The 57,671-nt window shown below is 70.5% G+C and carries 48 protein-coding genes and 2 pseudogenes (1 of these 50 only partly in view); 18 read left to right on the top strand and 32 right to left on the bottom strand.

Annotated elements, in window-relative coordinates:
• Nucleotides 1–906: the 3' portion of an AraC family transcriptional regulator gene (locus tag F4553_RS03905; protein ID WP_221469684.1), read on the top strand. 24 nt of this gene lie to the left of the window's left edge; the window shows 906 of its 930 coding nt (coding positions 25–930); the start codon falls outside the window, past its left edge; the stop codon is at nt 904–906.
• 170 nt (nt 907–1,076) lie between these two features.
• Here the strand turns inward: F4553_RS03905 and F4553_RS03900 are convergent, their stop codons facing one another.
• The 3 genes from F4553_RS03900 to F4553_RS03895 are packed head-to-tail and all read right to left on the bottom strand — an operon-like array spanning nt 1,077 to nt 2,739.
• Nucleotides 1,077–1,274 carry a hypothetical protein gene (locus F4553_RS03900; protein ID WP_184832096.1) on the bottom strand — a complete coding sequence of 66 codons (198 nt, stop codon included), beginning with the start codon at nt 1,272–1,274 and terminating at the stop codon, nt 1,077–1,079.
• Nucleotides 1,261–1,386: a hypothetical protein gene (locus tag F4553_RS41690; protein WP_281394939.1), complete on the bottom strand. Its 126-nt coding sequence runs from the start codon at nt 1,384–1,386 to the stop codon at nt 1,261–1,263. Before F4553_RS41690 ends, F4553_RS03900 begins: the two co-directional genes overlap by 14 nt.
• A 60-nt stretch (nt 1,387–1,446) precedes the next feature.
• On the bottom strand, nt 1,447–2,739 hold the full coding sequence (locus tag F4553_RS03895; RefSeq protein WP_184832094.1) for a glycoside hydrolase family 6 protein: 1,293 nt from the start codon (nt 2,737–2,739) through the stop codon (nt 1,447–1,449).
• A 309-nt stretch (nt 2,740–3,048) separates the two neighbouring features.
• Between F4553_RS03895 and F4553_RS03890 the strand changes: the two genes are divergently transcribed.
• The 8 genes from F4553_RS03890 to F4553_RS03855 all read left to right on the top strand — a co-directional run bounded on the left by F4553_RS03890 (nt 3,049) and on the right by F4553_RS03855 (nt 15,411).
• Nucleotides 3,049–4,080, top strand: a complete 1,032-nt coding sequence (locus F4553_RS03890; protein ID WP_184832092.1) for a LacI family DNA-binding transcriptional regulator — start codon at nt 3,049–3,051, stop codon at nt 4,078–4,080.
• Between the two features lie 569 nt (nt 4,081–4,649).
• Nucleotides 4,650–5,414 (top strand): beta-glucanase, encoded by a 765-nt coding sequence (gene bglS, locus F4553_RS03885; RefSeq protein WP_184832075.1) that lies wholly within the window; start codon nt 4,650–4,652, stop codon nt 5,412–5,414.
• Between the two features lie 754 nt (nt 5,415–6,168).
• Entirely contained in the window at nt 6,169–7,626 is a 1,458-nt protein-coding gene (locus tag F4553_RS03880; protein ID WP_376776189.1) for a non-reducing end alpha-L-arabinofuranosidase family hydrolase, read from the top strand.
• 242 nt (nt 7,627–7,868) lie between these two features.
• Nucleotides 7,869–8,969: an RICIN domain-containing protein gene (locus tag F4553_RS03875; RefSeq protein WP_184832071.1), complete on the top strand. Its 1,101-nt coding sequence runs from the start codon at nt 7,869–7,871 to the stop codon at nt 8,967–8,969.
• A gap of 153 nt (nt 8,970–9,122) precedes the next feature.
• On the top strand, nt 9,123–10,475 hold the full coding sequence (locus F4553_RS03870) for a ricin-type beta-trefoil lectin domain protein (protein ID WP_184832069.1): 1,353 nt from the start codon (nt 9,123–9,125) through the stop codon (nt 10,473–10,475).
• 62 nt (nt 10,476–10,537) lie between these two features.
• A complete protein-coding gene (locus F4553_RS03865; protein ID WP_221469683.1) occupies nt 10,538–12,331 on the top strand; it encodes a family 43 glycosylhydrolase in 1,794 nt (597 codons plus the stop codon).
• Between the two features lie 47 nt (nt 12,332–12,378).
• The gene (locus F4553_RS03860; RefSeq protein WP_184832065.1) at nt 12,379–13,734 is read left to right on the top strand and encodes an extracellular catalytic domain type 1 short-chain-length polyhydroxyalkanoate depolymerase; all 1,356 of its coding nucleotides are present in this window, start codon (nt 12,379–12,381) and stop codon (nt 13,732–13,734) included.
• A 33-nt stretch (nt 13,735–13,767) separates the two neighbouring features.
• Nucleotides 13,768–15,411 (top strand): glycoside hydrolase family 27 protein, encoded by a 1,644-nt coding sequence (locus tag F4553_RS03855; RefSeq protein WP_184832063.1) that lies wholly within the window; start codon nt 13,768–13,770, stop codon nt 15,409–15,411.
• A 191-nt stretch (nt 15,412–15,602) separates the two neighbouring features.
• Here the strand turns inward: F4553_RS03855 and pcaDC are convergent, their stop codons facing one another.
• The 15 genes and pseudogenes from pcaDC to F4553_RS03790 all read right to left on the bottom strand — a co-directional run bounded on the left by pcaDC (nt 15,603) and on the right by F4553_RS03790 (nt 29,006).
• Nucleotides 15,603–16,760 (bottom strand): bifunctional 3-oxoadipate enol-lactonase/4-carboxymuconolactone decarboxylase PcaDC, encoded by a 1,158-nt coding sequence (gene pcaDC, locus F4553_RS43120; RefSeq protein WP_184832061.1) that lies wholly within the window; start codon nt 16,758–16,760, stop codon nt 15,603–15,605.
• Nucleotides 16,757–18,142 carry a 3-carboxy-cis,cis-muconate cycloisomerase gene (gene pcaB, locus F4553_RS03845; RefSeq protein WP_246465810.1) on the bottom strand — a complete coding sequence of 462 codons (1,386 nt, stop codon included), beginning with the start codon at nt 18,140–18,142 and terminating at the stop codon, nt 16,757–16,759. Before pcaB ends, pcaDC begins: the two co-directional genes overlap by 4 nt.
• A complete protein-coding gene (gene pcaG, locus F4553_RS03840) occupies nt 18,129–18,683 on the bottom strand; it encodes a protocatechuate 3,4-dioxygenase subunit alpha (RefSeq protein ID WP_184832059.1) in 555 nt (184 codons plus the stop codon). The genes pcaB and pcaG overlap by 14 nt, the downstream gene beginning before the upstream one ends.
• Nucleotides 18,683–19,435, bottom strand: coding sequence for a protocatechuate 3,4-dioxygenase subunit beta (gene pcaH, locus F4553_RS03835; RefSeq protein WP_184832057.1), 753 nt, complete (start codon nt 19,433–19,435; stop codon nt 18,683–18,685). Before pcaH ends, pcaG begins: the two co-directional genes overlap by 1 nt.
• 5 nt (nt 19,436–19,440) lie before the next feature.
• Entirely contained in the window at nt 19,441–20,646 is a 1,206-nt protein-coding gene (locus F4553_RS03830) for a thiolase family protein (RefSeq protein ID WP_184832056.1), read from the bottom strand.
• Nucleotides 20,643–20,876, bottom strand: coding sequence for a CoA-transferase (locus tag F4553_RS43115; protein ID WP_312875080.1), 234 nt, complete (start codon nt 20,874–20,876; stop codon nt 20,643–20,645). Before F4553_RS43115 ends, F4553_RS03830 begins: the two co-directional genes overlap by 4 nt.
• Nucleotides 20,873–21,289 carry a CoA-transferase gene (locus F4553_RS43110; RefSeq protein WP_312875079.1) on the bottom strand — a complete coding sequence of 139 codons (417 nt, stop codon included), beginning with the start codon at nt 21,287–21,289 and terminating at the stop codon, nt 20,873–20,875. Before F4553_RS43110 ends, F4553_RS43115 begins: the two co-directional genes overlap by 4 nt.
• Entirely contained in the window at nt 21,286–22,044 is a 759-nt protein-coding gene (locus tag F4553_RS03820) for a CoA transferase subunit A (protein ID WP_184832055.1), read from the bottom strand. Before F4553_RS03820 ends, F4553_RS43110 begins: the two co-directional genes overlap by 4 nt.
• 68 nt (nt 22,045–22,112) lie before the next feature.
• A complete protein-coding gene (locus tag F4553_RS42835; RefSeq protein ID WP_184832054.1) occupies nt 22,113–22,901 on the bottom strand; it encodes an ABC transporter ATP-binding protein in 789 nt (262 codons plus the stop codon).
• Nucleotides 22,894–23,172 carry an oligopeptide/dipeptide ABC transporter ATP-binding protein gene (locus F4553_RS42830; RefSeq protein WP_376776187.1) on the bottom strand — a complete coding sequence of 93 codons (279 nt, stop codon included), beginning with the start codon at nt 23,170–23,172 and terminating at the stop codon, nt 22,894–22,896. Before F4553_RS42830 ends, F4553_RS42835 begins: the two co-directional genes overlap by 8 nt.
• A 200-nt stretch (nt 23,173–23,372) precedes the next feature.
• Nucleotides 23,373–23,888 (bottom strand): annotated as a pseudogene (locus F4553_RS42825) (ATP-binding cassette domain-containing protein); the annotation flags it as partial.
• The gene (locus F4553_RS03805; RefSeq protein ID WP_184832053.1) at nt 23,885–24,715 is read right to left on the bottom strand and encodes an ABC transporter permease; all 831 of its coding nucleotides are present in this window, start codon (nt 24,713–24,715) and stop codon (nt 23,885–23,887) included. The pseudogene F4553_RS42825 and the gene F4553_RS03805, both read right to left, overlap by 4 nt.
• Complete coding sequence (locus tag F4553_RS03800; protein ID WP_184832052.1) at nt 24,712–25,650, bottom strand: ABC transporter permease; 939 nt, start codon at nt 25,648–25,650, stop codon at nt 24,712–24,714. The genes F4553_RS03805 and F4553_RS03800 overlap by 4 nt, the downstream gene beginning before the upstream one ends.
• Nucleotides 25,651–25,662: 12 nt before the next feature.
• On the bottom strand, nt 25,663–27,318 hold the full coding sequence (locus F4553_RS03795) for an ABC transporter substrate-binding protein (protein ID WP_184832050.1): 1,656 nt from the start codon (nt 27,316–27,318) through the stop codon (nt 25,663–25,665).
• A 26-nt stretch (nt 27,319–27,344) separates the two neighbouring features.
• Nucleotides 27,345–29,006 (bottom strand): amidohydrolase, encoded by a 1,662-nt coding sequence (locus tag F4553_RS03790; protein ID WP_184832048.1) that lies wholly within the window; start codon nt 29,004–29,006, stop codon nt 27,345–27,347.
• 71 nt (nt 29,007–29,077) lie between these two features.
• On the opposite strand from F4553_RS03790, the gene F4553_RS03785 reads away from it, so the two are divergent.
• Entirely contained in the window at nt 29,078–29,812 is a 735-nt protein-coding gene (locus F4553_RS03785) for a TetR/AcrR family transcriptional regulator (RefSeq protein WP_184832046.1), read from the top strand.
• A 2-nt stretch (nt 29,813–29,814) separates the two neighbouring features.
• Here F4553_RS03785 and F4553_RS03780 read toward each other — a convergent pair whose 3' ends face one another.
• The 5 genes from F4553_RS03780 to F4553_RS03760 all read right to left on the bottom strand — a co-directional run bounded on the left by F4553_RS03780 (nt 29,815) and on the right by F4553_RS03760 (nt 32,432).
• Nucleotides 29,815–30,564 carry a universal stress protein gene (locus tag F4553_RS03780; RefSeq protein ID WP_184832044.1) on the bottom strand — a complete coding sequence of 250 codons (750 nt, stop codon included), beginning with the start codon at nt 30,562–30,564 and terminating at the stop codon, nt 29,815–29,817.
• Between the two features lie 548 nt (nt 30,565–31,112).
• The gene (locus tag F4553_RS03775; protein WP_221469681.1) at nt 31,113–31,367 is read right to left on the bottom strand and encodes a transposase; all 255 of its coding nucleotides are present in this window, start codon (nt 31,365–31,367) and stop codon (nt 31,113–31,115) included.
• A gap of 98 nt (nt 31,368–31,465) precedes the next feature.
• Nucleotides 31,466–31,786, bottom strand: coding sequence for an STAS domain-containing protein (locus F4553_RS03770; RefSeq protein ID WP_184832042.1), 321 nt, complete (start codon nt 31,784–31,786; stop codon nt 31,466–31,468).
• Nucleotides 31,787–31,920: 134 nt separating this feature from the next.
• A complete protein-coding gene (locus F4553_RS03765; RefSeq protein ID WP_184832040.1) occupies nt 31,921–32,223 on the bottom strand; it encodes a hypothetical protein in 303 nt (100 codons plus the stop codon).
• Nucleotides 32,220–32,432, bottom strand: coding sequence for a hypothetical protein (locus F4553_RS03760; RefSeq protein WP_184832038.1), 213 nt, complete (start codon nt 32,430–32,432; stop codon nt 32,220–32,222). Before F4553_RS03760 ends, F4553_RS03765 begins: the two co-directional genes overlap by 4 nt.
• 694 nt (nt 32,433–33,126) lie before the next feature.
• Between F4553_RS03760 and F4553_RS03755 the strand changes: the two genes are divergently transcribed.
• Nucleotides 33,127–33,828, top strand: coding sequence for an AfsR/SARP family transcriptional regulator (locus F4553_RS03755; protein WP_184832037.1), 702 nt, complete (start codon nt 33,127–33,129; stop codon nt 33,826–33,828).
• Nucleotides 33,829–34,237: 409 nt separating this feature from the next.
• Here the strand turns inward: F4553_RS03755 and F4553_RS40600 are convergent, their stop codons facing one another.
• Nucleotides 34,238–35,527 (bottom strand): ricin-type beta-trefoil lectin domain protein, encoded by a 1,290-nt coding sequence (locus F4553_RS40600; protein WP_184832036.1) that lies wholly within the window; start codon nt 35,525–35,527, stop codon nt 34,238–34,240.
• 404 nt (nt 35,528–35,931) lie between these two features.
• A complete protein-coding gene (locus tag F4553_RS42820) occupies nt 35,932–36,186 on the bottom strand; it encodes a hypothetical protein (protein WP_221469792.1) in 255 nt (84 codons plus the stop codon).
• Nucleotides 36,187–36,489: 303 nt separating this feature from the next.
• On the opposite strand from F4553_RS42820, the gene F4553_RS03740 reads away from it, so the two are divergent.
• The 7 genes and pseudogenes from F4553_RS03740 (at nt 36,490) to F4553_RS03715 (ending at nt 46,448) form a co-directional block, all read left to right on the top strand.
• A complete protein-coding gene (locus F4553_RS03740) occupies nt 36,490–37,290 on the top strand; it encodes a hypothetical protein (protein WP_184832035.1) in 801 nt (266 codons plus the stop codon).
• Nucleotides 37,287–37,865: an AAA family ATPase gene (locus tag F4553_RS03735; protein WP_184832034.1), complete on the top strand. Its 579-nt coding sequence runs from the start codon at nt 37,287–37,289 to the stop codon at nt 37,863–37,865. Before F4553_RS03740 ends, F4553_RS03735 begins: the two co-directional genes overlap by 4 nt.
• A gap of 2 nt (nt 37,866–37,867) precedes the next feature.
• Nucleotides 37,868–38,482, top strand: a complete 615-nt coding sequence (locus F4553_RS03730; RefSeq protein ID WP_184832033.1) for a hypothetical protein — start codon at nt 37,868–37,870, stop codon at nt 38,480–38,482.
• A 22-nt stretch (nt 38,483–38,504) separates the two neighbouring features.
• A complete protein-coding gene (locus F4553_RS40020) occupies nt 38,505–39,197 on the top strand; it encodes an ASCH domain-containing protein (RefSeq protein ID WP_221469680.1) in 693 nt (230 codons plus the stop codon).
• A gap of 1,142 nt (nt 39,198–40,339) precedes the next feature.
• Nucleotides 40,340–41,482: pseudogene (locus tag F4553_RS43105) on the top strand (hypothetical protein); the annotation flags it as partial.
• Between the two features lie 580 nt (nt 41,483–42,062).
• Nucleotides 42,063–46,004 carry an RHS repeat domain-containing protein gene (locus F4553_RS40590; protein WP_184832032.1) on the top strand — a complete coding sequence of 1,314 codons (3,942 nt, stop codon included), beginning with the start codon at nt 42,063–42,065 and terminating at the stop codon, nt 46,002–46,004.
• A gap of 69 nt (nt 46,005–46,073) precedes the next feature.
• Entirely contained in the window at nt 46,074–46,448 is a 375-nt protein-coding gene (locus tag F4553_RS03715) for a hypothetical protein (RefSeq protein ID WP_184832031.1), read from the top strand.
• Between the two features lie 181 nt (nt 46,449–46,629).
• Here the strand turns inward: F4553_RS03715 and F4553_RS03710 are convergent, their stop codons facing one another.
• From F4553_RS03710 to F4553_RS03680, 7 genes are all read right to left on the bottom strand, one after another.
• Complete coding sequence (locus F4553_RS03710; RefSeq protein ID WP_184832030.1) at nt 46,630–48,786, bottom strand: transglutaminase TgpA family protein; 2,157 nt, start codon at nt 48,784–48,786, stop codon at nt 46,630–46,632.
• Complete coding sequence (locus tag F4553_RS42215; RefSeq protein WP_184832029.1) at nt 48,783–49,937, bottom strand: DUF58 domain-containing protein; 1,155 nt, start codon at nt 49,935–49,937, stop codon at nt 48,783–48,785. Before F4553_RS42215 ends, F4553_RS03710 begins: the two co-directional genes overlap by 4 nt.
• Nucleotides 49,934–50,908 carry an AAA family ATPase gene (locus F4553_RS03700; RefSeq protein WP_184832028.1) on the bottom strand — a complete coding sequence of 325 codons (975 nt, stop codon included), beginning with the start codon at nt 50,906–50,908 and terminating at the stop codon, nt 49,934–49,936. The genes F4553_RS42215 and F4553_RS03700 overlap by 4 nt, the downstream gene beginning before the upstream one ends.
• Nucleotides 50,905–52,344 carry a serine/threonine-protein kinase gene (locus F4553_RS03695; RefSeq protein WP_184832027.1) on the bottom strand — a complete coding sequence of 480 codons (1,440 nt, stop codon included), beginning with the start codon at nt 52,342–52,344 and terminating at the stop codon, nt 50,905–50,907. Before F4553_RS03695 ends, F4553_RS03700 begins: the two co-directional genes overlap by 4 nt.
• A 62-nt stretch (nt 52,345–52,406) precedes the next feature.
• Nucleotides 52,407–56,615 (bottom strand): FtsK/SpoIIIE domain-containing protein, encoded by a 4,209-nt coding sequence (locus F4553_RS03690; protein WP_184832026.1) that lies wholly within the window; start codon nt 56,613–56,615, stop codon nt 52,407–52,409.
• Nucleotides 56,616–56,634: 19 nt separating this feature from the next.
• Nucleotides 56,635–56,898: a WXG100 family type VII secretion target gene (locus F4553_RS03685; protein WP_184832019.1), complete on the bottom strand. Its 264-nt coding sequence runs from the start codon at nt 56,896–56,898 to the stop codon at nt 56,635–56,637.
• A gap of 66 nt (nt 56,899–56,964) precedes the next feature.
• On the bottom strand, nt 56,965–57,642 hold the full coding sequence (locus tag F4553_RS03680) for an FHA domain-containing protein (RefSeq protein WP_184832017.1): 678 nt from the start codon (nt 57,640–57,642) through the stop codon (nt 56,965–56,967).
• Between the last annotated feature and the right edge of the window lie 29 nt (nt 57,643–57,671).

Genomic DNA, 57,671 nt, shown 5'->3' with positions numbered 1-57,671 from the left:
GACCTGGTGGAGGCGCGCGGACAGGTGACGGGTGCCTTTGCCGCTCGCGGCCGTTGGGTCGCCCGCTCGCACGGGCAGACCCCCCTGAAGCTCACCGTGATGGTCCGCGGGCGCGCCCGGCTGTCGGCCGACGGCCTCGACGCTGCGATACACCTCGAACCAGGTGACGTCGCCATCCTCAACAACCGCTCCTGGATCGAACTCGAAGGTGGTACCGGCGACGGCCCGCCGCGGCAGATCGAGCCGGAGGTCACCAGCCTGACCGCCGAACTGCTCACCGCCGACCCCGACAGCGACCTCGTCGTCGGCGGCCGGGTCCTGCTCAACCCGGCAGGCCAACAACTGTTGCTACAAGCGCTCCCGCCTGTCGGCCACGTCCGTGCCTCGGCCGCTGAGGCGACCCGTCTGCGCGCCATCATCGGTCAGCTCGTGGATGAGGTGACCGGCGACCGGATGGGATCAGCCTTCGCCATCCGGCAATACACCCAACTGCTGGTCCTCGAAGTCCTCCGAGCCTACGTCGGGCAGACCTCGCTGCCACCGGGCCGGCTGCGCGTGCTGACCGACGAACGACTGCGTCCGGCGGTCAGCCGCATGCACGCCGAACCCGGCCGGTCCTGGAAACTCGAGGAACTCGCCCACGCCTCGGCGATGTCCCGCACGTCGTTCGCCGAACGCTTCCGCCAGGTAGCGGGCGTACCACCCCTGACCTATCTCAACGGCTGGCGCATGCTGCTCGCCCAGCGCGCACTGCGCGACGGCGATGTGCGGATAGGGTCGCTCGCTGTCGACCTCGGATACAGCTCGGAAAGCGCGTTCAGCACGGCATTCAAACGTGAGGTCGGCGAGTCACCCATGCGCTACCGCCATCGTGTCCGCGCGGAGCAGCCCGCGGTTGTTGCATAAGCCCTCTCGACATCCGCGCTCAATGGAGTGCCTGCCTTGTCGGCACCCAGGAGCTGGAGGGCGTCGGCTACTACTTCTCCAAGCCCGCGCCCCTGGCCGCAGCATTGGAAGCCGAACTCGCCGCGTACGACGCGACCACTGGCTGAGCGACTCGCAGACCGGGTAGGTCTTCAGGACCGTTGGTCGGTCAGCCCTGCCTGTGCGTTCAGCTGGGCCCGCTTAGACTCCGGTGTCGCGTTGATGGCGGCGAGCGCGTCAGCGCAGACCTTCCCGACGATGTCGTCCGGAACGTGGTGCCTCTTCATCCCGTCGACCATCGCATCCCACGTGATCGGGTCCAGTTCGCAGGTCGGCTCAGTCGTCGTCATTGATGTCCCCGTCGTCGATGTTGCAGGCCCGTCGGTCGTCGGCGGTTTCCAGTTCCATCTCACGATAGGGCTTGCCATCCGCAGCAGGTGCGGTTTCGACCGCCTGCAGCAAGCCGGTCTAGCGTGTCAGCCCGGCCGGTGGGGCACCCGGCCAGGGTGCCCCACCGGTGCGTCACGGCAGCAGGCGGGGGTTGAACGTCAGCGTCGGTGAGGCGTTCGCAGCCAGCCAGTGGGCCATGTCGGGCCACCACGCGCCGGCGGCGGGGTCGACTGTCCCGTATTCGGGGTCTTCCGGTCCGGCGGTGCCGCGCTTGCAGCTGCCGTCGGATTCGCCGATCGTCTTGATCCACAGGAACGCGTCGGTGAGTGCCAGTCCGGTCTTGGCCGTCGGTCGGGCGCCGATGCCGCGCTGGGGCGGGTTGCACCAGGTTTCGGCGTCGGAGTATTTCCCGGCGGGGGCGGTCCAGGGGCCGATGCCGTTGCGGCTGGTGTCGATGACGTTGTGGGTGAGCTGGTCCAGCGGCGGGGTGCCGACGTTCTGGTCGAACCAGGCGTCGGTCCAGTGCCAGGTCGACGGGTCCTCGTAGACGACCGAGTTGCCGGGCTGCCCGTCGTTGGGGGCGGCGGCGGAGTAGTACTGGCTGGCGCACCAGTCGGTGTGTCCGCGGGCCCAGTCGGGTCCCTTGGTGGACCACCAGACGCACTTGGCGACCCAGGTGGAGTACTGGGCGTTCTGCTCGGTGCGCCAGTAGTTGGAGACGTTGACGGCGAAGCCGCGAGCCTGGTCGATGCCGGCCTGCAGGAGGCGTTCGGCGATGACGCCGACGGCCTGCCAGCCGCTGTTGCCCGCGTCGAGGTAGACCGACGTGTGGGGCTGGGCGCCGAAGAGGCCGACGGCGGCCTTGAGGTCGGCCAGGCGCTGCGCGGTCAGCTCCCCGGTGGGGTCGATGTTGCCGGCGCAGTCCTTGGGCAGCAGCGACAGCCCGTCGGGTTCGACGATGACGACGGCCTTGCCGTCGCCGATCGCGGCGGCGAACGCGGCGATCCAGGTGCGGTATTCGGCTGACGACTGCGCGCCGCCGGCGGAGTAGAGGCTGCAGTCGCGGCCGGGGATGTAGTAGCTGACCAGCACGGGGACGGTGCGGGTGAGCCGGGCGGCGGCCATGATCCGGCGTACCTGGGTGCTGATCTGCGCGGGGGTGCCGTTGTCGATCCAGATCGCCTGCGGCCAGGTGGCCAGCTGGGCCATCCGCAGGGCGTTGGCGGTGTCGCCCGCGCGCAGGTCGGCAAGGGCCTGCTGGGCTCCTCCGGCGGCGGGGTCGACGTAGAAGCGGGTGTCGGCGGGCAGCGTGCGGTGCGCCGGGGCCGTGGGCGCGGCCGCCGACGCGGGGGTGGAGGGGGCGACAGCGGCGGCCGTCAGGGCCAGCGCCGCCAGGCAGGACAGTAGCCGCCTTGGTGCGTGCATCGGGTCTCCTCGGAACGGACGGGACGGGTGCAAAACGAGTGGGAGAAACTGGAAGCGCTCCCAGTTTCCACACGCATCGTCGTCGATCCTGGAGGGACTGTCAATGGATGACAACGGCCTCCAATCCCGCAACCGCTACCAACTGCCCTGATCACCATCACAGCATGGCTGGGAGCGGTTGCGGGGATGTCGGGCAGGCGAACCGGTGCCGAAAGCCCGTCAATTCTGGAAGCGCTGCCTACCCTCGGCGGGACCCGGCTGCCCTACTATGGGTCGCGCCGACCCCCGACGAAAGGCCGGGCACCGCCCATGGACACCGCGTCGTCCCCCCGCACGCCCACTCTCGAAGACGTCGCCGAGCGGGCGGGGGTGTCGCGTTCGGTGGCCTCGCGTGCGATCAACAACGTGGGCAACGTCAGCGACACGAAGCGGGCTGCGGTGCACCGTGCGGTCAGGGAGCTGGGCTACGTCCCCAATCCGTCCGCGCGGGCTCTGGCCACCAACCGGGTCGGCGCGGTGGTGCTGGCGGTCGCCACCGACGAGCCGGGCATCTTCGCCGACGCCTTCTTCGCCCAGGTCATTTACGGCATCAGCGTCGCGCTGGAACGCACCGACGTCACCCTGACGCTGGTGCTGGCCGGGCGGCCCGAGGGCGCCGCCAAGCTGCGGCAGATCGTGCGGTCGCGGCGCGCGGACGGGATCATGCTGATGAACCTGCACGGCGACGATCCGCTCGCCAAGCTCGCCGAGCAGACCACCATGCCGGTCGTGTTCGGCGGCCGGCCGCTGGGGGCCGAGCCCCAGTGGTACGTCGACACCGACAACCGCAGCGGCGCACGGCTGGCCACAGAGCACCTCGTCGAGGCGGGGTACCGCCGCATCGCCACCATCACCGGGCAGCTCAGCCTCGATGTCGCTGAGGCGCGCTACCGCGGGTACCGCGACGCGATGGCGGTAGCCGAGCTGCCCGCGCACCGGGTGGAGCACGCCGACTTCAGTGAGGCCGGGGGCGCGGCGGCGATGGCCCGGCTGCTGGAGGCCCACCCCGATCTCGACGCGGTCTTCGCCGCCTCCGACAACATGGCCGCTGGTGCGCTGCGGACCCTGCGGGCGTGGGGCCGGGCCGTCCCGGACGAGGTCGGCGTCGTCGGCTTCGACGACCTGCCGACGGCTCTGCATACGGACCCGCAGCTCACGACGGTCCGGCAGCCCATAGAGGCGCTCGGTGCGGAGATGGCCAGGATGCTGCTGTCGATTCTGGACGGTGTGCGGCCGACCCCGCTGATCCTGCCGGCCCGGCTCGTCGTGCGCGGCTCGACTCGCCCGGCTGCCGACCGGTAGCGGGTTCGTCTCCCCGTACCGGTCGGGCCGGGGCCCGGTCGAGCGGGGTCGTCGCGTCCACCCGGGACGGGCCTCGTCCGAGGACTCCGACTGCGCCCGTCGTTGTCGCATACAGACAGCGGTCCCCAGTGGGTGTGCCCACACTCGCCGGGGACCGCCGCCTTCCACGGACGGAAGCGCGCCGTCCCGGTCGGCCAGGGCTTCACGTGCGTTGACGCCGCCGCAACCATCGCGGCCGACCGGGGCTCCGTGCAACTGGAAGCGCTTCCATTTTGGAAGCTACCTGGATGCTTCTCGCGTGTAAAGGCCGAGTTGCCGATCGATGCCTAGGTGGGGTCTTGACAGCTCAGGAAGACATATCCATCATCGTCTGTGACGCCGTTGGACCATCAGGGTGACTGGGAGCCCTTCCAGATCACTTGCGATACAAGGCAGCACAGGCAGGCCTGGGTGCTCTGCACCCCCGGTCGGCCACCGCCCCGTCCGTTCGCCACGCCGGCGACGGATGCCGCTGTCCCCGTCCACGGCGTACCGCCGCCCGCGGTCGCCCCGGCACACCGGAGCAGGCAATGAGACGCCTCACCCGCACCCTCGTCCTCGCCGCGACCATGGCGGTCGCCGCCGTCGCGGCCACCGTCCCACCCACCGGCGCGTACGCCGCCATCGGCGGCAGCTTCAGCGACGGCTTCAGCTCGTACAACACCAGCCGGTGGTACAAATCAGACGGCTGGAGCAACGGCAGCATGTTCAACGTCGGCTGGCGCGCCGACCACGTCTGGTTCAACGGCGGGGTCATGGGCATCAACCTGGACACCGCCACCTGCCCCGGCGGCTGCTCCGGGAAGCCCTACGCCTCCGGCGAGTTCCGCACCACCGACCTCTACTCCTACGGCCGGTTCGAGACTCGCATGCAGGCCGTCAAACGCTCCGGCACGGTGACCTCGTTCTTCACCTACACCGGTCCGAGCGACAACCAGCCGTGGGACGAGATCGACATCGAGATCCTGGGCAAGAACACCACCCAGATGCAGACCAACTACTTCACCAACGGCGTCGGCGGCCACGAGAAGATCATCAACCTCGGCTTCGACGCCTCGGCCGGCTACCACACCTACGCCTTCGAATGGTGGAACCAGGGCACGATCAACTGGTTCGTCGACGGCCGCCTCGTCCATCAGGAGAACGGGTCACGCGGCCCGCTCCCGACCCGCCCGCAGCGCATCATGGCAAACCTCTGGCCCGGCATCGGCGTCGACGGCTGGCTCGGCCCCTTCTCCTACCCGGGAACACCGCTGACCGCCCGCTACGACTCGGTCACCTACACCAAGTACTGAGCTTCCGACACCACGACCTTTCTCGATGACGGCCAACGTGACGCTAGTGAGGGCGACATAGCGGTAGTCGAATGGCATCACATGTCAGAAGGCATCCGACTGGCTTCGCCAATGTGTGCCTCCAGTCGATGAGGGATACATCCGCATCGGCTGGAGGCACTGCCATTTCCTGAGGCGGACAAGACAATCCTCACTGGCGGCGGCATAGCGGAGCCGGCGTCCGCGGAAGCGATCTCCGCAAGCCTCACGGGCTGCGACTTCGTTGCCGCTCCGCACATAACAGTCGATGAGGAAGAAACGTGTGCCAATTTCCACTCAACATTTCTGCGCCAAATTTGTTATCTCACGCCGCTAGGGGAAGTCGCCGATCTGCCACTCGTCAATTAAATGCGCCTATTTGGCCGATCCCCCTTGATAGCGGTGAAACATTCTGGCAATCTCGCCAACATCTATATGAGACGCCTCGGTCGTGTGTGCGGACGGTGACTGTAGGGCAAGCTCCGGCTTAGCGGCATGAGGCCTCGCCGATGTGCGAAGGCCGCAGCACCACAACACGGATCCGGCAAGCGAGGGGTGAGGAGGGGGTCGTCCAACGCGAAATGTTAGCGCTCACATCGTCAGATAAGGGATGAGTACCTGCACAGATGCCAAGTCCGCTTCACTCGAACGTCTTCAAAGGAGCCAGATGAACTCCCCTCACCGGGCCACCGCGCCGCCCAGACGCCGCCGACTGCTCTTGGCGATCATCGCGGCGATGGCCACCCTTCTCAGCGGAATCGGATTGGTCGCGGTCACCGCCCAGAGCGCGTCGGCGGCGACGGTGGATCCGAACGCCTGGTACACCCTGGTCAACCGCAACAGCGGTAAAGCCGTCGACATCTGTGGTGCTTCGACCGGTGACGGTGCCTGTGTGCAGCAGTATTCCCGGTCCGGGGGTACGAACCAGCAGTTCCAGTTCGTGTCGTCGGGGAACGGTTTCTACCGGATCAGGGCGCGGCATTCCGGCAAGGTCCTCGATGATTACAACTTCTCGACCGCTGACGGTGCCCCGGTCCGGCAGTGGACCGACACCAACGGCACCAACCAGCAGTGGGCCCTCGCCGACTCCGCCGACGGGTACGTCCGGTTCCTCAACCGCCACAGCGGCAAGGCCCTCGAGGTCCAGGGCGCCTCCACCGCCGACGGCGGTGCGGTCGTCCAGTACGCCGACTGGGGCGGCACCAACCAGCAGTGGCAGCTGATCGCGGTCGGCGGCACCCCGCCCTCCCCGACACCCACCACCTCACCGTCGTCTTCGCCCGGTGGGTGCACGCTGCCCTCGAGCTACCGGTGGACCTCGACGGGTGCCCTGGCGGCCCCGAAGTCGGGGTGGGTGTCGTTGAAGGACTTCACCGTCGCCCCCTACAACGGGCGGCAGCTCGTCTACGCCACCACCCATGATTTCGGGTCCGCGTGGGGGTCGATGAACTTCGGCCTGTTCACGAACTGGTCCGACATGGCGTCGGCCAGTCAGAACGGCATGTCGTCGGCGACGGTGGCACCGTCGCTGTTCTACTTCGCGCCCCGCGGCATCTGGGTCCTGACCTACCAGTGGGGACCCACCGCGTTCTCCTACCGCACCACCACCGACCCCACCAACCCCAACGGGTGGTCCGCGGCGCAACCCCTGTTCACCGGGAGCATCAGCGGGTCGGGGACCGGACCGATCGACCAGACCATCATCGGCGACAGCACCACCATGTACCTGTTCTTCGCCGGCGACAACGGCAAGATCTACCGGGCGAGCATGCCGATCGGGAACTTCCCCGGCAGCTTCGGCTCCACCTACACCACCATCATGACCGACTCGACGAACAACCTGTTCGAAGCACCCCAGGTCTACAAGGTCGCCGGCCAGAACCAGTACCTGATGATCGTCGAAGCGATCGGCGCCAACGGCCGCTACTTCCGGTCCTTCACCGCGACCAGCCTGGGCGGGTCATGGACACCGCAGGCCGCCACCGAGAGCAACCCCTTCGCGGGCAAAGCCAACAGCGGCGCCACCTGGACCAACGACATCAGCCACGGCGAACTCCTACGCACCACCGCCGACCAGACCATGACCATCGACCCCTGCAACCTCCAACTCCTCTACCAAGGCCGCGCGACCAACTCCGGCGGCGACTACGGCCTGCTGCCCTACCGACCCGGCCTCCTCACCCGACAGCGCTAACGGTGTCCGCCACTCCGCGAACGCGCTGATCCGGCCGCTCCCGCCCCGCCCGGCGGGAGCGGCCACCGAAGACCTCCGTCACAGCTCCCCAGGCTGGGCGCTGCAGGAGCCAGCCGTCGCTTCGCCACTGCGTCGGTGGTCGGACCGGCGGCGTCGCGTCCGTCCCGATCGGTCACGGGTCGCATATGCCATGACCGGCCACCGCGCACGACTACACCTTTGATCACAGCGAGAGGATCGACATGCTCACACGTCCACGCTGGCTCAGCCTCGCCATGCTCACCCTGGCGCTGGCAGTGACAGGAATCGCCGCGTACAGCGGCCCGGCTCACGCCGAGTCCAACGGCGGCGTACGCGTCATGCCGCTGGGTGACTCGATCACCGAAGGCACCCAGGTGCCGGGCGGATACCGGATCGGCCTGTGGCAGCGGATGGCCGCCGGAGGGTACCGGGTCGACCTCGTCGGCTCGCAGTTCAACGGACCGTCCAACCTCGGCGACCACGACCACCAGGGCCACCCGGGGTGGCGGATCGACCAGATCCACGCCAACATCACCGGCTGGCTGCAGACGACGACCCCGCGTACCGTCCTGCTGCACATCGGCACCAACGACGTGCTGCAGAACTACAACCTCTCCGCAGCGCCGAACCGGCTGTCGGCCCTGATCGACCGCATCACCGCCGCCGCACCGACCGCGGACGTGTTCGTCGCGACGATCATCCCGCTGAGCAACGGCGGCCAGGAGAACGCCGCCCGCACCTTCAACGCAGCCATCCCCGGCATCGTCCAGAGCAAGGTCAGCGCGGGCAAGCGCGTCCACCTCGTCGACATGCACTCCGCTCTCACCACGGCCGACCTCATCGACGGCATCCACCCCACGGCCAACGGCTACGACAAGATGGCCGCGACCTGGTACGGGGCCCTGCAAGCGGTGCCCGGAAGCATCGGCACCGGCGGGGGATCGACGTCGTCCGCGCTGGTCGGCGCGGCGTCCGGGCGCTGCCTGGACGTCCCCAACGCCAACACGGCCAACGGTGTGCAGCCGATCATCTGGGACTGCAGCGGCCGGACCAACCAGCAGTGGACCGTCTCCGGCCAGACGATCCAGTCCCTCGGCAAGTGCCTCGACTCGCCGACGAACGCGGCCGCCGGGTCCAAGGCTCAGATCTGGGACTGCACGGGCGCCGCGAACCAGCGGTGGACCTTCAACAGCAACGGCAGCATCAGCAACGCCGCCTCGGGCCTGTGCCTGGACGTTTCTGGCGCAGCCACCGCGAACGGCTCGCAGGTCATCCTGTGGACCTGCACCGCAGCGGCGAACCAGCGGTGGACCCGCACCTGACCCGCCCTCCGCACGCGTAGCGCACTCGACGACTACGCGGCCCTCGACCCCTGACTTCGTGCCGTCCCTGCCCAGGACGGCACGGACCGTCCACGCCGCGACGCGAGCGCGCCGCTGCGGCGTCCCGTTCCCACCTGAGGAGACAGCACCGTGATGACCACCCCGACCCGACCACCCGTATCCCGCTGGCTGGCGGTGCTCGCCGCCTGCGCCCTGGCCGCCGCCGGCGCCGTCGGGGCGACGGCACTGTCCGGACCGCCGGCGTACGCCGCGTCCACCCCGGGCTGCGGCAAGGCGCCCACGCTGCGAACCGGCAGCTACACGATCCAGAGCAGCGGCCAGAACCGCAGCTTCACCCTGCGCGTCCCCGACGGCTACACCAACACCCGCCCCTACCGGTTGATCTTCGCCTACCACTGGCGCGGCGGCACCATGAGCGACGTGGCCTCCGGCGGCGGCAGCGGGACCTCCTGGGCCTACTACGGCATGCAGGAGCAGTCGGGCAACAGCGCGATCCTCGTCGCGCCGCAGGGCATCGGCAACGGCTGGCCCAACAGCGGCGGCCAGGACGTCACGTTCACCGACGACATGATCCGCATGATCGAAAACGACCTGTGCGTCGACACGACGCAGCTGTTCGCCATGGGGTTCAGCTACGGCGGCGGCATGAGCTACGCCGTCGCCTGCACCCGGTCCACAGTCTTCCGGGCAGTCGTGGTCTACTCCGGAGCCCAGCTGTCCGGCTGCTCCGGCGGGACCCAGCCCATCGCCTACTTCGGCATCCACGGCATCTCCGACAACGTGCTCCCCATCGCGCAGGGCCGCGGGCTGCGCGACACGTTCCTGCGCAACAACGGCTGCGCGACCCAGAACGCCCCGGAACCCACGGTGGGCAGCGGCCGGCACATCACCACCACCTACTCGTGCCGCGCCGGCTACCCCGTCCAGTGGGCGGCCTTCGACGGCGGCCACGGCCCGGGCCCGGTCGACGGCTGCTCCGGCTGCGAGGACGGCACCAGGACCTGGACCAAGGGCGAGGCCTGGCGGTTCATCTCCCAGCTCGGCACCACCATGCCACCGAGCTCTCCGCCGCCGAGCAGCCCCGCTCCCGGCCAGTCCAACGTCCTGCTCGTCGGCCAGCAGTCCGGGCGCTGTGTCGACGTGCCCAACGCGTCGACCGCGAACGGCACCCAGGTGCAGCTCTACGACTGCCACGGCCAGACCCACCAGCGCTGGACCTACACCAGCAGCCGCCAGCTCACCGTCTACGGCAGCAAGTGCCTCGACGCTTCCGGGCAGGGCACGGGTAACGGCACCGCGGTGGTGATCTGGGACTGCAACGGCCAGGCGAACCAGCAGTGGACGGTCGGCGCCAACGGCACCGTCACCGGGGTCCAGTCCGGGCTCTGCCTGGACGCCAGCGGCAACGCGACCGCCAACGGTACGCGCATCCAGCTGTGGAGCTGCCACGGCGGGGCCAACCAGCAGTGGTCCCTGCGCAACTGACCGCGTACCCCTCATCTCGCAACTGACAGGAGCGAACAGTGACATTCCGATTTCGGCGAGCGGTGAGACGCACCGCGGCCCTGGCGGCCGCGCTGCTGTGCGCGTCCGTGCTGACCCCGCTCGCGGCCCGCGCGGACAACCCGGTCGTGCAGCACGTCTACACCGCCGACCCGGCGCCGCTGGTCCACAACGGCCGGGTGTACCTCTACACGGGGCACGACGAGGACGGCTCGACCTACTTCACGATGCGCAACTGGCGCGTCTGGTCCTCTGCGGACATGGTCAACTGGACCGACCACGGCTCGCCGATGAGCCTGTCCACCTTCAGCTGGGCGAGCTCCGACGCGTGGGCCGGCCAAGCCGTCTACCGCAACGGCAAGTTCTACTGGTACGTGCCGGTGCGCATGGCCAACGGCGCCAACGCCATCGGCGTCGGGGTGGCCGACAGCCCCACCGGCCCGTTCCGGGACGCGCTGGGCCGCCCGCTCATCCAGAACTCCGAGATCGACCCCACGGTCTTCATCGACGACGACGGCCAGGCGTACCTGTACTACGGCAACCCGCGTCTGTGGTACGTGCGGCTCAACAGCGACATGATCTCCTACTCCGGCAGCCCGACGCAGATCCCGCTGACCACGTCGGGGTTCGGCACCCGCAGCGGAGACGCCAACCGGCCCACCCTCTACGAGGAAGGCCCGTGGGTCTACAAGCGCAACAGCCTCTACTACATGGTGTTCGCGGCGAAGTGCTGCTCGGAGTTCATCGCCTACTCCACGGCACCCGGCCCGACCGGCCCGTGGACGTACCGCGGCACGATCATGCCGACGCAGGGCGGCAGCTTCACCAACCACGCCGGCCTGGTCGACTTCAACGGCGGCTCCTACTTCTTCTACCACAACGGCGCGCTGCCCGGTGGCGGCGGCTACACCCGCTCCGTGGCGGTGGAGAAGTTCAGCTACAACTCCGACGGCACGATCCCCACGATCAACATGACCTCGACCGGGGCACCGCAGGCGGGCACCCTCAACCCGTATGTCCGCCAGGAGGCCGAGACCGTCGCCTGGGGCAGCGGCATCGAGACCGAAGCCGCCGGCGAAGGTGGCATGAACGTCGGCTGGATCGACAACGGCGACTACATCAAGGTCAAGGGCGTCGCGTTCGGCAACGGGGCCAACTCGTTCACCGCCCGCGTCGCGTCTGCGGCGAGCGGCGGGCGCATCGAGGTACGCCTCGACGGCGCCTCCGGCACGCTGGTCGGCACCTGCACCGTTCCCGGCACCGGCGGGTGGCAGACCTGGACCTCGGTGTCGTGCCCCGTCAGCGGCGCGACCGGTACCCACGATCTCTACCTGCGCTTCACCGGCGGCAGCGGGTCGCTGTTCAACGTCAACTGGTGGCAGTTCGCCGCCGGGCAGTCCGCCGGCTACCCGACCGGCTACCACCCGCTGGTCATCGGCAGCAACGGGCTGTGCCTCGACGTCAGCGGCGCGTCCACGGCGGCCGGGGCCGCGATCACCCAGTACACCTGCAGCGGACAGACCAACCAGGGCTTCCAGTTCGTGCCGGTCTCCGGCGGCTACGGCCGTCTGCAGGCCCAGCACTCGGGGTACGACGTCGCCGTGGCCGGGAGCTCGACCACCGCGGGCGTACCCAACATCGTCCAGCAGGTGCCCAACAGCGGCGCCAACAGCCTCTGGCTGCCGGTGCAGCAGGCGGACGGCTCCTACTCCTTCCGCAACCAGAACAGCGGCCTGTGCCTGGACGTCTACAACGCCAACAGCACCCTCGGCCAGCAGCTCGACCAGTGGCAGTGCAAGAACGCCGCCGGCACCAACCAGGACTTCACACCCCGCTGAGCGCGCCCGGGGCGGCGACGCCCCGGGCCTGGCAAGGGAGCCAACCCATGAAACGACTGCTCGCAGCGGTCTGCGCCGCCGTGCTCGTCTCGTTCGCCCTCATGGCCGTGACGGGCCGGCCGGCGTCGGCCGCGACCCTGACCCAGGTGGGGGGCTTCGGCAACAACCCCACCGGTCTCAACATGTACGTCTACGCGCCGGACGTGACCGCCTCGCGGCCGGCGCTGCTGGTCCTCGTCCACTACTGCGGCGGATCGGCGTCGGGGATCTTCGGCGGCAACGGCCGCGACTTCGTGACCGCCGCGGACCGGTACGGCTTCGTCATCGTCCTGCCGGAGGCGACCCGCAGCGGACACTGCTTCGACGTCTCCACCCCGGCGGCGCTGCGCCGAGACGGCGGCGGCGACTCCACCGGCATCATGTCGATGGTCGGCTGGGCCCGCAGCCGTTACAACGCCGACCCGGCCCGGATCGTCGTCAGCGGCTTCTCCTCCGGGGCGATGATGACCAACGTCCTGGCCGCGCAGTACCCGGACGTCTTCGCCGCCGCCTCGGCGTTCTCCGGCGTACCCGCCGGCTGCTTCGCCACCACCGACGGCAGCCTGTGGAACAGCCAGTGCTCCGGCGGCACCATCACCCGCACCGCGCAGCAGTGGGGCGACACGGCCCGGGCCATGTACCCGGGCTACACCGGACGCCGACCCCGCATCCAGCTGTGGCACGGAACCACCGACACCACGCTGGCCTACCCCAACTTCGGTGAAGAGATCAAACAGTGGACGAACCTCCACGGCCTGAGCCAGACACCAGCCGCCACTGACAGCCCGCAGCCGAGCTGGACCAGGACCCGCTACGGCACCACCGGCACGCAGGCCACCGTCGAAGGGGTGAGCATCTCCGGCACCGGGCACACCCTGCCGCAGGCCGGGATGCTGGCCTACGCCGTGGCGTTCCTCGGCCTGGACACCGGCGCGCCGCCGTCGAGCCCGTCACCGAGCAGCTCGGCGGGAGGCCGCACCAACGTCATGATCGCCGGGGCGGCGTCGAACCGGTGCCTGGACGACCCCAACGCCTCCACCGCCAACGGCACGCAGACCCAGCTCTACGACTGCTGGGGCGGCACCTCGCAACGCTGGACGTACACGCCGGCCAAGCAGCTGACCGTCGTGGGCAAGTGCCTGGACGCCAGCGGCCACGGCACCGCCAACGGCACCGCTGTGATCATCTGGGACTGCAGCGGCGGCACCAACCAGCAGTGGAACCTCAACGCCAACGGCTCCATCTCCGGGGTGCAGTCGGGGCTGTGCCTCGACGCGGTCGGGGCGGGCACCGCCAACGGCACGAAGATCCAGCTCTACGCGTGCCACGGCGGCACCAACCAGCAGTGGGCCCTGCGCACCTGACCCGATGACGATCCCTCACGACTGGAGAAGACGATGAAACACCGATCCGGAACATGGCGGTGGGGCACAGCCCTGGCCGCAGCCCTCCTGACCGCCTCCGCCGTCGCCTGGCACGCCACCGCGGTCCAGGCCCTGGACAACGGCGTCGCCCGCACACCGCCGATGGGCTGGAACTCCTGGAACACCTTCGGCTGCAACATCAACGAGGCCCTCATCCGGCAGATGGCCGACGCCATGGTCAGCACCGGCATGCGTGATCTCGGCTACCAGTACGTCGTCGTGGACGACTGCTGGTTCAACCCCAACCGGGACTCCTCCGGCAACCTCCAAGGCGACCCCTCGAGGTTTCCCAGCGGAATGAAGGCCCTCGGCGACTACCTGCACGGCAAGGGCCTCAAGTTCGGCCTCTACCAGGTCCCCGTGGACAAGACGTGCGCCCAGTACTTCGGCAGCTACCCGGGTGCGACGGGCAGCCAGGGACACGAGGCACAGGACGCCCGCCAGTTCGCGGCCTGGGGCGTCGACTTCCTCAAATACGACTGGTGCTCGCCCAACGGCTCGATCGACCAGCAGGTGACGACCTTCGCCAAGATGCGCGACGCGCTCGCGGCCACCGGCCGCCAGATCGTCTACAGCATCAACCCCAACAGCATCCACGCCAAGACCGGGCCGCAGCGCAACTGGGGCGACGTCGCCAACATGTGGCGTACGACGGAGGACATCACCAACGCCTGGGACACCGGCCAGGCCAACGGATACCCCATGGGAGTCCAGAACATCGTCAACGTCACCGTCCCCCTCGCCTCGTACGCACGGCCGGGAGGCTTCAACGACCCGGACATGATGGAGGTGGGCCGCGGCGGCATGACCGACACGGAGATGCGCAGCCACTTCGCCCTCTGGGCGATCCTGGCCGCACCGCTGATCGCGGGCAACGACCTGCGCTCGATGTCGTCGGCGACGCAGACGATCCTGAAGAACCAGAACCTGATCGCCGTCAACCAGGACTCGCTGGGACTGCAGGCGACCCAGGTGAGCAACGACGGGACACGACGAGTGCTGGCCAAGCGCCTCGCCAACGGGGACGTCGCCGTGGCGCTGTTCAACCAGGGCGGCGCCGCCACGACCGTCTCGACCACCGCCGCGGCGGTCGGGAAGAGCGGTACGTCGTTCACGCTGCTCGACGCCTGGACCAATGCCACCAGCACGACGAGCGGCTCGATCGCCGCCAGCGTCCCGGCACACGGCACGGTCTTCTACCGGGTCAGCGGCGGAACGATCGTGTCGCCGCCCCCGTCGACGACGACCGCCCTGGTCAGCGCCGCCTCGGGCCGCTGCCTGGACGTCCCGCAGAGCAACACCGCCAACGGCACCCAGCCGATCATCTGGGACTGCAACGGTGCGGCCAACCAGCGCTGGACCGCGAGCGGCCAGTCACTGCAGGCGCTCGGCAAGTGCCTCGACGCTCCCACCGGAGCCACGGCCGGCAGCAAGGTCCAGCTGTGGGACTGCAACGGCCAGACCAACCAGCAGTGGACCTTCAACTCCAGCGGCACCGTCAGCGGTAACAGCTCCGGTCTCTGCCTGGATGTGAACGGAGCCGCGACGGCCAACGGCACCACCGTCATCCTCTGGACCTGCACCGGCGCCGCGAACCAGCGCTGGACCAGGCAGTGATCCGATAGCGAGGAGCGGGTGCCGGGTGGTGTGGGACCGGTCGGTACCCGCTCCTCGACGGGGGAGTCCGTGCGCCGATGCCCGGTGGAGGCCGAACTGGCGGTGGGTGTCCGCGACGGCCACGAGGTCGTCGGCGGGTCGACGGCGGCCAGGGCCGCGCGAGCCGCCGTCGGCGACTGGCGACTGTCTCGTCAACGGATGTCGGATTCCTCGTCCAGTACCCGCTGGGCGACGGCGAAGGCGGAGTTGGCGGCCGGTACCCCCACGTAGACGGCGGCGTGCAGGATGACCTCGCCGATCTCGTCCGGCGTGAGACCGTTGCGCAGTGCGGCGCGTACGTGCAGCGCCAACTCCTCGTGGTGGCCGCCCGCGACGAGCGCGGTCAGGGTGACGCACGAGCGGCTGCGCCGCTCGAGGCCGGGCCGCGTCCAGATCTCGCCCCAGGCGTAGCGGGTGATGAAGTCCTGGAAGGGGGCCGTGAACCCGGTGGTGCGCGCGACCGCCCGGTCCACATGTGCGTCGCCCAGGCACGCCCGCCGCACCGACATGCCCTTGGCGCGGCGTTCGGCGTCGGTGGTGGCGGAGCCGAGTGGGCCGAGGAAGGCCCGCAGGGCGGCGTCGACCGCCCGGGGCTGCTCGACGGGGGCGAGATGGGCTGCGTGCGGGATCTCGACGAGCGTCGCGGCGGCGATGCCGTCGGCGAGAGCGCGCGCGTGCGCGGGCGGGGTGGCGATGTCGTCGCGCCCGGCGACGATGAGCGTCGGCGCGGTGATCCGGTGCAGGTCGGCACGCAGGTCGAAGGCGGCGAGGGCGTCGCAGCAGGCGGCGTAGGCAGCCGGGTCGGCGGCTGACAGGTCCGCGATGAGCCGGTCGGCCGCTGGATCGGCGAAGCCGTTGGTGAACCAGCGGCTTCGTGCCGCCTGGATCAGCGTCGCGGTTCCGTGCGCGCGCACGAGCGCGGCGCGGTCGTGCCAGCCGCCGGGTTCGCCGAATCGGGCGGAGGAGCAGACGAGGACGAGCGAGTCGATCCGGTCGGGGTGGTCGAGGGCGAGGCTCGCGCCGACGGCGCCGCCGAGGGAGATGCCGAGGTGGGTGAACCGGTCGATGCCGAGGTGGTCGGCGATGCCCACGACGAGGCGGGCGAGGCCGGTGACGGCGGCGCCGGAGCCGATCAGGTCGGCGGGGGAGCCGCCGTGCCCGGGCAGGTCCCAGCGCACGACGCGGAAGTCCCTGGCCAGCGCGGGCACCTGCGCGTTCCAGACGGCGAGCGAGGTGCCGAGCGACGGTCCGAGCAGGAGCGCCGGCGCGTCGGCCGGGCCGTCGACGGTGAAGTGCGGCAGGCCGTTCATGCCGGATCCCTCACGGGGTGGTGGGCGGTTGTCGCCGGGGTGGCGGATGTCCTGATGAGAGCCCGGTCGACGAGCGCGGCGGCGGCCCCGATGTAGGTGGCGGGGCCGGCGGCGGACCGCAGCGCGGCGTGGTCGACGCGTTCGGCGAGCAGCGGGTCGCTGAGCAGGAGGTGGACGAGCGGTGTGCCGTCGTCCACAGCCTGGCGTGCAGCCCTTTCCAGCAGCCGCCGTGCCGGTTCGCGGCCGAGGACCGGTTCGATGTGGGCGGCGAGCCGCTCGCTGGCGATCAGTCCCCGGGTCAGGTGCAGGTTCGCCGCCATCCGGTCGGGGAAGACGCGCAGGCGCCGGGTCAGTTCCCCGGCGGCGTGGGCGGAGCTCGCGGCGAGCCGGAGCAGTTCGCGCAGCGGCTGCCATTCGGCGTGCCAGGCGCCGGCGGGACGTTCGTCCTCGGCGGCGACGCCGCCCTGCACGACGGCGTTGAGGGCGGGTGCCTGGCGTGCGGCGGCGGCGATCAGCGTGGCCCGGACCGGGTTCGCCTTGTGGGGCATGGCCGACGAGGCGCCGCCGGTGCCTTCGGCGAGTTCGCCGATCTCCGTGCGGGACCCGACGAGCACGTCGGCGGCGAGTTTGCCCAGCGCGCAGACGGTGAGGCAGAGCGCGGCGGCGAGGTCGGCGACCGGGGTGCGCAGGGTGTGCCACGGCAGGTCGGGGGCGGCCAGCCCCAGTTCGGCGGCGTACGCGGCGGGGAGGTCCAGCGCCGGCGGTGCGAATGCGGCGAGGGTGCCGGCGGCGCCGCCGAGCTGGGCGGGCAGCCGCAGCGCGCCGAGCCGGTCGGCTGCGTCGAGCACGAGGCTGCGCCAGCCGGCGGCTTTGAGGCCGAAGGTGGTGGGTACGGCGTGCTGGGTGAGGGTGCGGCCCGGCATCGCGGTGGTGCGGTGTGCCGAGGCCAGCGCGGCGAGGGCGGCCGCCGTCTCGTGGAGGTCGGCGGTGATCAGCGGCAGGACGCGGGCCGCCACGAGCATCATCGCGGTGTCGACGATGTCCTGGCTGGTGGCACCGCGGTGCACGGAGGCGGCGTCGGCCGGCACCGCCGCTCGGAGGGCGGCGACGAGCGGGATCACCGGGTTGCCGCCGCTGGCGGCTTGTACGGCGAGCTCCCGCAGGTCGAACAGGTCGGCGCGGGCGGCCGCGGTGATCGCGGCGGCTGCCGCCGCCGGTGCGTGGCCGAGACCGGCCTGGGCGCGGACGAGGGCCGCCTCGGCGTCCAGCATGGCCTGCAGCAGCGCGGTGTCGCCGGTCGCCGCCGCACCGGGGCAGCCCGCCGACAGCGGCGAGAGCAGGCCGACGTCGGCCCCGTCGGGGACCTGGTCACGGGAAGGCAAGGAAGACCGTCTCCTTCGGGCCCTGCAGGTGGATGTCGAAGCGATGGCAGCGCCCGCGGGCCGGGACCGCGAGCAGGGTCCGCCGCCTCTGCTCGGGCAGCGAGGCGAGCAGCGGGTCCGCAGCGGTGTCGGTGCCAGTGAGGTAGGCGCGGGTGTAGAGGTGGTGCAGCAGGCCCCGGGCGAAGACGCACACCGACAGGTACGCGTTCTGTCCGGGCGGCAGCGTGTGCAGCGTGTAGGCGCCGTCGGCGTCGGTGGCGACGCGGGCGAAGCCGGTGAAGGTGTGCCCGTCGCGTCCGGCGTACCCGCCGGTGGTGGGGTCGCGGCGCAGGGAGCCCGGTGCGCCGCGGCGGCTGCCGTCGGGTGCGGGCTGCCAGAACTCCAGCAGCGCGTCGGGGACCGGGGCGCCGGCGCCGTCGTAGACGCGGCCGTGGACGGTGATGGTGTCGGGGTGGCCCGCCGGTGCGACCGCCGCGCCGTCGGGGAAGGGCAGGGCGTAGCCGTAGAACGGGCCGATGGTCTGCGAGGGCGTGGGGTGCATCAGCGTCCTTCCTCGATCCAGGTGGCGGCGGGGCCGTCCAGGACGATGTCCCAGCGGTAGCCGAGCGACCACTGCGGGACGGACAGGTCGTGGTCGTAGGCGGCGACCAGCCGGGCCCGGGCGGCGTCGTCGGTGACCGCCTGCAGGATCGGGTCGTAGGCGAACAGGGGATCGCCGGGGAAGTACATCTGCGTCACGAGGCGCTGGGCGAAGGCGGTGCCGAACAGGGAGAAGTGGATGTGCGCGGGCCGCCATGCGTTGGTGTGGTTGAGCCACGGGTAGGCGCCGGGTCTGACGGTGGTGAAGCGGTAGCCACCGTCGTCGCCGGTCAGGCAGCGGCCGACGCCGGTGAAGTGGGGGTCCAGCGGGGCGGGGTGCTGGTCGCGCTGGTGTGCGTACCGGCCGGACGCGTTGGCCTGCCAGATCTCCACGAGCTGGCCGCGGACCGGGCGCCCGGCGCGGTCCAGGACGCGGCCGGTGACGGTGATCCGCTCGCCGAGCGGTTCGCCCGCGTGCTGGCGGGTCAGGTCGGCGTCGAGTTCGGTGACATCGGTGACGCCGAAGACGGGACCGGACAGCTCGACCGCGTCGGGGTCGGCGACCGTGACCAGCGGGTGTGCCGGGTGACGCAGTTCGCTGCTGCGGTAGGGCGGGTAGCGGCGGTCGGGGTGGTGCCGCACGGCGCCGGTCGCCCGGTGCCGTGCGGCCTCCACGCCGATCAGCGCGGAGATGTCCCGCTGAGTGGGGATCATGGTGGTCACCTTTCCAGGACGAGGGCCAGCCCCTGGCCGACGCCGACGCACAGCGTCGCCACTCCCACGCCGCCGCCGGCGGTGTGGAGCTGGTGGGCGACGGTGCCGGCGAGGCGGGCGCCGGAGGCGCCCAGGGGGTGGCCGATGGCGATGGCGCCGCCGAGCGGGTTGACGACGGCCGGGTCCAGGTCGGGCCAGTGCGCCAGGCAGCCGAGCACCTGGGCGGCGAAGGCCTCGTTGAGTTCCAGCGTGGCGAGGTCGGCGACGGTGCGCCCGGCCCTGGTCAGGGCACGCTCGACCGCCTCGACCGGGCCGAGGCCGAAGTAGCGCGGGTCGATGCCGGTGACGGCGCTGGCGCGCAGCCGGGCGAGCGGTTCGCGGCCGAGGGCGGCCAGGCCCGTGTCGTCGCAGAGCAGCAGAGCGGCGGCGCCGTCGTTGAGCGGAGAGGCGTTGCCGGCCGTGACGGTGCCGCCGTCGGGGCGGAACGACGGCGCCAGCCGCGCCATCGCGCTCAGCGAGGCGTCGGGCCGCACGCACTCGTCGCGGTCCACGACGACGGGCTCGCCTTTGCGCTGCGGGACGGCCACGGGCGCGATCTCGGCGTCGAAGCGCCCCTCGGCGGAGGCTTGGGCGGCGCGGCGGTGGCTCTCGAGCGCGTAGGCGTCCTGCTGCTCGCGGGTGACGGCGTGCCGGTCGGCGATGAGCTCGGCGGATTCGCCGAGGGCGATGGTCCACTCGGGGTTCATGCGCGGGTTGACCATGCGCCAGCCCAGCGTCGTGGAGAACAGCTGGGTGTGACCGGCGGGGAAGGCGCTGTCGTTCTTGGGCAGGACGTAGGGTGCGCGGGTCATCGATTCGACGCCCCCGGCGACGACGATGGAGGCGTCTCCGGCGGCGATGGCGCGTCCGGCCTGGATCACGGCCTCCAGGCCCGAGGCGCACAGCCGGTTGACGGTCACCCCGGGCACGGTGACGGGGAGCCCGGCCAGTAGCACCGCCATCCGGGCGACGTCGCGGTTGTCCTCGCCGGCGCCGTTGGCGTTGCCGAGGTAGACGTCGTCGATGAGGGCGGGGTCCAGGCTCGGGGTGCGGGCCAGGAGCTCGCGGATCGCGTGCGCGGCCAGGTCGTCGGGGCGCACGGCGGCGAGCCCGCCGTTGTAGCGACCGAACGGCGTGCGCACGGCGTCGACGATGTAGACGGATGTGGTCATCGGTTACTCCCGGTCCGGATGCGCAGAGCCGCGCCGGTGCGCGCGGTGACCTGCGCTGGTGTGACGCCGGGGGCCGTCTCCACGAGCACCAGGCCAGCGTCGGTGACGTCGAGGACACCGAGGTCGGTGATGACGCGGTGGACGCAGGCGCTGCCGGTGAGCGGCAGCGTGCATTCGTCGACGAGCTTCGGGGAGCCGTCCCGGGCGTTGTGCTCCATCAGCACGATCACCTACGGGCGCCGTGGACCAGGTCCATGGCACCGCCCATGCCTTTGACGGTCTTTCCGGGGATCATCCAGTTGGCGAGGTCGCCCCGGGCGGAGACCTGCATGGCGCCGAGGACCGCGACGTCGATGTGCCCGCCGCGGATCATGCCGAACGACAGCGCCGAGTCGAAGAACGACGCTCCGGGCAGGACCGTGACGGTCTCCTTGCCGGCGTTGACGAGGTCGGGGTCGACCTCGTCCTCGGTCGGGTAGGGGCCGACGCCGAGCAGGCCGTTCTCTGACTGCAGCACCACGTCGACGCCTGCGGGCAGGAAGTTCGGCACGAGGGTGGGCAGCCCGATGCCGAGGTTGACGTAGGAGCCGTCGGTCAGCTCCCGCGCGGCGCGTGCCGCCATCTCGTCCCTGGTCCAGCTCATCGCTGCCGCACCGTCCTTCGCTCGATCGCCTTGTCCGCGGCCTGGTGCGGGGTCAGCGCGACGACGCGCCGTACGAAGACCCCGGGCAGGTGGATCTCGTCCGGGCCCAGGTCGCCGGGCTCGACGAGCTCCTCGACCTCGGCGATCGTGACGCGGCCCGCCATCGCGGCGAGCGGGTTGAAGTTGCGGGCGGCCTTGTTGAAGACGAGGTTGCCGTGGCGGTCCCCGCGTGCCGCCCGGACCAGGGCGAAGTCGGTGGTGATGCCGCGTTCCAGGACGTAGCGGCGGCCGTCGAAGTCGCGGACCTCCTTGGGCGGGGAGGCGAGCGCCACGGTGCCGTCGGCGTGGTAGCGCCACGGCAGGCCGCCGTCGGCGACCTGGGTGCCGACCCCGGCGGGGGTGAAGAATCCGGGGATGCCGCAGCCGCCGGCGCGCAGCCGTTCGGCGAGGGTGCCCTGGGGGACGAGTTCGAGTTCGAGCTCGCCGGTGAGGTAGCGGCGGGCGAACTCCCGGTTGGTGCCCACGTAGGAGCCGGTGACGCGGGCGATGCGCCCGGCGGCGAGCAGGATGCCGAGTCCGCCGCCGTCGACGCCGCAGTTGTTGGAGACCACGCTCAGTCGGTCGGCGCCGTGGCGGTGCAGGGCCTCGATCAGCACGTTGGGTACGCCGCTGAGGCCGAAGCCGCCGACGGCGAGCGACGAGCCGTCGCCGATGTCGGCGACGGCGTCGTCGGCCGAAGGGCTCACCTTGTCCATGTCCTGCTTCTTTCCGGGAGGTCGTCGTCTGTCTGTCCGGCCGGGCCGCGCCGGGGCGGTCCCGCCGGTCATGGGTGGTCGTCCAGCCGCCAGCCGGGCCGGGGTGTGGAGGCGATGAGCCGCCGGGTGTAGTCGTCGCGGGGGTCATCGAGAACCTGGTCGGCGGTGCCCGACTCGACGACGCGTCCGTGGCGCATGACGACGACCTCGTCGGCGATCTGCCGGACGACGGCGAGGTCGTGCGTGATGAACAGGTACGCGGTGCCGAGGTCGCGTTGCAGCCGGTTGAGGACGTTGAGGATCTGCGCCTGCACCGACACGTCCAGGGCGGAGACGGGTTCGTCGAGCACCAGCAGCCGGGGCCGCGGCGCGAGCGCCCGGGCGATGGCGACGCGCTGGCGCTGCCCGCCCGACAGCCGCGCCGGGGTGGCCCGGGCGTGGTCGGCGTCGAGGCCCACCAGGTGCAGCAGTTCGCCGACGCGGGCCCGCCGGTCGGCGGCCGAACCCGGCGCGGCGAGCCGGACCGCCTCGTCGAGCGCGTCGCCGACGCGCTGCGCCGGGTCCAGGGTGGCGTAGGGGTCCTGGGGGACGAGCTGCAGCTGGGTGCCGCGCCGGCGGCGGTGCCGGGCGGCCCGGGCGACGCGGGTGCGGTCCTCGCCGCAGACGGTGACCGACCCCGACGTGGCGGCCAGCAGCCCGCTGACGATGGCGCCGACGGTGGTCTTACCGGCACCGGATTCGCCGACGACGGCGAGGGTGCGCCCGGCGTCGAGGGTGAAGGAGACGTCGGATACGACCTGGTGGTCGCCGTACCGCTTGGAGACTCCCGTGACCGTGAGCAGCGGCTCGTCAGGCATCTTCACCGACTCCTTTCGCCAGGTGGGCGTCCAGGTCGCCCCGGGCCGACTCGTACGCCCGGTGGCAGGAGACGACCGCCGGTCCGACCGCGACCGGCGCCGGTGCCTCGGTGGCGCAGCGGGTCTCGGCGACGGGGCAGCGGGCGGCGTAGGGGCAGCCGGGTCCGGCGTGCGCCGCCGAGCGGGGGCTGCCCGCGATGACGGGCAGCGACGGCAGCCGCCGGTGCAGCGACGGCCGGGCGGCCAGCAGCGCCCGGGTGTAGGGGTGCACCGGCCGGCGGTGAGCGTGTCGGCGGGGCCGGTCTCGAGGACCCGGCCGGCGTAGAGCACCGCCAGACGCTCGCAGACGGCGGCGGCGAGGTCCAGGTCGTGCGTCACGAAGATCATCGCGGTGGCGGTCTCCCGGCGCAGGTCCGCGATGAGCCGCAGGACGTCGGCCTGGGTGGTGACGTCGAGTGCGGTGGTCGGTTCGTCGGCGAGCAGCAGCGCCGGGCGCTCCGTCATCACGGAGGCGATCATGATGCGCTGCAGCAGCCCGCCGGAGAGCTCGAACGGGTACTGGGCCATGCGCCGGGCCGGGTCGGTGACGCCGATGCGGCGCAGCACGTCGTGGGCGTGCCGGGTCGCGGCCGCCCGGTCGTCGCCGCGGTCGCGGCAGCGCTCCAGCAGGAACGCGCCGACGGTATGGACCGGGTTGACGGCGGTCCGCGGGTCCTGGAAGACCATGCCGATCGACCGGTGGTAGCGCCGAAGCGCCGCCCGGCGCAGGTCTGGCACGTCGGTGCCCCCGACGGTGACCGAACCGCCGGTCGCGGCGCCGTCGGGCAGCAGGCCCGCGATCGCGCGTACCGTCATGGATTTCCCCGACCCGGACTCGCCGACCAGGCCGAGCGCGGCCCCCGGCGCGACCGCGAGGTCCACGCCCCGCAGGATCGGCACGCCGTCGATGTGCAGGGTCAGGCCCTCGACGCTGACGAAGTCAGTCATCGCTGCGGTCCTGACACCCGCGAGCCGACCGTGAACAGCGACAGGACCGTCGCGACGATCACGACGGCGGCCGCCGCGACCCCGAGGGGGTGCCCGCGCAGCAGGGCGTCTCGGTCGTTGACGAGCACCCCCCAGTCGGCGTCGGGCGCCTGGACCCCCAGGCCCAGGAACGACAGCGCGGCGAGGTCGAGCAGGGCGTAGGCGAACGCGACGCTCGCCTGGCCGAGCAGCGGCCCGGCGATGTTGCGCAGGATGTGCCGCAGCGAGATCCGCAGCGCCGGGTGGCCCTGCACCTCCAGCGCCCGCACGTAGGGTTTGACCCGTTCGGCTTCGGCCGCCGCGGTCGCCAGCCGTCCGACGTAGGGCAGGTAGGCGATCGCGAGCGCGGCGACCGCCGGGACGAGGCCGGGTCCAGCGACGGCCACGGCGAGGATGCCGAGCAGCAGCGCCGGGACCGCGAACAGCAGGTCCATGGCGCGGCCGACGACGGTCGCGGCCCATCCGCCCCGCCAGGCCGCTGCCAGCGCCAGCGGCACCCCGACCAGCAGCGACAGCGCCACGATCGCGGCGGGTCCGATCAGGGCCGTCCTGGTGCCCGCGATCAGCCGCGACGCGACGTCGCGGCCGGTGGCGTCGGTGCCCAGCCAGTGCGCGGCGCTGGGCGCCGCGTAACTGGCGAGCAGGTCGGCGTGGTTGGGGTCGTCCGGGGCGAGCCACGGCCCGAGGACGGCCGTGGCGGCCACGGCTCCCAGCACGGTGACCGCGAGCCAGCCGGTGGCCCGCAGGCCCGGACGTGTCCGGCCGACGGGGACGGCGATGGCGCTCATCGGGGCACTCCTGTCCTGATCCGGGGATCGAGCAGCCGGGTGGTCACGTCGGCGGCGAGGTTGAGCACGAGGAAGGTCGCCGCGACGATGAGCGCGACCGCCTGCACGGTCGTGAAGTCCTTCTGCTGCACGGAGCTGACGAGCAGTTCGCCGAGCCCGTGCAGCCCGAACGCCTGCTCCACCACGACCGCCCCCGTGATGAGTCCGGCCAGCTGCAGGCCGGCGGCGGTCGTGATGGGTGCCGCGGCGTTGCGCAGCACGTGGCTGCGGATGAGCCGGCGGGTGGAGATGCCGCGGACCCGGGCGGTGACCACGTGCTCGGAGCGCAGCTGGGTGCGGGCGGCGTCGCGGGTGACCCGGCTGAGCAGGCCGCTGGCGGTGACGGCCAGCGCCACCGCCGGCAGGGTCAGCCCGCGCAGGGTGCCGCCGTCGCCGAGGCCGTAGCTGGGGAACCAGCCCAGCCCGACGGCGAAGACTGCGATGAGCAGCCCCGAGGCGACGAACGCGGGGACGGCGGTGGCGATCGAGGTCGCGGTCGTGGTGGCCGCATCGAGCCAGCCGGGCCGCATCGCGGCGAGCAGCCCGCTGCCGACGCCGCCGACGAGGATCAGCACACCGGCGTACGCGATGAGGGTGAACGTGACGGTGGCCGGGGCGCCGAGCCGGTCGGCGACCGGCTGCCGGGTGATGAGCGAGGTACCCAGGTCGCCGGTGACCACGTGGCCGAGCCAGTGCAGGTAGCGCACGATGACGTTCTCGTCGAGCCCGAGATGGGCGCGGATGTGCGCGCGCACCTCGGGCGTCGGCGGGCGCGACCCGAACAGCACCTGCTCCGGGCTGCCGGGGGCGAGGTAGAGGCTGAGGTAGATCGCCAGACTCGCCGCCCACAGGGTGAACGCGAGCCCGGCGAGCCTACCGGCGAGGAACCGCAACATGAGCGCTCCGGGTCACTTTCCGCCGACGGCGGCGGCCCACGGCGAGGACATGTAGGAGAAGGTCAGCGTGGAGCCGGTGAGCCGTTTGTTCTCGAAGACCAGCGCTCGGGGCGCGACGATCGGAATGGCGGGCAGCGCGGCGGCGAGCTTCGCCTCGATCTCCAGGACCAGCCGGGCGCGTTCGACCGGGTCGGCGGTGCGGTCGGCTTTGGCGATGGAGTCCTCGACGGCCGCGTCGCGGTAGCCGCTGAAGTTCATGTTGCCGGTCGCGCCGCCGAGGAGCTGGTCGAGCAGCAGCGGTTCGGGAAGCTCCACATAGTTCTTGGTGAGGATCAGGTCGTAGGCGGAGCGGGCCGCCGGGTCGACGAACAGCGCGCCGTACTGCTGGTTGGGCAGGCCGAGCAGGGTGATGGTGAGCCCGATCCCGGCGGCTTCCTGCTGCACGACGGTGGCGATCTGGGAGCTCTCGGCGTCGCCGGCGGGGAAGGCGAACCGCAGCGGGGTGCTGCCGATGCCGGAGCCGGAGATCAGGGACTTCGCCTTGGCGAGGTCGGGTGCGGCGGTCGCGGCCCGGTAGGCCGGCTGGTACGCGGCCGCGGCCGTGCCCCAGGTGCCGGGTCCGGCGACCTTGTAGAGGGGGTCGGCGGTGCCGGCGAAGACCGCCTTGGCGATCCCGGCCCGGTCGAGGGCCATCGACAGCCCGGCTCGCACGTCGGCGTTGCCCGCGTGTCCGGTGGAGCTGGTGAAGAGCAGGTCAACGTTGATGGGTGTGGATCCCTCGGCGCCGACGTAGAGGGTGCCCGCCGACGACTTCTGCACGCTGGCCGCGACGTTGCTGGGCAGGGTCAGCGCGCCGTCGATGCCGCCGGAGGCTAGGCCGTTGGCGAGCGCGGACGGGTCGGCGGGGTAGACGAAGGTCCAGTTCTGGGCGCGGGCGGCCTTCGCCGGATCCCAGTAGCCGGGGTTCTTCTTCATCACCAGCGACGCCGCGCCGTCGTAGGAGACGAACTGGAACGGGCCGGTGCACATGACGCCGACCGGGGGAGTGCCGAAGCCGGGCCCCGCCTTCTCGGCGAACGCCTTCGCCACGACCGCACCCGCCAGGGTCGCCAGGGCGCTGGTGAACGCCACCGAGCGCTGCTTGAGGGTGACCGTGACGGTGTCGGCGGCGGTCGCCTCGATCTTCTCGACGGCGGAGAAGCTGCCGGAGTAGTTCGACGCGATCCTCGGGTCGAGGTTGCGCCGCAGGCTGAACGCGACGTCCTCGGCGGTCATCGGGGTGCCGTCCCAGAACGTCACGCCCTGGCGGACGGTGATCACGTAGTGCGTGTCGTCGGCGTACCCGAACTTCGCGGCCAGACCCGGTTGGAGGGAGTAGTCGGGGGCGACTCGGACCAGGGGCTCGCACATGTTCGGGATCGCCGTCTCCTCCGGGTAGTCAGCGATGCCCACCGGGTCCAACGTGATCACCGGCCGGTAGCCGCCGTACCAGGTCACCGACGCGACATCGCCGGTCGCGGTGCCGGTGGTGAGCGCGGCGGCGCTCGCGCCCGACACCGAGGTGGACGGGGTGGACGAGCCGCCGGAGCTGCACGCGGCCAGCGCCAGGGCGAGTGCGAACGAGCAGGTCGAGATGGCGAGGCGCCGGGACGTCGAGGGGATGTGCATGGTGTCCTCCTCAGGAAGGTGGGGTGTCAGTCGGCGTGGTGGACGAGGTCGCCCGCGATGTAGGTGCGGTGGACCCGGGTGCGGGCGATCTCGGAGGGTGCGGCGTCGAACGGGTTGCGGTCGTGCACGGCGATGTCGGCCACGCGGCCGGGGGTCAGGCTGCCCGCCTCGTGGTCGGCGCCGGTCACCCAGGCGGAGCCCGCGGTGTAGGCCGTCAGCGCCGCCGCGAGCGGGATCGCCTGGTGGCCGCCGAGCGCGGGGGTGCCCGGCGGCGCCTGGCCGTCGGTCCGGTTGACGGCGGTGTGGATCGCGGCCCAGGGGTCGGGGGTGCTGACGGGCCAGTCGCTGCCCATCACCAGGGTGGTGCCGAGGCGGTGCAGGTCGCCGAAGGGGTACTGGTCGGCGGCGCGGGCTGCGCCGAGGACGGGGATGGTCAGCTCGTCCATCTGCGGCTCGTGGCAGGCCCACAGGGCCTGCAGGTTGGCCGCGGCGCCCAGTTGCCGCAGGCGCGGCCGGTCGCGGGCGTCGACGACCTGCAGGTGGGCGAGGTGGTGGCGGCGGTCAGAGGAGCCGTTGGCCGCGCGGGCCGCGGCGAGGGCGTCGAGGACGTCGCGCACCGCCCGGTCGCCCAGGGCGTGGAAGTGCACGCCGAAGCCCGCCGCGTCGAGGGCGGTGACGACGTCGGCCAGCCGGTGCGGGTCGAGGAACGTGAGCCCGCGGTTGTCGCCGGTGTGGCCGCACCGGTCGTGGTAGGGCTCCAGGAGGGCGGCGGTCAGCGTCTCGACGACCCCGTCCTGCATGACCTTGACGTGCGGGAGCGTGTAGCGGGCCGCCGGTGCGGCGGCGGCCGCCTGCACGGCGTCGGCGCGCAGCCGCACCAGGGCTGCGACCGTGTCGTGGATGTCGTCGGCGGCGCGGTCCCACCACAGGGCCCCGGCGACCCGGGAGCGCAGCCACCCCGCGGCCTGGGCGGCGAGGTAGGTGTCGTGGACCGACGCCGTCCCGTCGTGGTGGACCATCGCGTCCTGCCAGGCGGTGATGCCCAGCGAGTGCAGATAGGTCTGGGCTCCGCGGAGCCCGGCGAGGCGGTCGGCGGCGGTGTCGGCGGGGACGAGTGCGGCGACGAGGTCCATGGCGCCCTCGTGGAGCAGGCCGGTGGGCCGGCCGTCGGCGTCGCGCTCGATGCGCCCGTCGGCAGGGTCGGGGGTGGCGGCGTCGATGCCGGCGAGTTCCAGCGCGCGGGTGTTGACCCAGGCCGAATGGTGGTCGCGGTTGGGCAGGTAGACCGGTCGGTCGGCGACGATCGCGTCGAGGTCGCGCCGGTGCGGAATGCCGTCGGGGAAGGCGGCCATCGCCCAGCCTGCGCCGAGGACCCAGGCGTCGGAGCAGCCGGCGGCGTAGGCGGCGATGGTGCGGCGGTAGTCGGCGGCGTCGGCGGAGCCGGACAGGTCGCAGCGGATCCGTTCCAGGCCGCCGACGACCGGGTGCACGTGCGCGTCGATGAAGCCGGGCGTGACGAGGCGGCCGTCGAGGTCGACCACGTCGTCGGCGTGGCGCAGCCAGTCGCGCAGGTCCGCGTCGCCGCCGACCGCCGCGACGCGGCCGTCGCGGATCACCAGCGCGGTACTCCACGCGGTAGCCGCCGTCGCGGTGAAAATCGCCCCGTTACGCAGGACCGTTGTCGTCATGCAGGGGAGCCAACATCACTGACCCCAGTGTTGTCAACAGTGTTGACAACACTCTCCTGTAAGGTGGCGCCATGGCCGCCACCAACAGCAGCCGCCCTGCCACCAAGGGCAACACCACCGAGCCGCCGCGGCGGACCGGAGCCCGCGCGCGGCCCGGCACGCTGACCCAGGACGCGATCCTCGACGGCGTTATCGCCCTGATCGAGCGCGAGGGCGTCAACGCGATGAGCATGCGCCGCCTCGGCGACGAGCTCGGTGTCGACGCGACCGCCTTCTACCGCCACTTCCGCGACAAGGACGACCTCATCCTCGCCGCCTTCGACCGGGTCACCGGCGAACTGGCGCTGGAGATCCGCGCACTGGACGCCGCCGCCGGCTGGCGGGAACGGCTGCAGAACCTCGCGATGGGCTCATGGCGCCTGGCCGAGCGATACCCGGCGATCTTCAGCCTCTGCTTCGCCCGCATCACCGGCGGACCCGCCGAACGCGAGATCGTCGAGTTCATGCTGTCGACGCTCGCCGCCACCGGCCTGCCGGCGGACCGGGTGGTGCTGCACTACCGGGCGTTCGGCGACACGACGCTGAGCCTGTGCGGCGCCGCAGCCACCGTCGCAGCCCTGGACCCGGCCCTGCGGGAGAAGGACGCCAACGCCTGGTCGCGCATCTACGGCGTGTTGCCCCGGGCCGAGTACCCGGCCGCCCGAGCGCACGCCGCCGAACTCAACGCCGTAGCCGACCAGGAGATCTACGAACGTACCGTCGAGGCTCTGCTCGACGGGATCCAGGCAGCGGTCACCGGTCTGTAGCTTCAAGTGCCGCCGATTGATTCAGGGGCCGCGTCCAAGACCACCCGCTGCTCCACGGTGACGTCGGGGTAGGTCTGAGCCCAGTCGGCGATCGCCTTCGCCAGCAGCACCCTAGCCGCTTCGCCGTCCGCGTCCAGCTCGGCCTGGGCGTACTCCTGCGTGAACGACAGCGTCGGAGCAGGCGCCCAGCAGTGCAGCGCGACCAGGCCGGTCCGGCGGGCGTCCGCCTCCGCGAAGGCGAACTCGATCGCCGCTGTGCTCGCCGACGACCCGTCCACTCCGACCAGCACCGGTCCGGCGCTGGGGGAGGCTTCCGCGGCGGCGGGCCGCAGGACCAGCACCGGGCAGTGGGAATGCGTGGCGGTCTGGGCGCTGACCGAGCCGAGGAGCAACTCGGCGAAGCCGCCCATCCCGCGACAGCCCAGCACGACCAGCTTCGCCTCACGCGACGCCTCGACCAGAACGTAGGCGGGAGAACCCACGACCAGGACCGACCGCACATCGAGATCGGGGTTCTCCGCGCGGACCTTCGTGACCAGCTGCTCCAAGGCAGCGGTCGATTCCTGGACGGCCTGATCGAAACCGAGCGGCCACGGCGCCATGCCTAGGGCCACCGGCTGGTCGAAGACGTGCATCACGGTGAGTCCGGCGTTCAGTCGCCGCGCCTCTGCTGCGGCGTTCTTGAGGACAGGCTGGCGTTCGGCGGTGTCGTCGACCCCGACAACAACGCGGTTGTATGCGTAGTTCGACATGTAAGCGCACCTCCTTCTATGTCCCCAGCTTGGGATATTGAGGAGCTGCCGCACAGGGTCTTCCGGCCCGCTCGACGCGGGCATATCGGCACCGATCCGCACTGCAATACGTGTCGGCAGGTTGGGGTGGTTTCGTCGGTAACGCGTCGGGCAGCGTTAATGATCATTCCAATGCGGATCACAAGCATCGCCTAAACATGGATGATTGGCAACCGTCAATGACGTTCTGGATTAACTCACCACCAAGAACGGCCTCACCCGGTCGGGTGACATTTCTAACGACTGGTACTGATTGCTGAATATGGTTGACATCTTCTGGACATCACCAAGCTGGCGTTGCCCAGTCGGGGTTGGTCCGCGCACGTCCGCTCGGGAGGAGGCGCGGCCAGGCGGCCGTTCGGGTTCGCCAGCCTGGCTGCTGCGAGGGCCGACGCTGGGGGATGGTGCTGGTATGTTCGCAAATTCTGATCCTTCGCCGCAGGAGCGTGCCCGAGCCCGAGCCCGACGGCGATGCGGCAGACGCGCCGCCCTGTGAGCGAGGCCCGCGCCTACACCTGGGCCTCGTTCCACTCGGCCAGGCGCCGCCAGCAGGTCATCTCAGAACTGAACCCCAACTGCTGGGGCAGGAACTCCCACTGGATCCGGGTATGCAGCATGAACAAGATTCCCTGCAACGCGAGGCGGTCCAGCGGCCGCCTACGCCCGGGACCGCGGAAACGGCGCTGCTTGACCGGCAGCAACGGCTCGACCCGCCGCCACAACTCGTCCGACACGATCCACGGAGGCTGCTCATCACGTCTCATACGACATACCAACGCCCATTGCCGTCATGACACACGGCCGCGGTCATTCACCCCGTTGCGTTAGGAAATCTTACTTGTGCCGCGCGTGACTGCTGTGGTTATCCGACGGCGATGAGTTCGGTGATGCCGGTGACTTCCAGCATCCGCTTGATCTTCCCGCTCGTATTGACCATACAGATCGTGACGTGACGCTGCTGGCTGTAGTAGTAGGCTCTTAGGAGTATGCCGAGACCAGAGGAGTCGATGGCGGCGAGCTGGCCGGCATCGATGACGACGTATCGGCCTCCCGCCTGGTCGATGGCTGTGGTCAGCCAGCGGAGCAGCTCACGCGAGGTGTTGAAGTCGCTGTCGCCGATCAAGCTGATGACGTATCGACCGTCGGACTGGGTGACCGTGTGGTCGAGCAGGGAGTCGGTCATATGCGTTTGGTCGCCGCCTAAGGGAGATGCCGCAGGTGCAGCGCTGCTGAGTCTAACGTCGCACGGCGGTGCCCCTGTACAGGATCGTCGCAGAAAGCGACGCAACGCCGTGCGGCTGCTGCCTGGATGGACGGCTAACGTGTGCTCACGCCATCGATCCGGAGTGATGTCAGTTCTTTACGCAGGCGCAGCGACCTGCTCGTCGGCTTTCGCGATCTCTGACATGCGGAACATTCCTCGCTGATGTTCTGTTCGCGACTGAGCCCGAGGCCCTCGAGTCTCGCCCGGCGTTCGGCGGCGGGAAGGCGTGAGAACGCGGTGAGTCGCTCCTGGATCTCGTGCATGCCCAACAGGCTGCTGATGACCTCATCAAGGTTCCATGCGACCTCTGGTGACCTGCGAACGGCGAGGACGAAGGAGACCAGCATGATCCTCATGGCGGGATCGGGATCGCGGGCCATGGAACCGTGCCGGTCATTCCGAGGCTATTGGTTCGGCCGAAGACATCGGCTATCGACACCGCGAAGGCCAGCCCGTTGAGAAGAGACGTTGCTTCGGGTGCGGCGGCGAGGAGTTCATCGTCGCTGGCCTCCTCGACGGCGGTGACGAGACGGGGAAAGCTGGCGAGTTCGGCGAATCCCGTCATTGCCGAGGCGGCCGTTCCGCGTCCACGGCATGTGCTTCGATGCGTTCAGGGGATGCTCCGCCCATGAAGAGCTCGAACATGAGGCCGACGGCTTGCGTGAGTCCCGCGAACGAGTGATCGGCAGAGCGGCGAGATCTGTCGCCGCCGCCCCACCAGCATGTGTCGGCGTTCCGATCAACCGCGTGATACCGATCTGAAACCAGATTGAAAGCGCTTCCTGCCACTCTCCGTCGGAAGTCCTCTGACGACAGAAGCGGAGATGGCAGGGCGGATTCGGAGGGGTAGGAGTTCCGCTGGTGGGTCATCGGTATCGGGTCGATTCGGGCCGGCGACCATGCCCGGCGAAGTGGCGGGCTTGTGGAAGGCTGCCGGTCTGGTCCGCAAGCCGGAGGGGCCGGGCTCCTGAGTCCTCGGGTTCCGCCGCCCGACGTCTGGTTCTCCGTAGTGACATCCGGTACTGCGCCCTTGCTCCTGGAAGCCAGAAGTAGACCTTGACGAGATTCGGCGATCCAGGGTTCGCGAGCATCGCGACAGCGGGTAAAGCTGAGGTAAACAGCGGTGGAGGCTGACGTTGACGGACCGGTGACCATGACTGGAGATCCACTTAGCAGCACGGGGGTAAGCGATGTTGATGTTCAGAGTATTGGGTCCATTGCGGGCATATAGCAATAGTTGCCATATTCCGCTTCCAGGCATGCTGCACCGTTTGCTGGCGATCCTGCTGGCGCAAGCAGACAGGCCGATCGCGGTAAGCACCATCATGGAGGTGCTTTGGGGTAAACGTCCACCCAAAACCGCACGGAAGGCAGTGCACGTCTACGTGCACCAGCTTCGCAGGTTGTTCGGCGCACGCGTCATCCAACTGACTCATGGCGGCTATCTGCTGAACACCGCCGAGTCGGTGATCGACAGTAGGCAGTTCATGGAGCTGACCGCGTCCGCCAAGGACCTTCAGCTCCAAGGCGAGCCGGCTCAAGCCGTACATGTGTGGGCGCAGGCATTGGCGCTGTGGCGGGACTCGGTCGCCTTTTCCGATGTGGACTGCGCCACCGGCGTGATCGCGGCCGAGCGCACCTGGCTGCAGGAGCAACGCGGCACCGCATGGGAAAACAGGCTGGCCGCGGCCGTGAGCCTCGGCAGCGGACATGACTCGATCGTGGGCTGGCAGGCCATGACCGAACAGCATCCGTATCGCGAGCGGCTACATGGCCTCATGATGATCGCGATGTATCAAAGCGGGCGTCAGGAGGACGCCCTCACCACGTACGAGAATCTTCGGCAACGGTTGGCCGTCGAACTCGGGATCGAGCCGACACCGCCACTGCGGAAACTGCACTATCAGCTTCTTCAGCACATGCCCGAAGGCAGTTTGACGCTGCTGAGTGGCGTGTCGTAGGCCGCCGCAGCGGCCTACGACACACCACGAACCCGGCGCGCCCGTACACTCCGACGCATCCGGCGGCTGGCCGAACGGCTCTTAGAACCCCACACCGATCAAGCGCCGGAGCCTTCACGACCACCACGTCGTCGCAGTGCTCAGCCAGTTCCCGCAGCACGGCGATGGCCTCGCTGCGCGTACCTGCGGTCCATGCGGTCGCGCGGCGCAGCAGCGCGAGGTGGTGCAGCCGTTGCGTCTCGTCGGGTCCGCCGATCACGGGCCGATGGTGCCACGGGCGGGTCCGCCCGGCCACCGTCCACGACCCGTGCCGGAAACCCGGCGCGGGTCGCATCCCGGAACGCGCGGAAAGGGCGCGGGAGCCCGTCCGCTCCCGCGCCCTGCCGTCAGCGTGCTCCTCGACCGGCCGTCATGCGGCCTTCACGAAGGACTGCGCGGCCGATCCGTTGCAATCCCAGATCTGCAGTCGCGCGCCGTCCGCTGTCGAGCCTGCTGGGGAGTCCAGGCACCTGTTGGAGTTCGGGTTGCGCAACCGGTTCCCTTCCTGGACCCAGTTCTGTGCGCCGCTGCCGTTGCAGTCCCAGAGCTGGATCTGTGTGCCGTTGGCCGTACCCGCGCCGTTGACGTCGAGGCACCGGCCCAGCGTCCGCAGGGTCTGGCCGTTCCAGCTCCACTGCTGGTCCTGCGAAACAGCAGACCCCTGGCACGTCCACAGCTGCACGGCCGCGCCATTGCCGCCGGTGTCGTTTCCGGCCACGTCCACGCACTTGCCGCCCGGCCCGTTGATCTGCGTCGCAGATCCGCCCGGCGGCGTGCCGCCGTCCTGGTAATAGCGCACGTAGTCGATCGATGCGGTGAGCGGGAACTGGCCCTGCACGGGGTTCTGTCCGGGGTACGTGCCGCCCAGCGCCAGGTTGAAGATGAGGTGGAACGGCTTGCGGAACTCCTCCAATGTCGCCGGTGTCGTGTCGATCACATGCGTCTGCACACCGTCGACATACCAGCGGATCTGCGCGGCGGTCCACTCGATCGCGTAGACGTGGAAGGCCGCGGCGTTGTTGACGGCGGGGTTGGCGACGTAGTTGGCGTTCTGACCCGCTGTCCACGGGAACACGCCGGTCCGCAGATCCCAGAAGATGTTGTTCGTGACGGTCGCGTTCGCGTTCGCGTGTTCCATGATGTCGACCTCGCCGCAGCTGGCCCAGTTGGTGGGCAGGCGGTCGTAGTAGGTCTGCGCCGGGTTGTAGGCGCCCGTGGACGACTCGTCGCACGCGTCACCGAGCATCCAGAAGGCCGGCCACGAGCCGGCGGCGGTGGGGAGCGCCATGCGTGCCTCGATGCGGCCGTACTGGAAGGACCTCTTCGTGTCCGTCGTCATGCGGCACGACGTCTGGTACCAGTTGCGGCCGTTGACCACCATAGGCGTCGTGAGCCAGTTGGCGCGCATCACGAGGTTGCCGCCGGACTGCGAGCAGTTCTCGGGGCGGTACCACTCCCATTCGCCGTTGCCCCAGCCGTCGAAGGTGTTGAGGCCGGGATTGAGGCCGTTGCCGACGTTGTAGTTCCAGTTGGCGCTGTTGGGCGCGCCGGACCCGTTGAACTCGTCGGCCCACACGAGGTTCCACGCGGCTTGTGCGGGCTGCTGCTGGACGACCACGCTGCCGACGAGTGCAGTGACGGCTGCGGTGAGGAGGATCATGAGGCGTCGGCCGCGTGAAAGCGTTCGGTTCACAGTGCGGCCACGGGGCAAGCGGGGTGCGCGTTCTTGTTGAATCTCCACAGCGGATGTGCCCTTCTCGAGCAGGGACGGCGGTGGTGCGATTGGCGGAATGCCTGTTCTAGTCCGCACGTGGCGGATGTGAGAGCGCTCTCACATAGTGATTGACTGGAAACATTGTTGTCAATAACTCGACATGCCAAAGCAACGAACTCGCGCAAGAGACCACAAACGCAAACGATGCGAGGCGGCCTGGATTGAGTTCAACCGGTGCGGTGCGATCTGGGGTTTGTGGTCGGACGCGGGCTGGGGGTGAGTCGGTCGGGCGGTATGGGTCTCTCCCACGGCTGGCGCAGGTCGGCTACCAAGGGCTGGGCAAGGCGCAGCTAGGTGTAGGCGGTGAAGAGGAGCCAGGTCCACCGGTCTGCGGTGTGCGGCCTGCGGATTTTGGGGTGGTCCAGCCGAGGGTCTGTTGAGCATGCGAAGGCGTGCTCGATGTCGAGCAGGGCAGGAACGCCTGCGATGATTCCGGCGACAGGTGTCACGGTCAGCAGCGGACCGATGCGAATTGCGTGATGGGCGCTTTTTCGGTTCGCGCCGCCGGATCCGCAGATCCAGCATGTCTCCGGCGTCTGCGACATGACGGTCCACGACGGTCTGATTGCTGCGCCGGTCAGACCGGCCAGGGGTGGGTGCGCGGCGCCACCGTGTATCCACGGCCAGGGTCACATGAAGGACAAGCATGGCGATCGAGTTGCTCACCTGCCGAAATCCCACGACTGGGTATTTCTAGGGTAGAATACTGGGTGTTTCTTGGGTATCGGTGGTGTACTGAGGGCATGACTGCGAGCAAGAGTCCAGTTTCGGAGGACCTCCGCGTTCTACTGCGTCACGGGCTTCCCTCCGATACCGCAGTCCGCGAGCACCTGCTTGCGCTTCCTGGCGTGACTGCCCGTGCGGCGGGACCGGACTGGATCAATCGGGTGCAGGCGTTCAACGCGTTGTTGAGGCAGTTGATTGACCGCATCGCGGAGCCGCAGACTTCGATCGCGGCGGCTTCACTGTTTGGGGTATCGGCTGGCACGATCGGAGCCAACCTGACCGAGCGCCGCGAGGCGGCGGCGGCAGCGCTGTCGGTGCATCCGGACCACTTCCGTAAACACATCGAGCCGCGCCTGCTCGCCCAGCTCGCCCAGGCCTTGGCTGCTGACAGCGAGCGGATGACCTCCACGCGGGTAGCGCCGCCGCAGTTGTTGCCGATGACCCGGCCACCGGCACCGCTTCCGGCTGACATGTTCGCGTGGGAGGCCGTAGAGCACGAGGAACAGCTGTCGCGGCTTTGGTCCTCGGTGTACGCACTGCGCGCCGAACTGCTGGCATGCGAGCGCTGGGCATCGATGGACCCAGGCTCGGGTGAGCACGTGGACGCCGCCGACGCCGCATTGTGGCGTGTCGGCCAACTGCATGTAGCGATTCGCTCCTACCGTCGCGCATATGGCAGCCGGCTCTTACACGGCGATATCCCACCCGAGCGCCTGATCGGCATGGCCGGCTGGACACCGGACTTGAGGCCGCCGGATGTGGAGCTGCTATGTCATCGCGGTCCGGACGCTGAACGACTGCGTGGCTTCCTTGACGACCTGACCGCCGCCCCTGGCGGCCAGGATCTGCGTGACCGGTGGGTCAGCGACCTACTGGTCCCGCATCTGATCATCATCACCGGCAACAGGAGCACATCGTCATGACCATCAACGACATCCACACCGGCCCCGCACGCCGCTACGTCATCACCGGCGGGCCCTCCGCGGGGAAGGAATCCGTGATCGAGGCCATCGTCAAAGCGGGCATGTCCTGCTCTGCCGAAGAAGCTGCCCGAGAGATCTACCGCCAGCATCGTGCCCGGCTCGGGCGTCACCTGCAACGAGACGACCGTCGCGACTACTCCCGCGAGGTGCTTCGCGCTTTCATCGACGAGTTCAAGGCACACACCCAAGGCGTGCGCTTCTACAACAGGGGTATCCCGGACGGCTACGGCTGGGACCGGTTCTTCGGCCTGGAACCCTACGCCGAACTCGAAGAGGCCAACCAGCTCTACCGCTACGACGCGATCCTCGTACTCGATCCACTGGACACGTTCGAAGACGAGCACGACGTGGTGTGGGCGCAGGACCGAGAGATCCGCCGCGTACACGAACTGATCGTGCAGGGCTACTACGACGCCGGCTACTCACCGATCTTCATCCCGGCCGACGCACCCGAGGAACGGCTGGACTTCATCTGCGCCAACCTGCGCCTGCCCCGACCCAGCCGTGAGGAGTAGCGATGCCGCCGACCACCCCCGACGTGCCGCCGGCTGTCCTGTCACCCAACACGGTCCTGGCCAACGCACTGCTGCGCACCATCGACACGATCCGGCCGAAAGTGATCGCCAACCGGCCCCGCCGGATCGTCTTCGTCGTCGGCACACAGATCAACGGCGCCCCGCACCTCGGCACGAACATCGTGCAATCCTCGGCATTCCTTCTCGCCAAACTCGCCCGCCGCGCGTTCTCCGTCGATACCACCGTCCGGTTCTCCGCCCTGGACAACGCCCCGTACGACGTGATCCTGGACCCCGAAACGCACCGGGCCTACCAGACCACCTTCTTCCACGCCCTGGGCAAATACGGCATCACCGACCTCATCGAGCAGTACTACCGCGCCCTGTTCAACTCCCTGTCGGACGCCACCGACACCGAATACGAACTGGACACCTACACCGAGCAGCAGGAAACCCCGGCGTTCCGGTCTGAGTTCCTGCGCTCGCTGGAACGCTTCGACGACATCAGGTGGTGGCTCAACCCCTCTACCGGCATCGTGCACACCCGCCTGCCCTGCCCGAACTGCGGCTGGGCGGAAAAAACGAGCCGAACAGACACGCCTCGTACGCGTCGATGAAGGCGGCGCGATCTTCACCGCCGTGTGCTACGAGCACGGCGACTACGAGATGTGCATCGATCCGATCGACGGCGGCTACCTCGACCTCGCCACCCTGTACCGCAACGTCATCAAAGAACGCGCCCTCGTCCGCGAACGTGACGTCCTGTACGTGATGGTCAAGGGCGGCGACTGGTCTTTCGGCGCCCAACTCGTCGATGGCGCGCTGCTTGCGTTAGGCACTCCGGCGACCGACATGCCGACCCGAGTGTTCACCCCGATGGTGCTATCCGGTTCCGGCGCCAAGCTGTCCAAATCCCTGCTGCGGGCAGCACCGGACTCACCGGCACACGGTGGCATCGAGGACTGGATGCTGACCACCACCAGCTGGGACGGCACCGTCGACCAGTACGTAGACGCACTGCTGTGGCTCGTCAACGGACTGATCGCCGACCCGAAGCACTTCTTCCGATCCTTCACCACCCGCGAACTGGGAGCACTCATGGCCCAACGGCCGGCCGACCTCTCGACCCGCCCTCGGGCCCGCGAGATGCCGATCTACAAGCGCTACTTCGACCTCATCGCCTCAGGCAAGAAGACCGTCGAGGTCCGCGTCGCCTACCCGTCAACACGCGCCTACCCCAGGACAGCTGCTGAAATTCACATGCCGGGGCGAAGAATGCCTCACCCGCATCACCAAGATCGGGCGCTATCGGTCATTCGACGAGATGTTTGACCACGAGAAACGTCACGTCGGTGAACCCGACCGCGACCCGCACCGAACAACTCGCCAACATCCGCCTGATCTACCCAGCCGAGAAAGAAGCCCTTGGCGTCGTTGCCATCCACGTCGAAAGGATCTGACGCCCCAATCGGCGTTAACGCGAGCCGAATGGCTCTGCTGATTGCATGTCATAGCTCCGTCGCAGCCCTTGGTCTTGTGCCACTCCCTCTACTCTGCGGGGAGTGTGCTCGCCGACGTCGCCGATAACGACCGCTCTGTCCATGAGCGCCCTCATCGGCCACGTCAGACCCGTCGCGCGGTGAGCGTACTCGGCGGACGTCAAGCCATGGCTCCGGCCAGCGCGACCGACGTCGAGCTCAAGGTGGGCCGGTTGACAGACCGCTGAATCCCTATGTGCCGACGCCTTGGTCCAGCGACACGCGACCTGCGATTTAACCCCGCCCTAACCCTTCGGCTCAACACTGACCGCTCCCTATGCCCTCTTCTCGACCGGTCATGGAGCCTCAATGAAGCGAAAACCAATAATCGCCGCGAGCCTGGCGCTGCTCTTGCTGCCCTTGGTCGCGGTCGCCGCAGACCTGGTGGTGGTTCCCGGCCGCCTGAAGCCGAGTGCCGAGGCGTTGGACGACGATGGCGGTGAGGTTGGCGCCGCCGGCTGGCGCACCAGCCGCGACACCGAGAAGGCGCCAGCGGCAGCGTGGCCGGCACCGGCCAGGAACCGGCTGCAGCTCGCCGCCGGACAGCGAAAGCAGGCAGGAAAGACACCGGTCTGGCTCAAGGCGGCAGCCGCGTCCACCGTGGACGTCGAGGTGATCGACCGAGCGGCCGTTCCCGCGAACTGGCGGGACGGCCTGCTGATCCGCCTGGACGGGTCACCGGGCACCGCCGACCTCACCGTCGACTACGCGGCCTTCCGGGGCGCCGCCGGCGGCGACTGGGCTTCGCGGCTCCGTCTTTGGACGGTGCCGAGCTGTGCGTTGACAACCCCGTCGGCAGCCGAATGCCGGGCCACGCCGCTGGCGACGACGAACAGTCCCGCCGACTCCACGGCCTCCGCGACAGTGGGGCTGAAATCGCTCGTCGCGTTGTCCGCCGGCCCGTCCGGCAGCGGCGGCGACTTCGCCGCTTCGCCGATGCAGCCGTCCTCGACGTGGGCGGCGGGCAGCTCGGCAGGCGACTTCACCTGGAATTATCCGCTTCGGATGTCGCCATCGTCGGGACCGTTGCCAGCGGTCGCCCTGGCCTACTCGTCGGCCGGGGTGGACGGGCGGTCCGAGGCCACCAACAACCAACCGTCCTGGGCGGGCGAGGGGTTTGAATACTCACCCGGCTTCATCGAGCGCCGCTATGTGCCGTGTGCCGAGGATCAAGCCAACGGTGGCAACAACTCGCAGAAGACGGGCGACCTCTGCTGGCGTTCCGACAACGCCACGATGAGCCTCAACGGTTCCGGCGGCGAACTCGTCTTCGAGACGGGCCAGGGCTGGCACAACCGCAAGGACGACGGATCCAAGATCGAGAAGTTGACCGGTTCCGGCAACGGAGACGACAACGGTGAGTACTGGAAGGTCACCACCAGCGACGGAGTCCAGTACTTCTTCGGCCGGCACAGCCTTCCCGGCCAGTCCACCGTCACGGAGTCGGCGCTCACGGTGCCGGTCTACGGCAATCACCTCAACGAGCCGTGCCGTCAGGCGTCGTTCGCCGCGTCCAGCTGTGTGCAGGCATGGCGGTGGAACCTCGACTACGTCGTCGACACGTTCGGCAACACGATGTCGTACTGGTACGACAAGGAGCTCAACAAGTACGCGAAGAACAACACCGACACCGACGACGTCGTCTATTCGCGGGGCAGCGTGCTCAAGCGCATCGACTACGGCACCTACTACCGCACGCTCGCCGAGCACGGCGTCAACGAGATCTCGGTGACGCCGGTGAAGCAGGTGCTGTTCGGGGTCGCCGATCGGTGCTTCACCAACTGCACGTCCGGGGGACAGCCGGTCAAGGCCAGCTGGAAGGACACACCCCTGGACCAGGATTGCAGCCTGACCGCCACGGAATGCCCCGGCAAGTACACGCCGACGTTCTGGTCGACGAAGCGGCTGGCCGTCGTCACCACGCAGACGTGGGACACCACGAAGACGACCCCTGCCTGGCAGCCGGTCGACTCGTGGACGTTCACCCATTCGTTCCCGCCCACCGGCGACGTGACCAACGCCGGGATCTGGCTGGACTCCATCGTCCACACCGGCCTGGTGGGCACTGCGATCGCGATGCCGCCGGTGACCTTCGAGCCGGTCGCCATGCCGAACCGCGTACTCACGCCCGCGAGCACGACCAACAACTGGCATCGCATCACCAACATCATCACCGAGACCGGCGCGAAGGTTCACGTCGACTACAGCCTGCCGGAGTGCACGGCGGCGAACGTCGTCGCCCTGCAGCCGCACACCAACACCATGCGCTGCTATCCGGTGCTGATGCCCGACTACAGCGCCAACCCCAACGGCAGTGTGCTCAAGACCGAGTGGTGGCACAAGTACGTCGTCACCCACGTGACCGAGCTGGACGTGCCCATCACGGGTGGGCAGGGGGCCACGCCGAAGCACACCTACTACGAGTACCTCGACGGGCCGGCATGGCGGTACGCCGACGACGACGGTATGTCCAAACCGGAGCGGCGCACGTGGTCGCAGTATCGCGGCTATGCCACGGTGAAGACCCGCACCGGCGACGATCCGGCGACCCAGACGCTCCAGGTGACGAAGTACATGCTCGGCATGCACCAGGATCGCGCCAATCCGGCGGGGGCCTTGCGGAGCGTCACCGTGCCGGCCCAGCGTGGGCAGCGAGGTCGTGTACGACGAGGACCAGTACGCCGGAACGGTTCGGGAGCAGACCGTCTACAACGGCGTCGAGACCAAGCCGGTCTCCAAGACGGTCAGCGTCCCCTGGAGTTCGGCCGCGACGGCGTCGCGCACGATCGGCGGGCAGACGATCAGCGCGAAGTTCACCGCGACGCAGACGACCTATACCGGTACCGCCCTGGGGGTGGACGGGGCCGGCGGGTGGCGGATCACCAAGACCATGCAGGGAATGGACCCGACATACGGCACCGTGAGCTGGTCGGAAAGCCTCGGCGACATCAACGAAAGCAACGACGAGAAGTGCATCACCCACACCTATAACCGCAATATCACCAAGAACATCCTGACGACGGTGTCGCGGACCACCACCACGGCGCTGCCGTGCGCGCAGGCGCCGTCGACCGTCAACCACATGATCACCGATGTTCGGAACTACTACGACGGAGCCGCCTCGTCGACCACGGCGCCGCTCTACGGCACGGTCACGAAGACCGAGCAGCTCAAGGACTGGCTGCCGGGCAGCGGCACCGTGTGGCAGGTCCTCAGCCAGTCCACGTATGACAAGACGGGCCGGCCGCTGACGCTGACCGATCTGAAGGGAAACACGTCCAGCACCGTGTACCAGCCGACCGTCGGCGGGCCCGTCACGAAGACGACCGCCACCGGTCCCGCGCCGTTCAGCTGGTCGAGCGTGACCGAAGTCAATCCGTACTGGGGTTCGGTCACCAAGACCGTCGACTTCAACACGAGGACGACCGGCGAGGCCACGTTCGACGCACTCGGGCGGACCGCGAAGACCTGGAAGCTCGGCTGGCCCCGAGCGGGCAATGAGAACAAGCCGTCGGCGGAGTTCGTATACACCCTGCCGCCCAACCGCGACGCCTACTCGTCGATCGAGAGCCGGCTGCTGAACGCCGACGGTAACTACATCTCGTCGTTCCAGATTCTCGACGGCATGCTTCGGGCGCGGCAGGTGCAGGCGATCGCGATGGACGGCTCCGGCAACCGGGTCGTCTCCGACACCATTTACGACGACCGCGGCCGGGTTTCGGCGGTCTATCAGGCCCACGGCGAACCAGGCGCCCCGTCGAGCACGCTGTGGTGGGAGCCGCAGTGGTCCGTGCCGACGGTCGCCGTAACCGAGTACGACCGGGCGTCGCGTCCGGTCGCGTCGGTGGTGCTGGAAGGCGACGGCGTATCCAACCTGGTCGAGAAGTATCGAACGACCACCGCCTACGAAGGCAACGTGCAGAAGGTGACACCGCCCGAGGGCGGGATCGCCCGTACCGTCATCTCCGACGCCGCCGGCCGGACGGTCGAACTGCGGCAGCACACCTCAGCGACCGGGGTCAACGGCCCGTACCTGAAGGCGACGTATGCCTTCGACCGCCAGGGACAGATGTCAAAGGCGGTCGACAACGCGGGCAACGAATGGGTCTACACCTATGACCCGAAAGGCCGTAAGAAGACCGAGAAGGACCCCGACAAGGGCACGACACTCTACGGCTACAACGACTTCGACGAGCTGATCCAGACCACGGACGGCGCCGGCGAGGTCCTGTTCTACGTCTACGATCAGCTGGGCCGCAAGAAGGAGATGCGCGACGACACCGCGTCGGGCGCGCTGCGTGCGGAATGGAAGTACGACAGCCTCTACACCGGGCAGACCGGCTACCGCGGCCAGGTCACGCAGGCGATCCGGTACGAGCCCGCGGGTTCGGCGAACGCCTACCAGTGGCAGGTGCGCGGATTCAACAGCCGCTACCAGCCGTCGGGTGTCAACATCGTCATTCCGGCGGTGGAGACGGACCTCTCCGGGACGTACATCTACGGATACGGGTATTCGCAGTACACCGGTTCGCAGAAGTCCATCTCTTACCCGGCGGTCGGAGACGTGCCGAACGAGACCGTCACCACCGAGTTCGACGACGCCACCGGCGCCGAGAACCGCATCGACACCAACTGGGTAGGCCAGTCGGGCACCATGGCGTCCAACTGGTACACCGCTTTCGGAGAACTGCAGGTCAGCACCCGCAAGATGCCCACCGGGGTGTACGTCGACGACATGGTCGAGTACGAGACCGCGTCCCGCAGGGTGAGCCGTACGATGATCCAGCCCGAAACCGGTACGGGCCTGGTCTCGGACCGCCGCTACAAGTACGACTTCAGCGGCAACATCGTGTCCATCGAGGAGACGCCGCAGGTCGGAGCATATGACCTGCAATGCTTCAGTTACGACAAGCTGGCACGGCTGACCACCGCGTGGACGCCGAAAGCGACCGTCGGTTGCGGACCGGCGGCGTCGAAGGCGAATCTCGGCACCACGGCCCCCTACTGGCAGCAATGGGGCTTCGACGCGCTCAACGGCAACCGGACGTCGGAGACCTCCTACGGCACCGTCGACACCACCCGGCAATACACCTTGCCGGCCGGCGGCCAGAACGTGGTGCGCCCGCACTCGGTGTCGGCGATGACCACGACGGTGACCGGCCAGGCCCCGGTCACGGTGAACTACGGGTACAACGGCAACGGCGCGATGACCTGCCGACCGGCGGCTGCCGGCGTCAACACCTGCGGCGTCGAAACCGCCAGCCAGATCCTCCGGTGGAACGCCGAGGGAAGCATGGACCAGGCCACGGTCAACGGCGCGGTCACCGAGACCGCCCTGTACGACGCCAACGGACAGCGCCTGGTCCGCCGTGACCCGACCGGCACCACGGTCTACCTGCCCGGCCAGGAAGTCCGGCGAGAGGGCGGTGTCACCAAGGGAACGCGCTACTACTCCCTCGCCGGGCGGGTCATCGGGTGCAGAACCGGCGCAGGTCTGGCGTGGACGTTCCCCGATCACCAGACCACGCAGCAGATCGCGGTGGAAGCGGGCACCCAGGCGGTGACGATTCGCAGGCAGACGCCGTACGGCGCTGCTCGCGGCGTCGCGGTCACCTGGCCCAACGGAAAGGGTTTCGTCGGCGGCGACAACGACCCGACCGGTCTGGTCAACCTCGGCGCCCGCCAGTACGACGGGGCGTTGGGCCGGTTCGTCTCGGTCGACCCGCTGATGGACCTGGGCGATCCGCAGTCCTGGCACGGGTACTCCTACACGAACAGCAATCCGATCACCAAGTCGGATCCCTCCGGCTTGCGGCCGGTCGATCCGGAGCTCGAGGCCATGCAGCGGCAGCCCGTCGCGCCGCAGAAGGCTCTCGCCGTGGCGCCGACGGTCCAGAACCCGAAACTGCAGAAGGTCATCAACGATCTGTACAAGGTCTACACGACCAACCAAGCCGGCGGAAACATCAAGACGTGGGTCGGCGACGGCACCGCCATGGACGCTCTGGAATGGGAGCTGAAGACCGGACTGAGAACCCGGAAAACCTTCCACTACCAGGATATTCTCGACAACGCCGCTGAAATGAGCAAAATCCTGGAGGGTGACGTCCGGGCGCACAACAAGATCATGGACGGGCACAAGGTCAGTCAGGTCGAATACGACAGTCTGCTGTCATCCAGCGATGTGAAGACTGCTCGGAGCATCTTCGACCGGATGTGGAAGGTCCTTGGCGTCAAGGACACCGCCGGCGTCATCACGGCCGAGATCAACGCCACCCCGGAGCGGCCGACACAGGTGAAGGCCGCCCTTGAATCCATCAAGGAACGCTACGCCGTCTCCGACACCACGGGAGAGAAGTTCCAGATCAACGTTAAGGGCAATCCGGAACGGGTAGTGCCAAGAGGTGCGCCACCGGCTGCCGGCGGCGGAACGGCACCAGGCAGAGCGTCGGGAGGAGGCCGAGTCATGGGCAGGATCGGCGGCGCGATGTCCATCCTGGACTTCGGGATCATCGCCTACTACATCTACCAGTACGGGCCCGGCGGCGCGCTGTGCATCCTCACCGGGATGAACTGCCCGATCGACCCCTACCCGGCCTGACCTCGACAACGAGCCTCCTGGGCATGCGAAAGTATGTCCAGGAGGCCCCTCACGGAAGGATGGCGGGACATGGGACCCCTCGGCTACGACGGCCTGCGCGAGTCGCTGATCGAGTTCTTCGGCGAGCCGGCGGAGATGCTGATTCTGGAAGAGGAGGTTTCGGAGGTGGAGAGCGGCGGCAGCGTCGCCGCGCTGTCTCCCTACCGCTACATGTCCAACGTCTTCTTCTACGGCCTGCTGGTCCCGGCGCTGGAGCGGGACGACACGGCGATGATCGGCAAGTGCTGCGACTTCGTCGAGGAGGTGCTGCGGACCGACGACGACGAGCTACGTCAATGCCTGACCATCAGGGTCTCGGAATCGGTCTTCATGCGAAGGCAGTGGATTGAGACCGCCCTGCGCCATGCCGGTCCGTTGTGGCATGCCGAGCTCTCCCAACGGTAAGCGGGCCTCCCCTCGGGGAGGCCCGCTTCATCGTCAGTCTCTCTGATCCTCATAGAGCTGCTTGATGGCGGCATCCGACATCGCGCCCTGCGTGACCGTCAGATCGTCGACGGCGCCGAGCCAGAGCCAGACGGCGAGAGTGGCACGAACCAAAACCCAAGCGGGTCGGTTACTATCGACGTCAATCAATTTGATCTAGGGGTTGAACGCGGCGACGTCCGGTCTCGACACCGTTGTGCCCGGCCGACGCCGCCCACACGCGTACCCGGCTCAGCGAGCCGCTGCCGCCGAGCGTCCGGCGAACCAGCGGCCGCAATGACAGCAGCGCTCGGGCCCGTCGCCGCGGTGTCAGCGATGAGCGGATCGCGTGCCGTACCTTGCCGGCGTGAGTCCAGGCGCGGTCGGCGTCGGCGTCGGTCAGCGGCACGGGCCCGTACGCGGCGGAGTCGTGCAGCGCCGCCAGTTCGAGCAGCTCGTTGATGGTCGTGCCGTCGAGCAGCCCGTCGGCCGCGGTAGCGCCTTCGCGGGCGGTCGCCGACGGCAGGATCCGCACGTCCGCCTCGACGAGCCGGTCCACGGTGTCCCGCCAGGAGCCGAGCACCCGCCCGGCGGCGGAGCCTCGGCGGCGGCGGCGCCGGATCATCACCTTGGCCAGCGGAGGAACCGTGAGCAGCAGGATGCCCAGCACTCCGACGGCGGCGAGCAGCAGCCACGGCGAGAGGGCGGCGGACTCCTCCTCGCCGATGGGGAGCGCCGCCGTGGCGCCCGGGTCGGCCGACTCGGGGTTCTGCTGGTCGGGAGGCACATCGAGTTCGGGTTCCGGCTGGTCGGGTGGATCGGTCGGCGCGCCCTTCTGCCCGGGCGTGGGGTAATAGGGCGCCCAGCCGAGGCCGTCGAAGCGCACCTCGGCCCAGGCGTCGATATCGCGCCCGGCGACCCGGTAGCCGCCCGCCTCCGGCCGCGGCACGAACCCGACGACGACGCGGGCGTCGTAGCCGAGGGCGCGGGCCAGCACGGCGTACGCGGAGGCGTACTGCTCGGCGCTGCCCTGCCGGTCGGTGAGGAGCCGGCGGATGTGCAGCACCCCGTGGCCGGGGCGGGTGTCGCGGGGTTCGACGACGCTGAAACCGCCGTCGTGGGCGAAGCGGGCGGCGAGAGCGGACAGCGCGGCGTGGCCGTAGGCGCCGCCGACGATGCGCTGCGCTTCGGTGCCGAGGTCGGCCGGGATGCCGGTCTGGGCGTCGGCGGGGATCCGCGCGGGCACGGCGGTGTCGAGCTGCTCGGCGCTCCAGTCGCGGACCCGGCTCCGCACGGTGTACGCCATCGGGGCGGGCCCGCCGTCTGGGAGCGCGACCGCACCGCCGAGCTCGTCCACGCCGAGGCCCGGGACGGAGACGGCGACGGGCCGCCCGGAGCTGACCAGCCAGCCCAGCGGGCCGAGCTGGTCGATGGTGACGCGTTCGGTGACGGTGCGGGAGGGGACGGCTCCGGGATCGGGGAGTTGCTCGCCGGCGCGGCGGTACTGCGCGGTGCTGGTCCAGTATTCGCCGTCGAAGCGGTCCAGCGCCAGGTAGCGCAGCCGGGCGGGCGCGGCGTCGGCGTCCACGCGCAGCGACAGCGGCAGCCGGCCGGATCGGACGGCGGCGAACTGGGCCAGGGGGCTCGTGGTGACCAGCGGCTCCACCGGCGGGGTGGCGAGGCTGCGCAGGTCGAAGGGAGTGGCCCGACCGGCGGTGCTGAGCAGCGCGGGTCCGGCGAGCGTGGCGGCGAGCACGATCCCGGCGAGCACGACCGGTGCTACGCGCAGCGGTCCCCGCCACAGCAGCACCAGCGCGGCGATGAGCAGCGACGGCACCAGCCACCAGGGCGGCGGGCCGACGGTGGCGCCGAGCGAGCAGGCCAGAGCGGTGACGGCGACGGGCACGGCGAGCGGGAGCAGCCTGCCCCGGCGCAGCGCGCCCTCGACGGCACCGATCGCGGCGAGTCCGGACAGGGCGGCGACGGTGGCGAGCTCCGGTCCGCTGACGTCGTAGGGCAGGGCTGCGGTGAGCAGCCGCTGCGGGCCGGTCACGACCTGCCAACCGGGATTGATCATCACGGTGACGACCCCGGCGAGCACGCCGAGCGCGGCGAGGATTCGGCCCGAACCGGTCCACCTGGTGCCCAGGCCCAGCGCGATCGCCGTCCCGGCGGCGAGGACCGCGGCGGCAGCGGTGGGGACGAGGTAGGCGGTGTCGCCGAGCGTCGCGTGGGCGGTGCGGCCGAAGGCGGGTGCGAACGCGACGACGGGCGCGAGGCCGAGCAGCCCGGCGACCGTGAGGCGGACGGCCCGGTTCATGCCGCGCCGCTGAGCTGGGTGAACAGCCGGGCGCCGTGCTCGGCGGTGGCGGTGGTGAGCACCGCGATCCCGGACCGGTGGTGCAGCCCGTCGGGCAGTGCGGGCCCGATGCGGGCCACGACGGTGGTCCAGAAACGACGGTGGCAGGCGGCGACCGCGTCGGTGACCTCGGGCTGGCCGCCGGTGATGACGACGAGCCCGCCGCCGGCGGGAGCGCGGCCGATGAGCCGGGTCAGCGCCGTGGGATCCGCCTGGGCGCGCTGTAGGGCGGCGAGGCGGTCCAGGACGCTGTGCCCGCCCGCCGCCGAGACCGCTGCGTGGTCCTCGCCGACGGCGGAGAGCCCGACCGGGCGGCCCGCGCGCTGGTAGGCGGTGCAGATCGACGCGGCGAGCGACACCGCCTCCTCGAACGCGTCGACGCCGATCGCCGTCGTGCTCGCGTCGATGACGATGTGCACGGACGGTTCCCGGGTGTCGACCCGGTCGCGGACGACGAGGGTGCCCAGGCGCGCGGTGGAGCGCCAGTGCACCGAGCGCGGGTCGTCGCCGGGTTGGTATTCGCGCAGCGACGAGAACGCCGTCGACCCGGCGCGTTCGGCGTGCCGACCGTCGAAGTCGAGGGCGAGGCCGACCGGCAGCGGTCGGGTGGGGTGCGATCGGGGATGGACCCAGAGCAGGCTCGCGCCGGTCAGCGGCGCCCAGCGCCGGGCCAGCCGCCACGGGTCGTGCCGCTCGACCCGGACCGGTCCGAGCGGGAGCAGGCCGCGCCGGTCCGCCGGGATGGGGTAGTCCAGGACCGTTTCACCGCCGGCCGGCAGCGGGGGCACGGCGACCCGGACGGGTACGCCGCCGACGTTGTCGACGACGTCGAAGCCCGGTGCGGGGCGTCGGACCGGGTTCGCGACGGTGATCCGCCCCCGGGCCTGCCCACCGGCGGTGACCCGGTCGTCGTCGACGCCTCGGGCGGCGGTGAGGCCGGGACGCCGGGCCACGTGCCCCAGGCCGATCGCCGCCGCGGCGAGCGCACCGAGGCCGAGCGCCACCAGGGTCGGGTAGCCGCCGACGAGCCCGAGGGCGAGCAGCACCGCACCGCCGAGCACCGCGGTCAGGCCGGAGCCGGTGAGGGCGAACCCGCCGGCACGGCTGGTCACCGGCTGCTCGCCGGTACGGGCACGGCGACGGCGGCGAGGATGTCGGCGAGAACGGCTTCGGGGCGGGTGCGGCGTACCTCGGCGTCGGGGTCGAGGACGAGCCGGTGCGCCAGCGTCGGCGCGGCCACGGCCTTGACGTCGTCGGGGACCACGAAGGCGCGGCCCTTCCCGGCGGCCCGGGCCTGCGCGGCGCGCATCAGGGCGAGACCGGCGCGGGGGCTGGCGCCGAGCTTGAGCCGGGTGTCGATGCGGGTGGCGTGGACGAGGTCGGTGATGTAGCCGGCGATGCCGTCGGCGACGTGGATCCGGCTGGTGTACTGGATCATCCAGCGGACTTCGTCCACCGAGGTGACGGGCGTGAGCGTCGGTGCTGCTGCGGCGGCGCGGCCGGTGAGGATGGCCTGCTCGTCGGCGCGGTCCGGGTAGCCGACCGACAGGGTGAACAGGAAGCGGTCGAGCTGCGCCTCCGGCAGGCGGTAGGTGCCCTCGAGGTCGATGGGGTTCTGGGTGGCGACGACGAGGAACGGCTCGGGCACGGCGTAGGTCAGGCTGTCGACGGTGACCTGCCGCTCCTGCATCACCTCCAGCAGTGCCGACTGCGTCTTGGGCGAGGCCCGGTTGATCTCGTCGGCGATGACGATGTGCGCGAAGACCGGGCCGGGGCGGAACTCGAACGTCGCGTGCCGCTGGTCGTAGACGGTGGTGCCGGTGATGTCGGAGGGCAGCAGGTCGGGGGTGAACTGGATCCGGTGGCAGCTGGCGTCGATGGACGCGGCGAGCGCCTTGGCCAGGGTGGTCTTGCCGACTCCGGGCACGTCCTGCAGCAGCAGGTGCCCGCCGGCGAACAGGCAGGTCAGCGCGGAGTCGATGACGTCGGCCTTGCCGGTGAGCACCCGGGCGATGTTGGCCTGCAGCTTCGCGTGGACACCGGCGAAGTACGCGGCGGGGTCGGTGCCTGCTGGGTTGGTCACTTCTTCTTCTCCGTTGCGGTGGTGCCGTCGGCGGCGAGGCAGACGGCGGCGGCGTCCGGCGGTTTCGGCTGATCGGTGACGACGAGGGCGGCGACCCGGTAGCAGCTCTTGGTGGACCGGTGCCGCCCGCTGACCGTGTAGGGCGGGGCCTGGGCGGCGGTGACCTGCGCGTACTTCTGGTCGTCGAGGAAGACGACGTAGCCGTAGAAGCCCGGCAGCGAGGTGGCGTCGGCGAACTCGAGCCGGACGGTGCCGCGCTGCGGGCTGGTCGCGGTGACGGGCAGGTACCACAGCTGCGGTGATCCGGCCGCCGCGACTGCGCTGGCGGTGGGTTGCGCCACGGGTTTCCCGGCGGTCCCGGCCCAGCGCCCGGCGAGCCCTGCGGCGACCAGCACCAGCGTGATCCCCGCCGCGTAGTAGGGCCAGCGGCGACGGCGCCGGACCGGGGCGGGTTCCGGTGGCGGCGGGGCCGGGCGGGTCGGCGCGGCGGTGGGCAGCTCGATGCCGCTCACCGCGGCGACCACCGGCGGGGGTACGCGGAACTCCGGCCGGTCGCCGAGCTCCGGGACCGGCGGTGGGGCGTCGTGCGGCAGCGCCCCGAGCCGCCCGGCGAGCCCGGCAAACGCGGTCACGAGGTCGGTGGCCGTCGGCCGGGCCGCCGGGTCCTTGGCGAGGCAGGCGCTGACGACCTGCCACGCGGCGGAGCTGAGCTCGGCCGGGCGCGGCGGCGCGGTGTCGATGTTGGCCTGCACGATCGCCATCGGGTTGTCGCCGGTGAACGGCCGCCGACCGGCGAGCAGCTCGTACGCGGTGACCCCGATGGCGTAGACGTCGGCCGCGGCCGTGGCGGGCCGGCCGAGGGCGATCTCCGGCGCCAGGTAGGCCGGGGTGCCGACGAGCTGCCCTTGATGGGTGAGGGCGGCCTCGCCGACGATGTGGACGATGCCGAAGTCGGTCAGCTGCGCCCAGGGCTGCGCGCCGCGCCAGGTGATGAGGATGTTCTCCGGTTTCACATCGCGGTGCACGATCCCGGCCGCGTGGATGTGGGCCAGCGCCGCGCACACCTGGGACAGCAGCGCGGCGGCCCGGTCCGAGTCCACGCCGCCCCGAGCGGCGGCCTGGCGCAGGTTCTCCCCGTCGACGAGCTCCATCACGATGGCGCGGAGGTCGCCGATGGAGACGAGGTCGACCACGCGGACCAGGTGCGGATGGTCGAGGCCGCGCAGCGTGAGGTGCTCGCGGACGAACCGGGCGATGGTCTGCGGGTCGTGCGAATACTGCGTGTGCAGGACCTTGATGGCGACGGGCGTCCCGTCCGCGTCGCGGCGTCCCCGCCAGACCTTGCCGGCCGCGCCCGCGCCGATCGCCCGTTCCAGCAGGTAGCCGGCGTCGAGCCGGGTCCCTGACGGCGGCACCGTTTCCTCGGAGTCCGTCACCCGTCCCACCCGTGAAGAATCATCGATGTCGTCCGCACCATAGCCCGGCACGGCGAGGAGGTCTACCACGGCACCCGCTCCGCACCGAGCGCAGCAGCGGTGACCTGTATCGATGACGGCTGGGCGCCGCGACCGACGTGCAGTGCCCGCCCGGGCGGCCAGGCGCCGCCGGTGGAGCGGGGCAGCTGCAGGTCGAACAGTTCTCCATCCACATGCGACGCTGGGCTGAGCAGCAGGCCGCGGCGGTTTCGCCGCAGCAGGTTCAGCCAGCCGCGGAAGCGCTGCAACTGCAGGTCGTCGGTGGTGCCGGCGGCGACGACGAGGCTGCCGTTGTCGCGGGCCCGGCGGACGAAGTCCTCCAGGAGCTGCGCGACCGCGCCGTCGGCGAGCTGTTCGGCGTCGTCGACGATGACGGCGGCCGGGACCTGGGCGAGCGCGTCGGCCACCTCGCCCGCGACGGACCCGTCCAGCACCGCGCGGATGCCCGGGGCGCCGTCGAGGTCGCGCAGCGGCGACCGGCGGGGGCAGAGCACCACCAGCGGCAGCTGGCCGGAGGCCCGTCCGGCCAGGGACGCGGCGATCGCGGCGAGGGCGGTGCTGCGACCGGACCCGGGCGGGCCGGCGATGAGGAACCCCTGCTCCAGTTCGACGTCGACCGGGGCCAGGTGGTCGCCGCCGCAGCCCAGCGTGCACCAGGCGGGACCGGTCGGCCGTGGCGGTCCGGTCAGTCTCAGCGCCGCCAGCTCGTCCTCGCCGATCGCGGCCGGCAGCGGGTCGATGCGCTGCGGCAGCTGCGATGCGGGCATCCCGGCCCAGCGCTGGATCAGTCGGGCGGTGGCGGGTTCGGCCTCGGCGAGCTGGGTCTCGACCGGGCCGGGCAGGATCAGCGCCCGCCCCGGTGGCAGGTGTGCGGGCACCTCGCGGGGCACCAGCCCGTACGCGGCGAGGTCGTCGTTGTCGGCGTGGCGCAGCACGATCCGGGTCTCGGCGGCGTTGGCGAGCCGGTGGCCGAAGGCGGTCTTGTCGGTGGCGATGACGGTGCCGATCCCGACGGCGGGCCCTCGGCGGAGCAGGTCGGCGACCGCGTCGACGAGGCGGCCGTTGTCGGTCTCGCCGAACCGGGCGGTGAACACCTCGTACCGGTCGATCAGCAGGACGGTGCGCGGCGCGGTGGCGCCGTCGCGTTCCCGCCGGGACACCTCGCGGCCCAGGTGGGCCAGGATGCGTTCGGTGCGGTCGGTGTCCTCGGCGTCGGCGTAGGCACCGCAGTGCGGCAGTGCCGCCAGCCCGGCCAGCGCCCGGTTGCCCTGGTCGAGGACGTAGAGGTGCAGGTCGGCGGGGCTGCACCGGTCGGCGAGGACGGCGGCGATGGTCCGCAGCGCGGTGGAGCGCCCGCTGCGGCCGGTCCCGGCGACGACGACCGGTCCGCAGGTGTCGAGGTCGAGCAGGAAGGTCTCCTGCCGCTGCCGTGCGGGATGGTCGGCGAGCCCGATCCCGGCCGCGTAGGCGGAGCCGCCCGTGGTCGGCGGCAGCTCGGCGAGCCCGATCCGCTCGGGCAGCGGCGGCAGCCACGGGCTCGGCGGGGTCTGCCGCCCGGACGCGGCGGCGGCCCGGCGGATCGCGGCGACGGTGCCCGGCAGGTCGGTCTCGGTGTCACCATCGGGACGGGCGTCGACGGGGGCGGGGCGCCCGAGGTCGGTCACCCGCCAGGGCCGTACGGCGACGAGCGCCGGGTCCCGTGTGGTGCGGGGCCATGCGGCGCGGGCGGTCTGGAACGCGGTCAGGTCGCCGTGCCCGGACCGCAGGTAGCCGCGCCCGGGATGGTGGCGCGACAGCCGGGCGGCGTCGGGGGAGTCGATGACGTCGTTGCTCTCGTCTGCGTTCGCGACGCGCAGGCACACCCGCAGGTTCAGGTTGGCCCGCAGGTCCGCGCCGACCTTGCCGCCGGGCCGCTGGGTCGCCAGGACGACGTGTACGCCGAGGCTGCGTCCCCGGTTGCCGATCCCCACGATGCCGGTGACGAAGTCGGGCACCTCCTGCAGCAGCGACGCGAACTCGTCGATGACGATCACCAGCCGGGCCAGCCTGCCGCCCTTGGCGAGCAGGTCGTCGATGTCGGTGGCGCCCGCCGCGGCCAGGACGTGCTCGCGGCGGCGCAGCTCCGCCGAGAGCGACGCGAGGGCCCGGTTGACGAGGTGGCCGTCGAGGTCGGTGACCATGCCGACGGTGTGCGGCAGGTCGCGGCAGTCGGCGAACGCGGCACCGCCCTTGTAGTCGACGAGCACGAAGGTGACCATGTCGGGCGGGCTGGCCAGCGCCATCGACGTGACGAACGTCTGCAGCAGCTCCGACTTGCCCGCGCCGGTGGTACCGGCGATGAGGGCGTGCGGTCCGTCGCGGCGCAGGTCCACTTCGAGGGATCCCTGCGGGCCGACGCCGAGCAGGGCGGTGACCGGGCCGCCATCGCGCCAGCGGGCTTCGATCCGGGCCGGGTCGGCGCCGCCGGTGAGGTCGAGCAGCCGGACCGCCGTCGGGAGTTCGGCGCCCGCGCCGCCCCGGCCGCCGAGCACGCGGACCGGTGCCAGCGCCCGCCCGATCTCCAGGGCGAACGGGTGCGTGGTGCCGTCGAGGAGGACGTCGTCGTCGTGGGTGTCGCCGGGGCGGCGGACCGTGGCCCGGGTGCCGGACGCCACCAGCGTGGCGCCGCACTCGTCGGGCAGGTTCTGCGCGGCGCTGTCGAGGCAGACGGCGTAGACCCCGGCCTCGGGACCGGAGGCGAGCACGAAGGAGAGGTCGAGCAGCTGGCGCAGGTGCCGGGAGCCGTCGACGACGAGCACCATCCGGCGGCCGGTCGGGCCGGTCCGGCGCAGCGCGGAGTGCCGGTCGGCGAGGCGATCCTCGATGATCCGGCGCAGCTCGGCGAGGCGGGCGGTGGCCTGGTCGGCGTCGGTGGCGATGAGCCGGTGGCAGGCGAAGTCGCCGGTGTGCGGCAGGGTGTGCGGCAGCCACGCCGCCCAGTCCCAGGCCGCTGCCCGGTCCTGGCCGGTGATGACGACGAGCCCGACCTCGTGCGGGGCGTGCAGCGCGGCGAGCTGCCCGAGCACCGCTCGCGCCGACGCTTCGACCGTCTCGGCCGGTCCGGCGATGCCGATGACGTCGAGCGCGGGCAGGTCCAGGGTCACCGGGCAGTGCTCGATCTCGGGCGGGCTCACCTGGTCGGCGCCCTGGCCGGTGATGCGGGCGGCCACCGGTCGGCGGCCGAGCCCGACCCGCAGCCGCAGGAAGTCCGCATCGTCGGGGCGGCGCTCGAAGAGCCTGCTGGTGGGGCCGGTGGCGATCCGGCGTACCAGCGCCGGGTCGGGTTCGGCGTTGCGGCGCGAGCGGCCCTGCTCGGCGGCGAGCGCGGTGAGGCTCGCCGCGATCGCCGCATGATCGGCCTCGAAGGCGCGCAGCGCGTCGCGGTGCTCGCGGCGGCCGCTGCGCCGGTCGCTGATGAAGTTCGCGATCAGCAGTACGGGGGAGAGGGCGAGGAAGAGCAGGAAATACCCCGCGCTGGGGAACAGCAGCCACGCGGCACCCGCGAGCAGCAGCGGCAGCAGGGCCGCGACGAGCGGGATGCGTACGCCGCGCGGCTGCGCCGGTCGGCCCGGCGCGGTGAACTCGGCGGTCGGGACCGGGGCGGCGATGCGGGGCGGCCGGTTGTAGCGCAGCACCCCGTCGCGCTCCTCGATCGGCGCGTCGGCGGGGTCGACCGCCCGCACCGCCAGCACGGTCTCTCCGACGGCGAAGGTGTCGGCGAAACCGAGGGCGGCGTCGGCGCCGAGGCGGTGTCCGGTGTGGACGACGCCGTTGCGGGAGCCCGCGTCGGCGAGCACCGCGTCGCCGTCCGGACCGATGGCGACGGTGGCGTGGCGGCGGCTGACCTCCGGGTCGGTCAGGCGCAGGGCGCTGTCGCGGGAGCGGCCCACCGACAGGGTGACGCCCGGCTGGGCGGCCGCGCGCAGGCCTGCGTCGCGGCCGCCGATGGCGGCGAGTTCCCACGGCTCCTGCGCGGTGGCGTGCTCGGCGCGGGCCGACCGGGCCGGGGATCGGCCGGTCAGCAGCCCGGCCCGGGCCAGCGGGGTGTCGTCCGGGCAGGCCCAGTCCAGGTCCGGCCGGCCGGCGTCGGCCAGGGCGGCCCGCAGGTCACCGACCGTGGCGGCGTCGCCGGCCCGGACGATGATCGCTGCGGGTGCCCCGTCGGCGCCGGCGAGCGGGATCTCCCATTCCACTGTCGCCGCCGTCTTCTCGTCAGCCGCCGGCCTGCTCGAACCGGTCCGCCTGCAGGCGCACGTGTGTCGCCGCCTCCTGCAGGGCACCGGAGAGCTTGGTCAGCGCGGGCTCGTAGAGGGTGGCCCAGTCGGAGCGGAACCGCTCGGCCGCGCCGCCCTTCCAATAGGTGCTGTCGAGCTGCCCGCGCAGCTCCCGCAGCAGGTCCTCCACGGTTCCGGCGTGCCGGTTGAAGCCGCCCTGGAGCGAGTGGAGCTGGGTGATCTCACCACCGATAACAGTCATGCCGCAAAGGCTAGGAATCATCAGGGGCGGGCGGAATCGGAAGCCCTTCCCATGGCCCGGCGGTGTTCAGCGTTGCAGCAGGTCCAGGTCGTCGCGGGTGATGAGGCGGCGGCTGATGGCGTACTCGGCGAGGTTGGTCAGGGCCGTCCAGCCGGTCATGCTCGGCACGCCCGCCGCGTCCAGGCGCCCGCGCAGGTACTCGATGCGTTTGACCAGCGTGGTGCGGGGCCAGCCGAGCCGGGCGGCGGCTGCGGCGTAAGTCTTGGGGTAGGGGTCGTAGCGGGGCGGGTCCTCCAGGTAGCCGGCGAACAGGGCCACCATCGCCAACCGGTCGGCGTCGCTGATCAGCACCTGCTCGCCGACCGCGGTCGGTACGCCGGTCGGCGCCGCCTCCGCCGCGCTCGCCGCCGGGACGCCCAGCGGCTCCACCAGCAGGCTGAACGGGCGCCCGGCGGCCCGGTCGACGAGGACGCGTACCGGTGACTCGACGGCGACCCGCCGCCCGGGCGGCAGCACGCTGCGGAAACCGTGGTCGTCCACGATGGACAGCGGACGGGTGGAGGAGGTGTTGCGGACCCACCAGGTCCCGTGGTCGAACTCCACCACCCCGGACCGGCGGGAGACGCCGGTGTCGTGCTCGTCGAGGCAGAGATCGCAGTCCGTCGCCCGGCCGAAGCTCACCGGTGCCTCGGCGGTCGCGGTCACCGCCGTCGTGTCGAGGGTGATGCGTGCCTGGTCCGTCACGTTGGTAAGCCCTCCCCATCGGCGTACGC

Origin of the sequence: Allocatelliglobosispora scoriae (assembly GCF_014204945.1) — a bacterium.
Classification (GTDB): Bacteria; Actinomycetota; Actinomycetes; order Mycobacteriales; family Micromonosporaceae; genus Allocatelliglobosispora; species Allocatelliglobosispora scoriae.
The sequence above is the reverse complement of the archived record's forward strand: the minus strand, read 5'-3'. Positions and strand labels throughout refer to the sequence as shown.

Bases quoted from the DNA above. Each gene is read 5' to 3' on its own strand.
- F4553_RS03785 (WP_184832046.1), top strand. From the start codon at position 29,078: ATGGCCGCCACCAACAGCAGCCGCCCTGCCACCAAGGGCAACACCACC.
- F4553_RS40600 (WP_184832036.1), bottom strand. From the start codon at position 35,527: ATGATCCTCCTCACCGCAGCCGTCACTGCACTCGTCGGCAGCGTGGTC.
- F4553_RS03755 (WP_184832037.1), top strand. From the start codon at position 33,127: ATGCTGCACCGTTTGCTGGCGATCCTGCTGGCGCAAGCAGACAGGCCG.
- F4553_RS03790 (WP_184832048.1), bottom strand. From the start codon at position 29,006: ATGACGACAACGGTCCTGCGTAACGGGGCGATTTTCACCGCGACGGCG.
- F4553_RS03730 (WP_184832033.1), top strand. From the start codon at position 37,868: ATGCCGCCGACCACCCCCGACGTGCCGCCGGCTGTCCTGTCACCCAAC.
- F4553_RS03770 (WP_184832042.1), bottom strand. From the start codon at position 31,786: ATGACCGACTCCCTGCTCGACCACACGGTCACCCAGTCCGACGGTCGA.
- pcaG (WP_184832059.1), bottom strand. From the start codon at position 18,683: ATGCACCCCACGCCCTCGCAGACCATCGGCCCGTTCTACGGCTACGCC.
- F4553_RS42835 (WP_184832054.1), bottom strand. From the start codon at position 22,901: ATGCCTGACGAGCCGCTGCTCACGGTCACGGGAGTCTCCAAGCGGTAC.
- F4553_RS03900 (WP_184832096.1), bottom strand. From the start codon at position 1,274: ATGACGACGACTGAGCCGACCTGCGAACTGGACCCGATCACGTGGGAT.
- F4553_RS03795 (WP_184832050.1), bottom strand. From the start codon at position 27,318: ATGCACATCCCCTCGACGTCCCGGCGCCTCGCCATCTCGACCTGCTCG.
- F4553_RS42820 (WP_221469792.1), bottom strand. From the start codon at position 36,186: ATGTCGCAGACGCCGGAGACATGCTGGATCTGCGGATCCGGCGGCGCG.
- F4553_RS03855 (WP_184832063.1), top strand. From the start codon at position 13,768: ATGAAACACCGATCCGGAACATGGCGGTGGGGCACAGCCCTGGCCGCA.
- F4553_RS03880 (WP_376776189.1), top strand. From the start codon at position 6,169: ATGGCCACCCTTCTCAGCGGAATCGGATTGGTCGCGGTCACCGCCCAG.
- F4553_RS03760 (WP_184832038.1), bottom strand. From the start codon at position 32,432: ATGACGGGATTCGCCGAACTCGCCAGCTTTCCCCGTCTCGTCACCGCC.
- F4553_RS03830 (WP_184832056.1), bottom strand. From the start codon at position 20,646: ATGACCACATCCGTCTACATCGTCGACGCCGTGCGCACGCCGTTCGGT.
- F4553_RS03685 (WP_184832019.1), bottom strand. From the start codon at position 56,898: ATGACTGTTATCGGTGGTGAGATCACCCAGCTCCACTCGCTCCAGGGC.
- F4553_RS03800 (WP_184832052.1), bottom strand. From the start codon at position 25,650: ATGTTGCGGTTCCTCGCCGGTAGGCTCGCCGGGCTCGCGTTCACCCTG.
- F4553_RS03805 (WP_184832053.1), bottom strand. From the start codon at position 24,715: ATGAGCGCCATCGCCGTCCCCGTCGGCCGGACACGTCCGGGCCTGCGG.
- F4553_RS03775 (WP_221469681.1), bottom strand. From the start codon at position 31,367: ATGAGACGTGATGAGCAGCCTCCGTGGATCGTGTCGGACGAGTTGTGG.
- F4553_RS03870 (WP_184832069.1), top strand. From the start codon at position 9,123: ATGACCACCCCGACCCGACCACCCGTATCCCGCTGGCTGGCGGTGCTC.
- F4553_RS03735 (WP_184832034.1), top strand. From the start codon at position 37,287: ATGACCATCAACGACATCCACACCGGCCCCGCACGCCGCTACGTCATC.
- F4553_RS03875 (WP_184832071.1), top strand. From the start codon at position 7,869: ATGCTCACACGTCCACGCTGGCTCAGCCTCGCCATGCTCACCCTGGCG.
- F4553_RS03860 (WP_184832065.1), top strand. From the start codon at position 12,379: ATGAAACGACTGCTCGCAGCGGTCTGCGCCGCCGTGCTCGTCTCGTTC.
- bglS (WP_184832075.1), top strand. From the start codon at position 4,650: ATGAGACGCCTCACCCGCACCCTCGTCCTCGCCGCGACCATGGCGGTC.
- F4553_RS03890 (WP_184832092.1), top strand. From the start codon at position 3,049: ATGGACACCGCGTCGTCCCCCCGCACGCCCACTCTCGAAGACGTCGCC.
- F4553_RS43110 (WP_312875079.1), bottom strand. From the start codon at position 21,289: ATGAGCTGGACCAGGGACGAGATGGCGGCACGCGCCGCGCGGGAGCTG.
- F4553_RS03710 (WP_184832030.1), bottom strand. From the start codon at position 48,786: ATGAACCGGGCCGTCCGCCTCACGGTCGCCGGGCTGCTCGGCCTCGCG.
- F4553_RS03895 (WP_184832094.1), bottom strand. From the start codon at position 2,739: ATGCACGCACCAAGGCGGCTACTGTCCTGCCTGGCGGCGCTGGCCCTG.
- F4553_RS03715 (WP_184832031.1), top strand. From the start codon at position 46,074: ATGGGACCCCTCGGCTACGACGGCCTGCGCGAGTCGCTGATCGAGTTC.
- pcaH (WP_184832057.1), bottom strand. From the start codon at position 19,435: ATGATCCCCACTCAGCGGGACATCTCCGCGCTGATCGGCGTGGAGGCC.
- F4553_RS03765 (WP_184832040.1), bottom strand. From the start codon at position 32,223: ATGAGGATCATGCTGGTCTCCTTCGTCCTCGCCGTTCGCAGGTCACCA.
- F4553_RS03820 (WP_184832055.1), bottom strand. From the start codon at position 22,044: ATGGACAAGGTGAGCCCTTCGGCCGACGACGCCGTCGCCGACATCGGC.
- pcaDC (WP_184832061.1), bottom strand. From the start codon at position 16,760: ATGAACGGCCTGCCGCACTTCACCGTCGACGGCCCGGCCGACGCGCCG.
- F4553_RS03780 (WP_184832044.1), bottom strand. From the start codon at position 30,564: ATGTCGAACTACGCATACAACCGCGTTGTTGTCGGGGTCGACGACACC.